Annotated in this window: 50 protein-coding genes and 1 tRNA gene (1 of these 51 running past the window's edge); 32 read left to right on the forward strand and 19 right to left on the reverse strand. The window is 40.7% G+C overall.

Annotation, left to right across the window (positions count from 1 at the left end; all coding sequences use genetic code 11):
* Positions 1 to 240, forward strand: a 240-nt coding sequence (locus tag LEP1GSC202_RS00435) for an ATP-binding protein (protein WP_039927769.1), incomplete at its 5' end; no start/stop codon positions are given.
* Here LEP1GSC202_RS00435 and thiL read toward each other — a convergent pair.
* Positions 219 to 1,127, reverse strand: a complete 909-nt coding sequence (gene thiL / locus LEP1GSC202_RS00440; RefSeq protein ID WP_015675804.1) for a thiamine-phosphate kinase — start codon at positions 1,125 to 1,127, stop codon at positions 219 to 221. The genes LEP1GSC202_RS00435 and thiL overlap by 22 nt on opposite strands.
* A gap of 78 nt (positions 1,128 to 1,205) precedes the next feature.
* Between thiL and rplM the strand changes: the two genes are divergently transcribed.
* From rplM to LEP1GSC202_RS00525, 17 genes are all read left to right on the forward strand, one after another.
* Entirely contained in the window at positions 1,206 to 1,658 is a 453-nt protein-coding gene (rplM, locus tag LEP1GSC202_RS00445; RefSeq protein ID WP_015675928.1) for a 50S ribosomal protein L13, read from the forward strand.
* 1 nt (position 1,659) lies between these two features.
* Positions 1,660 to 2,055 (forward strand): 30S ribosomal protein S9, encoded by a 396-nt coding sequence (rpsI, locus tag LEP1GSC202_RS00450; RefSeq protein WP_015675896.1) that lies wholly within the window; start codon positions 1,660 to 1,662, stop codon positions 2,053 to 2,055.
* Between the two features lie 82 nt (positions 2,056 to 2,137).
* Positions 2,138 to 3,391 carry an MFS transporter gene (locus tag LEP1GSC202_RS00455; protein WP_015675897.1) on the forward strand — a complete coding sequence of 418 codons (1,254 nt, stop codon included), beginning with the start codon at positions 2,138 to 2,140 and terminating at the stop codon, positions 3,389 to 3,391.
* 49 nt (positions 3,392 to 3,440) lie between these two features.
* Positions 3,441 to 6,200 (forward strand): alanine--tRNA ligase, encoded by a 2,760-nt coding sequence (gene alaS, locus LEP1GSC202_RS00460; RefSeq protein WP_015675806.1) that lies wholly within the window; start codon positions 3,441 to 3,443, stop codon positions 6,198 to 6,200.
* Between the two features lie 38 nt (positions 6,201 to 6,238).
* Positions 6,239 to 6,736, forward strand: coding sequence for a YajQ family cyclic di-GMP-binding protein (locus LEP1GSC202_RS00465; RefSeq protein WP_015675952.1), 498 nt, complete (start codon positions 6,239 to 6,241; stop codon positions 6,734 to 6,736).
* Between the two features lie 77 nt (positions 6,737 to 6,813).
* Positions 6,814 to 9,849, forward strand: a complete 3,036-nt coding sequence (locus LEP1GSC202_RS00470) for a DNA translocase FtsK (RefSeq protein WP_015675851.1) — start codon at positions 6,814 to 6,816, stop codon at positions 9,847 to 9,849.
* A 40-nt stretch (positions 9,850 to 9,889) separates the two neighbouring features.
* Positions 9,890 to 10,591 (forward strand): LolA family protein, encoded by a 702-nt coding sequence (locus tag LEP1GSC202_RS00475; protein ID WP_015675901.1) that lies wholly within the window; start codon positions 9,890 to 9,892, stop codon positions 10,589 to 10,591.
* A gap of 19 nt (positions 10,592 to 10,610) precedes the next feature.
* Positions 10,611 to 11,711 carry a helix-turn-helix domain-containing protein gene (locus tag LEP1GSC202_RS00480; RefSeq protein WP_015675980.1) on the forward strand — a complete coding sequence of 367 codons (1,101 nt, stop codon included), beginning with the start codon at positions 10,611 to 10,613 and terminating at the stop codon, positions 11,709 to 11,711.
* A complete protein-coding gene (locus LEP1GSC202_RS00485; RefSeq protein WP_015675756.1) occupies positions 11,711 to 13,057 on the forward strand; it encodes a MiaB/RimO family radical SAM methylthiotransferase in 1,347 nt (448 codons plus the stop codon). Before LEP1GSC202_RS00480 ends, LEP1GSC202_RS00485 begins: the two co-directional genes overlap by 1 nt.
* On the forward strand, positions 13,057 to 13,800 hold the full coding sequence (gene pgsA, locus LEP1GSC202_RS00490; protein WP_039927850.1) for a CDP-diacylglycerol--glycerol-3-phosphate 3-phosphatidyltransferase: 744 nt from the start codon (positions 13,057 to 13,059) through the stop codon (positions 13,798 to 13,800). The genes LEP1GSC202_RS00485 and pgsA overlap by 1 nt, the downstream gene beginning before the upstream one ends.
* Positions 13,784 to 14,812 carry an anthranilate phosphoribosyltransferase gene (trpD, locus tag LEP1GSC202_RS00495; protein ID WP_015676012.1) on the forward strand — a complete coding sequence of 343 codons (1,029 nt, stop codon included), beginning with the start codon at positions 13,784 to 13,786 and terminating at the stop codon, positions 14,810 to 14,812. The genes pgsA and trpD overlap by 17 nt, the downstream gene beginning before the upstream one ends.
* Before the next feature lie 26 nt (positions 14,813 to 14,838).
* Complete coding sequence (yajC, locus tag LEP1GSC202_RS00500) at positions 14,839 to 15,162, forward strand: preprotein translocase subunit YajC (RefSeq protein ID WP_015675989.1); 324 nt, start codon at positions 14,839 to 14,841, stop codon at positions 15,160 to 15,162.
* A 1-nt stretch (position 15,163) separates the two neighbouring features.
* Positions 15,164 to 15,793, forward strand: a complete 630-nt coding sequence (locus LEP1GSC202_RS00505; RefSeq protein ID WP_015675805.1) for an SRP-less Sec system protein — start codon at positions 15,164 to 15,166, stop codon at positions 15,791 to 15,793.
* 21 nt (positions 15,794 to 15,814) lie between these two features.
* Positions 15,815 to 17,749 carry a protein translocase subunit SecD gene (secD, locus tag LEP1GSC202_RS00510; RefSeq protein WP_015675884.1) on the forward strand — a complete coding sequence of 645 codons (1,935 nt, stop codon included), beginning with the start codon at positions 15,815 to 15,817 and terminating at the stop codon, positions 17,747 to 17,749.
* Complete coding sequence (gene secF, locus LEP1GSC202_RS00515; RefSeq protein ID WP_015675959.1) at positions 17,742 to 18,680, forward strand: protein translocase subunit SecF; 939 nt, start codon at positions 17,742 to 17,744, stop codon at positions 18,678 to 18,680. The genes secD and secF overlap by 8 nt, the downstream gene beginning before the upstream one ends.
* A 10-nt stretch (positions 18,681 to 18,690) precedes the next feature.
* Positions 18,691 to 20,037 (forward strand): deoxycytidylate deaminase, encoded by a 1,347-nt coding sequence (locus LEP1GSC202_RS00520; protein WP_015675802.1) that lies wholly within the window; start codon positions 18,691 to 18,693, stop codon positions 20,035 to 20,037.
* Positions 20,038 to 20,040: 3 nt separating this feature from the next.
* Positions 20,041 to 20,658 (forward strand): riboflavin synthase, encoded by a 618-nt coding sequence (locus LEP1GSC202_RS00525; protein WP_015675739.1) that lies wholly within the window; start codon positions 20,041 to 20,043, stop codon positions 20,656 to 20,658.
* Here LEP1GSC202_RS00525 and LEP1GSC202_RS00530 read toward each other — a convergent pair.
* Positions 20,655 to 21,035 carry an STAS domain-containing protein gene (locus LEP1GSC202_RS00530; RefSeq protein WP_039927852.1) on the reverse strand — a complete coding sequence of 127 codons (381 nt, stop codon included), beginning with the start codon at positions 21,033 to 21,035 and terminating at the stop codon, positions 20,655 to 20,657. The two genes, LEP1GSC202_RS00525 and LEP1GSC202_RS00530, sit on opposite strands and share 4 nt — an antisense overlap.
* A 118-nt stretch (positions 21,036 to 21,153) precedes the next feature.
* Here LEP1GSC202_RS00530 and LEP1GSC202_RS00535 point away from each other — a divergent pair, with 118 nt between their 5' ends.
* Positions 21,154 to 22,362 (forward strand): bifunctional 3,4-dihydroxy-2-butanone-4-phosphate synthase/GTP cyclohydrolase II, encoded by a 1,209-nt coding sequence (locus LEP1GSC202_RS00535; protein WP_015675950.1) that lies wholly within the window; start codon positions 21,154 to 21,156, stop codon positions 22,360 to 22,362.
* 40 nt (positions 22,363 to 22,402) lie between these two features.
* Here the strand turns inward: LEP1GSC202_RS00535 and pdxH are convergent, their stop codons facing one another.
* From pdxH to LEP1GSC202_RS00550, 3 genes are read right to left on the reverse strand one after another with little or no spacing between them, the layout of a single operon-like run.
* Positions 22,403 to 23,041: a pyridoxamine 5'-phosphate oxidase gene (gene pdxH / locus LEP1GSC202_RS00540; RefSeq protein ID WP_208597377.1), complete on the reverse strand. Its 639-nt coding sequence runs from the start codon at positions 23,039 to 23,041 to the stop codon at positions 22,403 to 22,405.
* Positions 23,034 to 23,882, reverse strand: a complete 849-nt coding sequence (locus tag LEP1GSC202_RS00545; protein WP_015675800.1) for a prepilin peptidase — start codon at positions 23,880 to 23,882, stop codon at positions 23,034 to 23,036. Before LEP1GSC202_RS00545 ends, pdxH begins: the two co-directional genes overlap by 8 nt.
* Before the next feature lie 41 nt (positions 23,883 to 23,923).
* Complete coding sequence (locus LEP1GSC202_RS00550; RefSeq protein ID WP_208597374.1) at positions 23,924 to 25,021, reverse strand: pyridoxal phosphate-dependent aminotransferase; 1,098 nt, start codon at positions 25,019 to 25,021, stop codon at positions 23,924 to 23,926.
* A gap of 81 nt (positions 25,022 to 25,102) precedes the next feature.
* On the opposite strand from LEP1GSC202_RS00550, the gene LEP1GSC202_RS00555 reads away from it, so the two are divergent.
* The 5 genes from LEP1GSC202_RS00555 to LEP1GSC202_RS00575 are packed head-to-tail and all read left to right on the forward strand — an operon-like array spanning position 25,103 to position 31,199.
* A complete protein-coding gene (locus tag LEP1GSC202_RS00555) occupies positions 25,103 to 28,120 on the forward strand; it encodes an AAA family ATPase (protein WP_015675773.1) in 3,018 nt (1,005 codons plus the stop codon).
* A gap of 5 nt (positions 28,121 to 28,125) precedes the next feature.
* Entirely contained in the window at positions 28,126 to 28,614 is a 489-nt protein-coding gene (gene smpB, locus LEP1GSC202_RS00560) for an SsrA-binding protein SmpB (RefSeq protein WP_002974168.1), read from the forward strand.
* Complete coding sequence (gene der / locus LEP1GSC202_RS00565; protein WP_015675812.1) at positions 28,611 to 29,963, forward strand: ribosome biogenesis GTPase Der; 1,353 nt, start codon at positions 28,611 to 28,613, stop codon at positions 29,961 to 29,963. The genes smpB and der overlap by 4 nt, the downstream gene beginning before the upstream one ends.
* The gene (gene plsY / locus LEP1GSC202_RS00570; protein WP_015675734.1) at positions 29,960 to 30,580 is read left to right on the forward strand and encodes a glycerol-3-phosphate 1-O-acyltransferase PlsY; all 621 of its coding nucleotides are present in this window, start codon (positions 29,960 to 29,962) and stop codon (positions 30,578 to 30,580) included. Before der ends, plsY begins: the two co-directional genes overlap by 4 nt.
* The gene (locus LEP1GSC202_RS00575; protein WP_015676013.1) at positions 30,570 to 31,199 is read left to right on the forward strand and encodes a hypothetical protein; all 630 of its coding nucleotides are present in this window, start codon (positions 30,570 to 30,572) and stop codon (positions 31,197 to 31,199) included. Before plsY ends, LEP1GSC202_RS00575 begins: the two co-directional genes overlap by 11 nt.
* Here LEP1GSC202_RS00575 and LEP1GSC202_RS00580 read toward each other — a convergent pair.
* On the reverse strand, positions 31,163 to 33,085 hold the full coding sequence (locus tag LEP1GSC202_RS00580) for a motility associated factor glycosyltransferase family protein (protein ID WP_015675934.1): 1,923 nt from the start codon (positions 33,083 to 33,085) through the stop codon (positions 31,163 to 31,165). The two genes, LEP1GSC202_RS00575 and LEP1GSC202_RS00580, sit on opposite strands and share 37 nt — an antisense overlap.
* Before the next feature lie 78 nt (positions 33,086 to 33,163).
* Here LEP1GSC202_RS00580 and LEP1GSC202_RS00585 point away from each other — a divergent pair, with 78 nt between their 5' ends.
* On the forward strand, positions 33,164 to 35,947 hold the full coding sequence (locus LEP1GSC202_RS00585) for a chromosome segregation SMC family protein (protein WP_015675745.1): 2,784 nt from the start codon (positions 33,164 to 33,166) through the stop codon (positions 35,945 to 35,947).
* A 136-nt stretch (positions 35,948 to 36,083) separates the two neighbouring features.
* Here LEP1GSC202_RS00585 and LEP1GSC202_RS00590 read toward each other — a convergent pair whose 3' ends face one another.
* From LEP1GSC202_RS00590 to glnA, 3 genes are all read right to left on the reverse strand, one after another.
* Positions 36,084 to 36,374 (reverse strand): Cys-rich protein, encoded by a 291-nt coding sequence (locus tag LEP1GSC202_RS00590; RefSeq protein ID WP_015675766.1) that lies wholly within the window; start codon positions 36,372 to 36,374, stop codon positions 36,084 to 36,086.
* A 19-nt stretch (positions 36,375 to 36,393) separates the two neighbouring features.
* A tRNA-Met gene (locus tag LEP1GSC202_RS00595) sits at positions 36,394 to 36,470 on the reverse strand.
* Between the two features lie 114 nt (positions 36,471 to 36,584).
* On the reverse strand, positions 36,585 to 38,045 hold the full coding sequence (glnA, locus tag LEP1GSC202_RS00600) for a type I glutamate--ammonia ligase (RefSeq protein ID WP_015676022.1): 1,461 nt from the start codon (positions 38,043 to 38,045) through the stop codon (positions 36,585 to 36,587).
* A gap of 362 nt (positions 38,046 to 38,407) precedes the next feature.
* Between glnA and LEP1GSC202_RS00610 the strand changes: the two genes are divergently transcribed.
* On the forward strand, positions 38,408 to 40,144 hold the full coding sequence (locus LEP1GSC202_RS00610) for a PP2C family protein-serine/threonine phosphatase (protein WP_015675752.1): 1,737 nt from the start codon (positions 38,408 to 38,410) through the stop codon (positions 40,142 to 40,144).
* 48 nt (positions 40,145 to 40,192) lie between these two features.
* On the opposite strand, the gene LEP1GSC202_RS00615 is transcribed toward LEP1GSC202_RS00610, so the two are convergent.
* The 3 genes from LEP1GSC202_RS00615 to LEP1GSC202_RS00625 are packed head-to-tail and all read right to left on the reverse strand — an operon-like array spanning position 40,193 to position 42,516.
* Positions 40,193 to 40,924 carry a hypothetical protein gene (locus LEP1GSC202_RS00615; protein WP_015675949.1) on the reverse strand — a complete coding sequence of 244 codons (732 nt, stop codon included), beginning with the start codon at positions 40,922 to 40,924 and terminating at the stop codon, positions 40,193 to 40,195.
* Between the two features lie 48 nt (positions 40,925 to 40,972).
* Complete coding sequence (locus tag LEP1GSC202_RS00620; RefSeq protein ID WP_015675890.1) at positions 40,973 to 41,656, reverse strand: response regulator transcription factor; 684 nt, start codon at positions 41,654 to 41,656, stop codon at positions 40,973 to 40,975.
* Positions 41,653 to 42,516 (reverse strand): sensor histidine kinase, encoded by an 864-nt coding sequence (locus LEP1GSC202_RS00625; protein ID WP_015675984.1) that lies wholly within the window; start codon positions 42,514 to 42,516, stop codon positions 41,653 to 41,655. Before LEP1GSC202_RS00625 ends, LEP1GSC202_RS00620 begins: the two co-directional genes overlap by 4 nt.
* Before the next feature lie 128 nt (positions 42,517 to 42,644).
* On the opposite strand from LEP1GSC202_RS00625, the gene LEP1GSC202_RS00630 reads away from it, so the two are divergent.
* From LEP1GSC202_RS00630 to LEP1GSC202_RS00640, 3 genes are all read left to right on the forward strand, one after another.
* Positions 42,645 to 43,709 (forward strand): class I fructose-bisphosphate aldolase, encoded by a 1,065-nt coding sequence (locus tag LEP1GSC202_RS00630; RefSeq protein ID WP_015675814.1) that lies wholly within the window; start codon positions 42,645 to 42,647, stop codon positions 43,707 to 43,709.
* Between the two features lie 9 nt (positions 43,710 to 43,718).
* Positions 43,719 to 45,440, forward strand: a complete 1,722-nt coding sequence (locus tag LEP1GSC202_RS00635; protein WP_015675769.1) for a 4-alpha-glucanotransferase — start codon at positions 43,719 to 43,721, stop codon at positions 45,438 to 45,440.
* A gap of 83 nt (positions 45,441 to 45,523) precedes the next feature.
* A complete protein-coding gene (locus tag LEP1GSC202_RS00640) occupies positions 45,524 to 46,066 on the forward strand; it encodes an Mpo1 family 2-hydroxy fatty acid dioxygenase (protein ID WP_015675983.1) in 543 nt (180 codons plus the stop codon).
* Between the two features lie 30 nt (positions 46,067 to 46,096).
* Here LEP1GSC202_RS00640 and LEP1GSC202_RS00645 read toward each other — a convergent pair whose 3' ends face one another.
* Entirely contained in the window at positions 46,097 to 46,888 is a 792-nt protein-coding gene (locus LEP1GSC202_RS00645) for a helix-turn-helix transcriptional regulator (protein ID WP_015675757.1), read from the reverse strand.
* Positions 46,889 to 46,937: 49 nt separating this feature from the next.
* Here LEP1GSC202_RS00645 and LEP1GSC202_RS00650 point away from each other — a divergent pair, with 49 nt between their 5' ends.
* Positions 46,938 to 48,689, forward strand: a complete 1,752-nt coding sequence (locus LEP1GSC202_RS00650) for a transglutaminase-like domain-containing protein (protein ID WP_015675820.1) — start codon at positions 46,938 to 46,940, stop codon at positions 48,687 to 48,689.
* A 20-nt stretch (positions 48,690 to 48,709) separates the two neighbouring features.
* Here the strand turns inward: LEP1GSC202_RS00650 and LEP1GSC202_RS00655 are convergent, their stop codons facing one another.
* The 5 genes from LEP1GSC202_RS00655 to LEP1GSC202_RS00675 all read right to left on the reverse strand — a co-directional run bounded on the left by LEP1GSC202_RS00655 (position 48,710) and on the right by LEP1GSC202_RS00675 (position 55,173).
* On the reverse strand, positions 48,710 to 49,777 hold the full coding sequence (locus tag LEP1GSC202_RS00655) for an alpha/beta hydrolase (RefSeq protein WP_039927854.1): 1,068 nt from the start codon (positions 49,775 to 49,777) through the stop codon (positions 48,710 to 48,712).
* A 140-nt stretch (positions 49,778 to 49,917) separates the two neighbouring features.
* Positions 49,918 to 51,042, reverse strand: coding sequence for a M23 family metallopeptidase (locus LEP1GSC202_RS00660; protein WP_039927775.1), 1,125 nt, complete (start codon positions 51,040 to 51,042; stop codon positions 49,918 to 49,920).
* 19 nt (positions 51,043 to 51,061) lie between these two features.
* Positions 51,062 to 51,466, reverse strand: a complete 405-nt coding sequence (locus tag LEP1GSC202_RS00665) for a bactofilin family protein (RefSeq protein ID WP_012388418.1) — start codon at positions 51,464 to 51,466, stop codon at positions 51,062 to 51,064.
* 59 nt (positions 51,467 to 51,525) lie between these two features.
* Positions 51,526 to 54,078 carry a penicillin-binding protein 1A gene (locus tag LEP1GSC202_RS00670; RefSeq protein ID WP_015675794.1) on the reverse strand — a complete coding sequence of 851 codons (2,553 nt, stop codon included), beginning with the start codon at positions 54,076 to 54,078 and terminating at the stop codon, positions 51,526 to 51,528.
* Between the two features lie 24 nt (positions 54,079 to 54,102).
* Positions 54,103 to 55,173 (reverse strand): zinc dependent phospholipase C family protein, encoded by a 1,071-nt coding sequence (locus tag LEP1GSC202_RS00675; RefSeq protein ID WP_015675886.1) that lies wholly within the window; start codon positions 55,171 to 55,173, stop codon positions 54,103 to 54,105.
* Between the two features lie 57 nt (positions 55,174 to 55,230).
* Here LEP1GSC202_RS00675 and LEP1GSC202_RS00680 point away from each other — a divergent pair, with 57 nt between their 5' ends.
* Both LEP1GSC202_RS00680 and LEP1GSC202_RS00685 read left to right on the forward strand, forming a co-directional pair.
* Complete coding sequence (locus LEP1GSC202_RS00680) at positions 55,231 to 56,499, forward strand: diaminopimelate decarboxylase (protein ID WP_015675919.1); 1,269 nt, start codon at positions 55,231 to 55,233, stop codon at positions 56,497 to 56,499.
* Positions 56,496 to 57,185, forward strand: coding sequence for an IspD/TarI family cytidylyltransferase (locus LEP1GSC202_RS00685; protein WP_015675726.1), 690 nt, complete (start codon positions 56,496 to 56,498; stop codon positions 57,183 to 57,185). Before LEP1GSC202_RS00680 ends, LEP1GSC202_RS00685 begins: the two co-directional genes overlap by 4 nt.
* Positions 57,186 to 57,194: 9 nt before the next feature.
* Here LEP1GSC202_RS00685 and LEP1GSC202_RS00690 read toward each other — a convergent pair whose 3' ends face one another.
* Positions 57,195 to 57,671: the 3' end of a PilZ domain-containing protein gene (locus LEP1GSC202_RS00690; protein ID WP_015676024.1), read on the reverse strand. The gene runs 618 nt beyond the window's last position; 477 of the gene's 1,095 nt are visible here — the last part of the coding sequence; its start codon lies beyond the right edge, outside the window; the stop codon is at positions 57,195 to 57,197.

Below are 57,671 nucleotides of genomic sequence, written 5' to 3' on the forward strand. Positions count from 1 at the left end.
ACGCCTCTAGTGAATCGTTGTTTGGAACTGATTTTCGAACCATTTTATCGGATGAATCAAAACATATATGACAAATACGGTTCCTTAGATTTCGGAATTGGATTAAGTTTCGTGAAACAAACAATCGAGAAATTTGGTGGTTCAATCCATGCATTGAATTTGGTGGATCACACAAATGAAAAGAAAGAAACAAAAATAGAATTTAAGATCTACTTTCCTTATTCTTCTTCTGCAAAATGAAGGAAACCTCGATCATTTGGTTGGTATTTTTTGCCATCCTTTATAAATTGAACCCCAGGTTTTCCAATTTCCATTCTTCCAATCCTTGTCACAGGGATGGAATGGATTTCATTGGGAAGAATTTTAGGGGATAAAAATAAAAGTTCCAATTCTTCCCCTGAACCAAGGCAAGCATCCATTCCCAATACCTTTTTTGCCAAAGGGTGGAGGGGAAGAGACTCAATTTGAATTTTTAATTTTCCTTTGGAAGCAATCGCCAATCTTTCTGCATCTTGGATGAGTCCATCTGTCACATCCATACAGGCATGGATCGGATATTGGCTCAGTGGTTTTTGTAAGGTTTGTCTTGCTTTCGGCAAAAGATGCCTTTGGATGGCTTTTTTGTACTGACTGTCTTTCCAGTTTTTTTTGAGGCAATGGAATCCGAGAAGACTTTGCCCCAAATCCCCCGTGACATAGAGATAATCTCCCGGTTTTCCACCAGAACGAAGCCATGGTTTTTTGACAGTTCCGACAACCGTTAGCGTCAATTGGGTTGTGGGAGAGGAAAAGGTGTCGCCACCTGCCAGTTTCATTCCATACTGGTGGAGGGAAGAGCGTAGTGCTTTAGAAAAGGCCAATACCCATTCTTTTTTCCGAGACGTAGGAGAGAGGCCCAAATTCAGAAAACATTCTTTGGGTACACCACCGGAAGCTGTGATGTCAGATACGTTCACCTCAACAAGTTTTCCTGCAAGGACATTGGGACTTGACCATTGATGAAGGAAATGGGTGCCCTCCGAAAGGGAATCCGTTGTCACTAGGCGGTTTGGTGCTAAAAAATAACAATCGTCCTCTGGGGGTGGTACTTGCCCAAATAAACTGCGTATGATGTCTGATTCTTTCAAAGCTTCGTTTCCAATAAATTTGTTTGACCCGTTGTGAAAACCGAAAATCCTGACATAAAAGAGGAAAATCTCGTACTTATGGAACTATTGTCTAAAGCCCACAAGACCCCTTCTATTGCAAAAGAAGCCGTACAAAAACAGTGGTTTGTTGTGGACGCAACTGATAAAACTCTCGGAAGATTGGCAAGTCAAGTCGCTTCCAGACTTCGCGGAAAACACAAGTCTACATTCACACCGAACCAGGACTGTGGAGATAACATCATCATCGTTAATGCTTCTAAAGTGGCTGTTACTGGTCGCAAAAGAGAACAAAAAATTTATTACCACCACTCAAGATACCCAGGTGGTATGACTGCCATCGCTTTCCACAAACTCATCCAAGAGAACCCAGAAAGAGTGATCATGGAAGCAGTAAAAGGAATGTTACCTAAATCGAAATTAGGTGACCAAATGTTAAAAAATTGCCGCGTATTTGCTGGTAATGACCACAACCTAGGTGCTCAAAAGCCCCTAAAACTGGAGTTAAAATAAGATGGCGCAAAAAGCAGTTTGGGCAGTAGGCCGACGCAAAACATCTGTTGCACGTGCAAAAATCGCATCGGGAACAGGAAAAATCACAGTCAATCATAAAGATGTAAAAGATTACATCAAAAACGGAGAACATTTAGTTCGCCGTGCGCTTGAGCCTCTTCTCGTTTTAGAAGCTCGTGACAAATACGACATTGCACTCAATGTAACTGGTGGTGGAGTGATTGGACAAGTAGGAGCGATTCGTCATGCTGTGGCGCGCGCACTTGTTGCTTTCAACGAGTCACTCAAACCTACTTTGAAAAAAGAAGGTTTTCTCACTCGTGATAGCCGTATGGTGGAACGTAAAAAATACGGTTTACACAAAGCTCGCCGGGGAACTCAGTTCTCAAAACGTTAATCGGAAATTTCCTCTTTTTTCCGATACGAGAAGCCTCCTTCGGGAGGCTTTTTTTTTCTTCTCCGTCTAACACATACCACCTATGAACCAAATGATCTTTTACCTTGCCTTTGCCTTTGGAACCTTTGCTAGCAGTTGTTTTTTATACTCCATTGTAATTTTTTCACAGACTTTAACGGTAGTTAAGGGGTTTTCTGGAATCGTATTTTTCTTTTTGTTTTTACCGTTTCCTTTGTTCTTTTTGTATACGGGGTATTTACTCGACCGTTATTCCAAAAAGTGGGTGGTTGTGTGTTTTCAGTTTTTTTTATTTTTATCTGCATTACTTCTTGGTGCTTTCACAAACCTCTTTGAAACCTATCCCTATTTGTTATTGCCACTCGCCTTTATCAACGGAATTGGAATGACAACGGTATTACCGGGACGGATGGCACTGCTTCGTGAGGTAATGGAATCTCATAAACTCGTGTTTCATACCATTGCAGGGAATTTACTTTTGATTTTTTCCTTTGGGATGAGCCCTCTTGCAGTGGGTTGGATTCGGGAATTTGAAACCTATTCGCAACTTTTCTTGGTTTTAGCAGGACTCCATGCAATTTCCATGTTCGCCTTTACATTGTTACGTTCTAAAATAAAGGAAATTGATTCTACTACTTTACAGGTTCGTAACAGAACTAATCCCAAAACCAATCCCATACATCAGGTAAATCAAACTTTTGACAGTTCAGAAATTCCATCTCTTTCAGGAAGTCTCAGATTGGTGTTAGATTTTTTAAAGGCAGACCCAGTTTCAAGGCAAGTCATGTGGATTGCCGTGTTTAGTATGCTTGCCCTTGGTCCCATCCAAGTGGTATTACCCCAATATGTGAAACAAGAACTTGGGCTTGGGGAATTGGCACGTGGGTCAGTCCTCGTTTTCCTCGGTCCTGGACTCTTCCTTGGCGGAATCCTCACCATCCTATTCCACCACCTAGAACGAAAGGGTTTGGTTTTATTGTCAGTGTTTGCTCTCTCTTCTGTTTTCTTTTTGGGATTCATCCCTTTTTATGATGCAAAGGCAACTTCGTTTTTTCTGTTTTGTTTTGGAGTATCCGGTGGGATCCTTTCAAGCCTGATGCCTGCCATCTTACAAAAACGAGCTGACGACGCACTCCGTGGAAGGATCCTTTCTCTTTACACCGTTTGTTTCCAATTCACTCCAGCCATTTCTGGATTTTTTGCGAGTGTCTTACGTGACCATACAGGAAGTTTTTGGACCTTCATTGGCCTTGGACTTAGTTTTCTTTTGATTTCTTTATTTTCCTTCCTTCGGTATACGGAATTACGCGAAAGTTAAATTCGAATTTCCTTGCCCTAGGAGGCAAATCCGATTTCCGTGTAAGTGTATGAAGTTCAAATCGGTCCAAGAAATCGCAAGGTTGTACACGAACTATTTCCAAGAGAAAGGGCACACAATTGTGCCATCTTCCAGTCTCATTCCCAAAGGGGATCCAACTCTTTTATTCACCACTGCAGGTATGGTGCAGTTCAAACCACTCTTCACTGGGGCAGTGGAATTGCCATACACAAGGGCCGCCTCCATCCAAAAATGTGTTCGTACCACGGACTTGGAAGTTGTTGGTAAAACAGAAAGGCATTGTACATTTTTTGAAATGTTAGGAAATTTTTCCTTTGGGGATTATTTTAAGAAAGAAGCCATTGAATACGCGTTAGATTTTTCTTTAAACAAATTAGAAATTCCAAAAGATAAAATTTGGGTCACAATTTACTTAGATGATGATGAAGCTAAAAAAATTTGGATGGATGCCGGGATTCCAGAAGAACGAATTGTAAGGCTTGGAAAAAAAGATAATTTTTGGGGCCCTGCTGGAGACAGTGGTGCGTGTGGTCCTTGTTCGGAATTGTATTTGGATAGGGGGCCAGAAAAAGGAGGCCCAAATTGTGGCAACAACCCCAATTGCAAACCTGGTTGTGATTGTGATCGTTATTTAGAATATTGGAATTTAGTTTTTAACCAATTCAACCAAACGGTCTCGGGAGAATTACTCCCTTTGAAACAAACTGGGATTGATACGGGTTCCGGTCTTGAACGTGTGGCCATGTTATTACAAGAAGTAGACTCGGTATATGATACCGATGAATTAAAGTCCATCATCAAACAAATTGAATCCCTTTCTGGTTATGAATATAACGAAACCACCAAACAATCGTTTCGTGTGATCACTGACCATTCTCGTTCTGTATTTTTTTCCCTTGGTGATGGGATTTACCCAGACCGTACAGGGCGTGGGTATGTGATCCGCCGTCTTATCAGACGTGCTTCCCTTTTTGCCAGAAAACTTGGAATCCACGAACCATTTTTATACAAATTGGTTGGCACATTAAAGGATTTGTATTCGGTCCGTTACCCCGAATTAAAAGACAAAGCGAAAGACATTGAATCCATCTTCAAAAAAGAAGAAGAACTATTCCTTCATACACTCGAAGTGGGCCTTGAGGAATTGGAATCAGTTTTAGACCATCTGAAAAAAGAAAAACAAACAGTCGTTACAGGAAAAGAAGGTTTTCGATTGTATTCCACCTATGGGTTCCCGAGAGAGATGACAAAGGAACTTGTGGAAGAACGAGGGTTTTCTTTTGACGACAATGGATTTGAAGAGGAATTGGAAAAAGACCGTGACCTGTCACGTGCAAGTTGGAAAGGAAAAAAAATCCAATACCTCACAGGTCTTACCGTTTCTCCTGAATTGAAAACAGAATTTTTAGGTTATACGGAATCAAAATCGAAATCAAAGGTTCTTTATTTGTTTGTGGATGGAAAATCAGTTCCGTCTGCCAAACAAGGGGAAGAGGCCGTGATTGTTCTCGACAAAACTCCTTTTTATGCGGAGGGGGGTGGTCAGATTGGTGACACTGGTTATTTAAAAAAAGAAGGTTTCCAATTCCAAGTCCAAGACACTCAAAAAGAAAATGATACCTTTTTGCATATGGGAATGATTTTAAAAGGAAATCTTTCTGTGGGTGAGGTCGTCGATTCTGAAATAGAAGTGGAAAGAAGACAAAATCTAGCAAACCATCACTCCGGCACACATTTGTTAAATGGTGCACTCCGAAGGATTCTTGGAACTCATGTGTCTCAAAAAGGATCCATCGTATCCTCTGATTATCTTCGATTTGATTTTTCTCATCCGAAAGCTCTCTCCAAGGAAGAAATCATCCAAATTGAAACAGATGTCAACGAGGCTGTGAACCAAGAGATCCCGGTCAAAACTGAAGTATTGAGCCTAGATGCAGCAAAAGAGTCAGGTGCACTTTCTATGTTTGATGAAAAATATGGAAGTGTTGTCCGAGTGATCTCAATGGGTGATAAATCCAAAGAATTTTGTGGTGGGACTCATGTAACCAATACCAAAGAAATTGGATTTTTTGCCATCGTGAAAGAAGGAAGCCCTGGAGCAGGGAACAGAAGGATTGAAGCAATTTGTGGGGATTCGGTTGTGAGTTATTTTTTACACCAATTCCAAACTTTGGCATCTAAAATTGAAACCCATAACTTAACCGCAAAAGAGACGTTTGGTGACTTAAAAGAATTTGGAATCACAAAAGAAGTTCCGTCTCCTGAATCCTTACAATCAATGTTTCTTCGGGAAGGAAAAGGGATCGTAACGCGGCTTCGTAAACTTCGGGAAGGATTAGAAAGTGAATTGGAAGAGAAGTCCAGTGCTCTTTTCAAAGCCAAAAAGAAAAGTGAACAACAAAAATTCCAAATGAATCCCGAACTTGTGGATGGATTGTTACAAAAGGCACACAAGTTCCCAAAAGGGAAAGTTGTGACAGAATTGTTTCCTTCTGTGGATGCAAAGTCCCTCAAAGATTTAGCGGACTCACTCAAAGCCAAGGAACCAGAAATTTTATGTTTGTTTGGAACAACGGAAGGGGAATCATCTACCTTAGTTTTTATGTGTAACAAGGTTTTGAATGAACGTGGGATCCATTGTGGTGACATGCTCAAAGAAACCTTAGTGATGTTAGATGGAAAAGGGGGAGGTCGACCCGATATGGCTCAAGGTGGTGGTAAAAAACCTGAATCCGTTGCCAAGTCCTTGGAATTTGCCCTTTCCCTTGCAAAAACAAAATTGTCGTAAAATCGATTTGATGAGAAAAAACAAATTGGAGAATCAAAATGGCACAAGACCCTTCCTTTGACATTGTATCGAAACTCGACCGACCTGAATTACAAAACGCGGTCTCCCAAGCAATGACGGAGATCCAAACACGTTTTGATTTTAAAGGATCCAACTCCGAAATCAAAATCACCGATGACCAGTTGGTTTTGACTTCTGAAAATGAAATCAAACTCAAACAAGTGATTGATGTCCTCACAACAAAAATGGCAAAACGGGGGATCAGCCTCAAAGCATTTGATTTTGATTCCAAAATTGAACCTGCCACAGGACAAACTGTTCGGATGAAGGTAAAAATCCAAAATGGTTTGGACAAAGAACAAACCAAACAAATCACAACCCTTATCAAAGACCAAAAACTAAAAGTGCAAGCAACGATCCAGGGGGACTCGGTGCGAGTGGTGGGCAAAAAGAAAGACGATTTGCAGGAAGTGATGGCAGCCATCCGCAATGCGAATTTCAATTTTGATGCTAATTTTACAAACTTTAAGGGATAATTTCTGGCAGAACAGAAAGCCTCTTTGGCTTCCAAATTTTTTCTGTCTATGTCTCGAAACCGTCCGATATTTCCCGTATGGACCCTAAAAAATCCGTATGGGGATGGACCTTACCTAGGAAAGATTTCCTCCCGTATTTATTTGTATTTTCCGGAGTATTTTTACTGTTATCCCTTTTTTCCTTCCAAGAAGGAGAGGATGGATCCCTTTTCAATTGGTTTGGAAGGCTTGGGCATTACATCGCTCTCACTCTTTTTTACCTACTCGGAAAAACTTCCTTTTTGTTTGCAGGCTTTGTTTTGCTTTTGGGTGTCCTTTCCCTTAGAAATCCTGAATTTGATAGCCTAAGTAAGGCTTTATTTTTTCCCATTTTTATCATCGCCACCACTGTGAGTTTGAACCTTCTCGAAACTCCTATGGGCCATGTAGGGGATAGTGGTGGGATTTTTGGACAATTTTTCTCTTGGATCTTTTCCTATCTCTTTGGCGAAACAGGACGAGTGCTTGTTGTTTTTTTTCTGTATTTGTACTTTGCCGTGATTTGGCTCGAGGATGGAGCTTGGTCGTATACCTTTTCTACCATCCACTCCGTTTCTGAAAAATTATACCACCTTATGGGGGGAAGGAAAGAGTTCCCCCATCTCAAACTGCCTTCCTTTATGGAAACCGTTGTATCCACACGACGTGCTCCCGAAGCGGAAGTAAAACGAAAAGGATGGTTCCAAGTCCAAACGGAAGAAGAGTCCAAAGAAGATTTGGCCCATCATTTTTGGAATGTAGTCGCAAAGGAAAAAGGGAGAGAAATGAATTTCCCAAACGGAAATTTTCCTTCCCATTCCGTTTCCCAAGATGGGGATGATGGGTTTCCTAGTTCCCGATTGGAAGGAAATCTTCCTAAAAAAAATCCAATCACTTCCCATCTTCGATTCCTAAATGCCAAAGAGTTTGAAGGATTTTTTGATGCAACGGAGACGGTCTTTCGTTTCCAAAAACAAAAATCCAATCCAAGTGTGGATGAAAATGCGAATCGAAATCGGATTCCTCGTCTCCAGTTAATCGATAAACGCGAATTAGATGGAGTAACAGAAGGTGCAAAATCAGAAGAATTCGATCAGGAACGAGAATCCAAAATCCTCTTTCAATTTCCAGAAGCCAAATGGAAACCAAAATTGGATATCGGTGTCTCACTTGATCATTTAGAACTTCCAAAACTAAATCCAATCAAATCTGTGTTAGGTGAAAATGCATATCCTTTTGCAAAACGGAATTTGGATTCTTTTTCCCTTGCAGCTGACACGTCTGATTGGGAAGATTCGGAAGTGGATTCCGATGGATACGAATTCGAAGGAACCGAATCCGAAAACTTCGAAGCAGAGTTTGAAGAAGGTACGAAAGGAAACGAAGGATCCCCAACTGTCACCATCCCGATCCCAGAATCGGTTCGTTTGTCCCTCGTGGAAGAAACTGGTTTTGAAACCAATGATTTCGAAGATTCCGCAGACGAAGATACAGACACAGGTTCGTTAGAGGAAGAGGAATACGAAGAAGAAACGTTGGAGACCTTGGCCGTGGAAGAATCTTCGCCTCTTGTCCGCTCCAATTTGAGCGCAGGAAATTTCGGTAAGAAAAAACTTCCAACGAAGGAAACCAAAGTAGAGCAGGAACTTATGTTTGGTTCCATGGTGCCAAAACCCAAATTGAAAAAAGGGAAGTATTACATTTCTCCTAGGTTACTTGCGTCCCACCAGGTACCTGTGGCCAATATCTTAAAAAATGATTCGGAACTTGACCTGATCGCCAAAAAAATCGAAGAGTCCACCGGTCACTTCGGAATCGAGTCAAAGGTCATCACAAAGGAACGAGGACCGATCATCACTCGTTACGAAATCACCATTCCGAATGGAATCAAACTGAACCGAATTGTTTCCTTATCTGATGAAATCAGAGCCTACCTCGAAGTGAAAAACATCCGGATTGTGGCACCTATCCCTGGTAAGGCGTCCATTGGAATTGAAGTTCCTAACCGTGTCAGAGAAGATGTGTTCTTATCTGAAATCTTAAAAGATACGATCCTACAACAAAAAGCAAAAGACCTTTCCATTTGTATTGGTAAGGATATTTCCGGGAAACTTGTGATGATTGATATCGCCAAACTCCCTCACTTACTTGTCGCAGGGACAACGGGTTCAGGAAAGTCCGTGAGTATCAATGCGATGATCACAAGTTTGATTTGCACTCGTTCTCCAGAGGAAGTGCGATTCATCATGATCGATCCAAAGATGGTGGAGATGACCCTTTACGAAGGAATCCCTCATCTTCTGATGCCTGTCATCACCGATCCAAAAAAGGCAACGAAGGCATTGTCATGGGCCATCCAAGAGATGGAGAGTCGATACCAAATGATCTCCCAATTGAAAAGTCGGGACTTCAAAAGTTTCAACGAAAAGGTAGAGGAATATGCCCACGCCAAAGGGTTCCAAAAACTCCCATACATTGTGATCTTCATTGATGAGCTTGCTGACCTTATGATGGTTTCTGGGAAAGACTTAGAGGAACAAATCCAACGGATTTCCCAAAAAGCAAGAGCTGTCGGAATCCATTTGGTCATGGCAACCCAGAGGCCATCCGTCGATGTGATCACTGGGGTGATCAAAGCGAATTGTCCGGCTCGTGTGGCCTTCCAAGTGGCACAAAAAACGGACTCACGTACCATCCTCGATACCAGTGGGGCAGAAACTCTCCTCGGAAAAGGGGACTTTTTGTACCGTTCTCCTACTTCGAGTGACCTTATGCGGATCCAGGCTCCCTATATTGAAGAGAAAGAAATTGATTCCATCGTGGAAGAGGCCAAAAAACAAGGGGCTCCTGCTTACGTGGAAATGAACTGGGACGATGAAACGAATATCGAAATGGCCTCTGATGAAGATGAAGAACTTTTCGATGAAGCTTGGAACATTGTTGTGACCGAAAAAAAAGCCAGTGCGAGTTATTTGCAACGTAGGATGAGGATTGGTTACAACAAAGCAGCAAGGCTTATGGAACTCATGGAAATGAGGGGTTATGTTTCTCCGCAAGTGGGGGCGAAACCTCGGGAAATCTTACGTTCAGCGTAAATCATCGACAAGAGAAGTTTGTCTGAAAAACTGGGAAACTATGAAAGTATGGATCGGATTTTTGTTACTTGTTTTGGGAGTTTCTTTGGAGGCCCAAACAAGTCCGGCTCACAATTGGCATTCCCCATCGGAAGTTGTCAAAAAGATCAAAAAAAACTTCAGCGAAATCAATTCGTATTCCGCTGATTTTCTCATCAAAACAGAAGACAACAAAAAAGAAAAACAGATGCGTGGGAAATGTTTCTACAAACGCCCTGGAAAAATTCGTTATAACTTTGCCGAACCAGAAGGGGACGAAATTGTATCTGATGGAAAAACCCTTCATATCTTTATCAAACGGTTAGGTGCTGTTGGCAAACAAGACCTAACTCTCGATCGCAAAAATTCTTCTGGACCTATCTTTACGACAAACAGTCCCGAAGGGTTAAATCGACTTTTTCGTAAATACCATTATAAATTTGATACCATCGAACAACCTCGTTCCATCGGTGATACCACAAAGTACTTTGTACTCGATCTTGACCAAAGAGAAAAAATTGGTGGGTTCGAAAAGATGAAACTGTTTGTGGATTCAGAATCTTACTTAATCAAAAAAGCAGTGGCGACTGATGGTCGTGGCAAAGTCACAACGATATCATTTTCAAATATTAATTTTTCGGAAGAAATCCAAGATGGAGTTTTCAATTTTCATATGAGCGGGAACGCGAAGATTGTCAACAACCCACTTGTCTCTGAGAACTAAACTGAAAGAGGAGTTCATTTTGAATACAAAACGAGTTGGTCAGATCCTAAGAGAAGCAAGAGAAGACAAAAAACTTTCTGTGAAAGATGTCGCAAAAGAAACAAACATTGCGGCGAAATACATCATCGCTTTGGAAACAGAAGATTATTCTCAATTCCCAGCCGAAACCTTTGCTCTTGGATTTTTAAAAAATTATGCCAGTTATTTAAAATTGGATACAGCAATGTTACTCAATTTATACCGCGGCGAACAAATCGAAGAATCACAAGCACCACTCGAAGAACTCACCCGTCCAACAACCACTCCGTTTAGTTTGGACCGTAATAAAATCATAAGCCTTGTTTCCCTCTTTTTGTTTGTGATCTCAGCGTACATCATCTACATCAGTTTTGAAGACTCAGGTTCCGTCTCCATGGATGAAGACAACACGGAAGTGAGCCAAAATGTAGAACAAACCAATAGTTCTGACATTCCTTCTGGCATTAATTTTGTATCCCAAAGTGTTCCTGAAAATGCAAGTGTACCATTTATCCTCACCGAAGACCGTGGTGTGAGTTTTAGTGTGAACAACCAACAGTGTAAGATGTTCATCAAAGGTGTTTCTAATGGAAAGGCAAACCTTGGATTTAATATCTTTCCTGAGAAAAATGTATATTTTTTCCAAACAGCCGAAGGGGAAGAAACCATCCTTTCTTATAAGATTGAAGAACTATCGTCTCTTCGTCGTGACATCCGTGTGGTGACACAAGCGGTAACAGAAAAATCAGCGAAAGTCCTTGTGACTTTAAAAGAAGAAAGGGAAGGGGTTGCTGTGAAATCTCCTGTAGGAGATGTTCCTATCCAAGTGACACTTTTTTTCTCCAAACCAAGTTACGTTGAATTTGTGTTAGATGGTCAAATGGGCGAACGAGGACTTGTTTCTGCGGGTGAGGTAAAACACTTAGAAGCCCGTGATAGACTCGAGATCAAGGTTGGAGATGGAGGGGCTGTGGAGATGGTGCAAAATGGAAAAGAACGAGTGGTTCTCGGGAAACCAGGAAAACTCGTGAAAAAAATCTTTATCCGCAAACCAAATCCATACGATTCCACTCAGTCCATCATTGGAGAGTTAGGCGAGTAATGCCGAAACTAAAAGAAAAAAAAGAAGAAACTCCAAAGTCGTTTTTCATCACAACCTTAGGTTGTCCGAAAAACACAGTGGATTCTATGGCAATGCACCAGTCCTTATTAAAGGAAGGACTGCTTCCAGCCGCAGACCCTGAAGCCAGTGACTTTCACTTGGTGAATACTTGTACCTTTATCCAAGATGCAACCAAAGAAACCATCCAAACCATCCTTGATTCGATTGATATCAAAAAGAAAAACAAACAAAAGTTAGTTGTTGTGGGTTGTTTTGCGGAACGCGCAGGAAAGGAAATCTCTGCGGACCTTCCAGAAGTGGACCTCCATTTTGGAACGGGTAAGTATGACAAAGCAGGGGAGATCCTTCGAAATACCTTCCCACTCGACTTCAAAGACCTTACGGAATTCAATGAAGACCTTTTGGAAAGATTAAGAACTTCGAAAGGCATCGAAAACTATTCCAAACCATATTCCTATGTAAAAATCTCTGATGGTTGTAACCGTGGTTGCCATTTTTGTATCATTCCCAATTTACGTGGGAAGTACAGAGACACGGAAATCACCGATGTTTTGGAGCAAACAAAACTTGCGATCAAAGCGGGTTCCAAAGAAATTTGCCTAGTTTCTCAAGACACGGTGTTTTATGGCAAAGACACAGACAAACTCATGGACTTGGTTCGTTCTGTGGCAGCTGTAGAGGGACTAGAGATTTTGCGACTCCTCTATTTGTACCCAGATAAAAAAACAGAAAAGTTACTAGATTTGTACAGAGAAATTCCTAAAATTGCCCCGTATTTGGAAAGCCCTTTGCAACATGTATCCAAATCCGTTTTAAAATCCATGAACCGCACGGGTGATTACGAATTCTTTAAATCTCTTTTCCAAAAAGCAAGGGACATCCGTCCTGATTTAGAAATCCGCACTTCCTTCATCCTTGGTTTTCCTGGGGAAACGATGGATGATGTCGAAGAGATCATTCGTTTTATAGAAGATGTGAAACCGGAAAAGGTAAATCTTTTTCCGTATTCACCACAAGACGGAACCAAAGGGGCAACGATGGAAGGCCAATGGAAAGACAAAGAGATAGCACACCGTGTGAATCTTGTCCGCGAAGCCTACCTTGGAACCTTAAAATCCATCCACCAAAACCGAATTGGCAAAGTATACCCTTGTGTCGTAGATGAAGTGTTAGATGAAGGAGCTATCGTACGGCGTTTCCAAGATGCACCTGAGATTGATGAAGTGGTGTATGTGGAAGAGAAAGGTTTAAAAGTAGGCCAATTTGGTAAGGTCAGAGTGGATTCTTTTTATGAACTGGATATGTCAGGGACTTGGGTGGTTTAGTGGAAGATTGGAAAACCATTGCCAATATCCCAAACCTACTCACGGTCCTTAGGGTTCTCGCATTACCGTTTTTTATCTTTGCTCTATTCCAAAAAGAATGGGAATACCAGATTTTTGCTTTTGTCATTTTTGCACTCGCATCCCTAACTGATTTAGTAGATGGGTATTTGGCACGTAAATGGAACCAGCAGACTGAATTTGGAAAATTCCTAGACCCTCTTGCAGATAAGTTTTTAGTCATTGGTTGTTTTGTTACTTTTTTATTCATCCATGAGCCTATCGAAGTTTGGATGGTGGTGCTCATTGTTGGTCGTGACATGCTCATCACCTTCCTTCGTTACATTGCAGTTCGGTCAGGAAATAGCCTTAGAACCACCATGATGGGAAAGGTCAAAACTGCTTTCCAAATGGGAGCCATCCTCATCATCCTTGTTGTGTTTATGCTCATCTCAGGAAAACGCCGTGCTATGATCAACGAGACCTATGCAATGGGGAAATTGGCTGGGTATTCGACTTTTGAAGTGGCTTCGCAACATGCGAATGAGTTTTATACAATGGTGAAAACTTCAGAGAACTTAACATTTAAGGATTTTTTTGATTCCATCGCTTCCTTTGTTCCTTATTTCGGAATGTTATTCACAACCCTCATCACAGTGATATCGGGCCTTCGTTATATTTTTACCAACTACCAACTGTTAAGCTTTTCCAATCTCAAAAGGATATTTTATGACCGCTCTAACTAGTAAGGAAATCCTTGGCCAAGTGGTGTCTGGGCACCATTTGGTGGATACCCATGCTGAGTACTTTTTAAATGAAGTGATGGATGGCAAAGTGACGGAACCTGTGCTTGCTTCCTTTCTCACGGCATTAAAAATGAAAGGGGAAACCACGGACGAATTGTACGGATTTGTGCGTGCGATGCGTTCCCATGCCATCAAACCCAAAACTTCCTTTGGTTTCGATTTTTTGGATACCTGTGGGACAGGAGGAGATGGAAAGGGGACACTCAATGTTTCTACGCTTTCCGCTCTCACACTCGCAAGTCTCGGACATAAAGTAGCCAAACACGGGAACCGTTCCGTTTCTTCCCTTTCGGGAAGTTCCGACATCCTTTCAGGTTTGGGTTATCCTTTGGAACGAACCCACGAAGAATGTGAAAATGAATTCATCCGCACTGGGTTTGTGTTTTTATTTGCGCCTTCCTGGCACCCTGCAATGAAGTATGCTGGTCCTGTGCGAGCAGCGCTTGGGTTTCGGACGTTTTTCAATTTGATTGGACCACTTTCCAATCCATTTGCACCTACCCACCAAATCGTAGGGGTTTATGACCGTTCGCTATGCTTGCCAATGGCAGAAATTTTAGCCAAATTAGGGTTAAAAGCTGCCATTGTTTGCCATTCTCAAGATGGGTTGGATGAGTTTTCCATTTTTGAACCAACAGACTATGCTTATTTTGATGGAAAGACCACAAAAGAACTCAGTTTTGATCCGAAGGAACTCGGGTTGACAGCAACAGAACTTGATCGAAATACAGTGTTCTCTTCTTCCAAAGAGGGAGCGGAAACACTCTTTCGTGCCGTTTTAGATCCCTCTGGCCCTTCGGGAGGGACAGCGATGGTGTCACTGAACGCAGGTGTTTCGTTATTTTTGCTCGGGGTTGTGAAAGACATCCGTTCCGGTTACGAAATTGCAAGAGATGCACTACTTACGAAAAAAGTTCTCCGATTCGCGCGTGAAACATTGAATTTAAGATAAGGCCTGTAAACATTGGATAAATAGCTATGCTCAATTTAGAATTTTTAACATCACAATTCCTAATCCTTGCCCAAGAAGAGGGTGCAAAGTCCTCTCTTCAGTCCCTGATCATCATTCCCATCATGCTTGTTGCCATGTACTTTCTTGTGATCCTTCCCAATAAAAAAGAAGAGAAAAAAAGAAAAGAGATGATCGGTAATTTACAAAAAGGTGATACCGTTGTCACAAGTAGCGGGCTTCACGGTAAAATTGTAGAGTTCAAAGACAATAACGAAACGGTTGTACTCAGTGTTTCTGCAAACACTAACATCACCTTTGATACTAGCGCCATCCTCAAGAAAAAAGCGTAAGATGAAATCCTTCTTTTCCATTTTAATTTTTCTTGGTCTTACAACCTCCCTCTTCTCGCAAGAGGGTTTGGATTTTTTGGATAAGGTGAATGATAAACCAAAAACCACCACCAAACCCAAAGAAGACACAGTCCAAACCACAACCAAAAAACAAAGTGGGGTTGTGACCACAACTGGTGTGACATCAGGGAAAAAGAAAAAATCGAAAAAGAAGTCAAAACAAAACCAATTGGCAACGGAAAACCTTCCGCAAAACAATAATCTGGTGGCAAATCCAAATGGAAATCCTGTAGTCACGGAAAAAACTTTGGTTCCTGGTGAAAAACAACCTGCCGTTTTGGAAGAAGAGGAAGTTGTATCCAATGCATATTGGATGGACTCACAAGTTTCAGTGGAGCCAACGGGCCTTCCTGGTTTTTCCTCTGATTTAAAACTCGCGAAATCGGAAGTTTCAAATTCCACTTCTGAATCCAGTGTTAATAAAGATTCAGGAAAATCATTTTTTAACGTTTCTGATTTTTTTGCGAAATACAAAAAAGCAATGATGATCCTTGGAATCATCATCCTCTTTGCTTTTTACAGACTTAGATCTGCTCGTCCTGGATCTAGTAGTCGTTCTTATAGAAGATAAAAATTTTAGGAGCAAACCAACTTGCAATCGTATCGACTCTTACTTCTACCATTTTTCATTTTAGTGGTATCCTTTACCATTTTGTATCCCAATTTTGCCGATCGTACTTTAAAAGTAGTGGTGAGAGAGGATGTTTATTCTCTTCCAGAGGCAGAACAAAAAGCGCTTGTTAGTGGGCTTTTTGAGCGATGGGAAAAAGATTATGGAAAAAGTTCTGGTTGGACGATTGTTCCAAAAGGAACTTTGCCTCCAAAAGAAAATCCATTTTATATTGTAAATGGAAGGTTTATCACTTCTGCTAAAATCAATCAGATATCCCAAGAAAACCAAAACCTAGTAAATGAAGCCAAAAACAAATTGGAACCAACATGGATTGAAAACATGATCCGTGGAGGCAAATCTTTGTCCATCAAACTTGGTCTCGACTTACAAGGTGGTATGAGAGTTGTGTTAAAAGGTGATTTTGAAGATTACACTACAAAACTCCGAGACCTCTATGCCAAAGAAATAGCTGAACTCAATGTCACTGTGAATAATCCTACAGTGAAACCAGAAGATAAAGAGAAAGCACAGAACCGTTTATCGGAAATAGAATCTAGTTTCGACTTATCGCCAATGCGTAAAATTGTCGAACTTGAAAAAGCTAAGATGATCATCGACAATCGTCTCACAACTCAAAACCTTACGGAACCCCAAGTGAGGATCCAAAAGGAACAAGATGCGATAGAAGTATCCCTTCCAGGTGTTTCCAACTCTGCCGCAATCTTAGAAATTTTACAAAATACAGAAACTGTCGAATACCGTTTGGAAGAACCAAATCCATTTACCTATAAATCGATCATCGCTGATAGTGAGAGAAGGATGATGGACCTTGGCCAAAGGGAAAAAACTGATATTTATCTTTTTCAGGAACTTGTGAAAAACAAGGTTGGGAAAAAAGCCCAAGATGAGTTCCTTGCTGGACTCGAAAAAAAATACAATATCCCAAAAGAGTACAAAGTCTATGCGATGTGGGCACGTGGTAATTCTGCCAAATCTACATTGTTACCTAGAAGTTTTGTGGTTTTAGAAAGAAAAATTGCTCTGTCTGGAAACGACATGACCAATGCACAACCTTCGTATAACTCCAACTCATATGGATGGATGGTGAGTTTTACGTTAACTCCAAATGGAGCAGAGAAATTTTTTGATTTAACATCTGAAAATCGAGGTCGTAACTTAGCGATTGTTTGGGGGGATAAAGTGATCTCCAATCCTGTGATCAATGATCCAATTGCTGGTGGGCGCGCAGAAATTTCAGGAAGTTTTTCCGAACAGGAAGCCATTCGTTTGGCAAACGTGATTTCCGAAGGAGCCCTTCCGATTCCACTTTCTGTTCTTGAAATGCGTTTTATTGGACCAACTCTTGGGATCGAATCGATTGAAGTGGGTGTAAAAGCCGTTGCGATTGGATTTTTCCTTGTGATGGTTTATATGATCTTCTATTACCGGTTAGGTGGATTTATCGCAGATCTTTCCTTACTTGTGAATATTATCATCCTTGCTGCTCTTTTGACTCTTATGGATTTTACTCTGACCCTTCCAGGGATTGCGGGGATTATCTTAACTGCAGGTATGGCTGTGGATGCAAACGTCATTATTTATGAAAGGATTCGAGAGGAAATTGAAGAAGGTAGGGCGCTTTCTATTGCTGTGACCAGGGGTTTTGAAAATGCATTTTGGACGATTATGGATGCAAACGTCACTACCCTCATTGCAGGGATCCTAATGATCCGCCTCGGGAATGGACCGATCAAAGGTTTTGCGATCACTCTTTGTTGGGGGATTGTCACAACACTTTTCACATCCTTATTTTTATCTCGATTGTTTATGGAGTTAAGTGTAAACCGATTTGGAATCCACCATTTGAACTTAAGGCCTTTTTTCTTTGGAAAAAAAGAGGGTAATCATGCGTAATATCAATTTCACGAAGTATAAATATTTCACACTGAGTTTTTCGTTTTTAGTTATCGTATTTGGGTTTGTTGTTACATTTTCAAAATACGGTGGGTTTGCCCACTCACTCGATTTTAACGGAGGTCTCCGTACCGTTGTAGAACTTCCAAAAGACAAAACTCGAACTGATCTGGAAACTTATTTCCAATCCAAAAAGATTGAAGCAGTGGTAATTTTGTTAGAGAAGGAAAAGAATATTTTCCAATTGGATATCGGCCTTGGATCCCTAGACACAATTGAAGCACTTTACAAAGAGATTCCAGAAGACAAACGTGAAACTTCTACCTCCGCGATTGACAGGTTTGTGCAACTGCTCCGGTTTGAATTTAACCTTTCAAAAGAAAAGGTATTATCTGCGGACCAAGTAGGAGCTGTTGTAGGAGGAGAACTCACAGAAGTTGGGATCACCTTACTTTTAACGACACTTGGTATCATCCTTCTGTATCTAAGTATCAGGTCCCAATTTAAGTTTGCACTCGCATCAGCGATTGCTCTTGTTCATGACATCCTAATGACACTTGCTCTCATTGGTTTTTTACAAATCAAACCGAGTGTTCCCATCATTGCAGCCCTTTTGACGTTACTTGGTTATTCCATTAACGATAAAATTGTTGTGTTTGATCGGATTCGTGAAAATGCACATGGAAAGGATAACCTAGCTCTTTCCAATATCATCAACGTATCCATTGCACAAACTTTGGGAAGGACCATCAATACATCTTTCACTACGATGATTTCTGTTGTGGCGATCATTGTGGGAGGAGCTGCAGAATTGTATGACTTCGCCTTTGTTTTACTCTTTGGTGTGATTGTAGGAACCTATTCTTCGATTTACATTGCTGCTCCAATCTCTGAGATTTATGACAGGCTCAGGAAAAAACGATTCGCTTAAACCAAATTAGATGGATGTAGGGAAAAAGAAGGAACTTTATTCTCTACATTCCCTTTTGGGGTTTCTCGCCATGGGTAAAACGGGTGGAAACCCTCCTGTTTCCGCTATCCTCACAAATTCGGATGGAGAAGTTTTAGGAAAAGCACACACACAAGGATTTGGTGGAAACCATGCGGAACGTGAACTTTTTGCATCACTCGAAAAAAACAATCCTCGAAACCAAATCAATGAGCAGGTAAACCTTTCAAAGGAAAGGTACATTGGTTCGGATGGGTCTAAACCAAATACTCCTTCCGTTTTTTCCGATTCCATTTTATCGGTAAGCCTTGAGCCTTGTACTCATTTTGGGAAAACACCACCTTGCCGGGATTTGGTGCTCGAATCCAAACCAAAAGAACTTCTGATCGGTTGGAAAGATCCAAATCCTTTGGTTTTGTCTGGTGACTGGAAACCTTATCAGGAAAAAGGAATTTCGGTCCGTTTGGATCCAGTGCTTGCCAATACGTCCTTACCCTATTTACAAGGATTTATCAAACGAATGAAAACCGGTTTTCCTTGGGTTTGGATCAAATCAGTGACTTCAAAAGAAGGAAATTTTGCGAGTTCTTTGTACCAAAAAGAAAGGGTAAATGGTGAGGAAGCCGATCTGTTTCTCCAGATGTTACGTGCCAAATTTGATGCAATCGCCGTTGGTCCAAATACGGTTTTTACCGACGAACCCTCGTTACATTTTAGAATTACCGATTCTATGATCCAAAATGCTGGGATTCCAATCCGGGAAACAGAATTAGTTCCTTTTTTTGACGCAAAAACCAACTTTTTGTCTGCTATTTCGCAGTGGGCAAAGGAGACCTTATCGCTTCACTTGTTGGAAGGAGAAAAATACCAACCCTATCGCGTTTTTATTTTGGATCCCAATCGACTTCCCAGTGAGACGTTTTGGCAAAAACAACGAGACCTTACAGATACGTTTGGAAAGAAACTTTGTGTTTTTTTCCTACTGGTTGCGAGTGATCCTAATGGATCCAAAGGAATTGTATTGCCAGATGGATTGAAAAACCAAATGGAAACTCTTTCCTCTTATCCCATTTTTCCTTTGGGTAAAGAAGATGGTGGATTTTTTTTAAAAACTCTTGGAAATTTAGGTATCAATACCTTGTTATGTGAAGCTGGAAGTTTTTTCCCAAGTTTTTTACAAAATTCATTAACGGAAGAAGATAGTATATTAGAAATTCGCAATGATAAAAAATCACTTCCCGATGGAATTCCATTTTCATACATTGAGGAACCGATTCTTTCCGAATTTCGAATTGGTTCCAATTCTCTTTTCATTCGAAATCCTAAAAGGAGTTTATAGTTTATGTTCACAGGACTTGTCGAAACTTTAGGAAAGGTGGTTCAAATTGAACCGATTGATTCCGGAATCCAATTTACGATTGAGACGGAATGGGAAAATCCTGATATCAAACTTGGGGATTCGATTGCCATTAACGGTGCATGTATGACCGTTACAAAATATTCTGATTTAGGGAATATTTTCCAATTTTATGCTTCCTTTAAGTCATTGGAACTCACCAATTTATCTCGGTTAGGTGAAGGAGCAACTGTCAACTTAGAACGAGCCATGGCACTTGGGCAGAGATTTGGTGGGCATATGGTCCAAGGCCATGTGGATGGAGTGGCAAAAGTCAAAAGCCGCAAACAAATTGAAAATGAAGTAGAAGAGTTTTGGGTGGAAATACCAAAGGAACTCCAGAAATTTTTTGTGAAAAAAGGTTCGGTGACTTTGGATGGAATCAGCCTCACCGTCGTGGATGTAAAGGATGGAAACATCCAACTCATTCTCATCCCAGAGACCATGCAAAAAACCAATGCAAACTCTTGGAAGGTGGACTCCCGTCTCAATGTGGAAGTTGACGTTTTAGCCAAATATATAGAAAACTATTTGGCCGAAAGGGGAAAATCGTTAGGAAATTAATTGCGTTTTAAAAGGTCGTCAATGTCGGAATCATCAGAATCCGTGTTGGAATACTTCAAATGGAAATCATTGCTACTCATGATTTCGAAAAACATATCAAGTTTTGCTAATTTAAACACATTTTGGATCATCGGCTTCATCCCAACAAGTAAGAGTTTCCCTTTTTTGTTTTTTAAGGAATTAAGGCTTTTGATAAGGGATCCAATTCCTGAGGAGTCGATGTAATCGAGACGGCTCATTTCGATCGAAACCAGGTTTGGACTCGATTCAATCAATTTGTTGAAAATGGATTCAAACTCTTCTGTGGATTCAATATCAAATTTCCCCGCGATTTCGATGGTTTTGATCTTTCCTGTTGTGTTTAATTTCAGTTCCACAAGTCCTCCGATCCGGAACATTTAGACAAAAGAAATAGGAAAAATCAATGAATTTCTTTGGGAATCTTCTTTAATTCGGAACGGCTTTCAGAGTTTTAGTATATAGAGGCCTTTCCCTATGATACGTCCGATCGAAGAAGCAATCGAAGAAATCCGCCAAGGCAAAATGATCATTCTCGTCGATTCCGAAGACAGAGAAAACGAAGGGGATTTGGTCTGTGCGTCCCAGTTTGCAGACAAAGACAAAATCAATTTTATGGCGACCCATGGACGTGGTCTCATTTGTGTCCCAATGGAGAGGGAAAGGTTACAAAGTTTGGGCCTCGGCAAGATGGTTGATGACCTAACACTTGGAGACAAACATGGCACCGCGTTTACCGTTTCGGTGGATGCTAAATATGGAACTAGTACGGGAATTTCTGCCCATGACAGGGCCAAAACTGTCGAAGTTTTACTTGATCCCAAAACAAAACCAGATGACCTGATGCGACCTGGCCACTTGTTTCCACTGCAAGCTGTGACTGGTGGGGTATTACGGAGAGCAGGGCATACGGAAGCAGCTGTCGACTTATCCAAATTAGCTGGACTATACCCAAGTGGTGTGATTTGCGAAATCATGAATGATGATGGTTCCATGGCACGAATCCCCGATTTGGAAAAATTTGCCAAAACCCACGGGCTGAATATTTATACCATCGAAGACCTCATCCGTTACCGTAGGCACAAAGAAAAACTCATCCACCTAGAAGTGGAAGCAAACCTCCCAACCGAGTTTGGTGATTTTAAAATCAAAGCTTATTCGACTCAAATTGATGATAAAATCCATATGGCACTTGTGAAAGGAGACATCGAACCAGACAAACCAGTGCTCGTTCGTGTTCATAGCGAGTGTTTGACGGGAGATATCTTTTCTTCCCAACGTTGTGATTGTGGACCTCAACTCCATAATGCTCTTCGTATGATTGAAAAAGAAGGGCGGGGAGTTTTACTCTACATGCGACAAGAAGGACGTGGTATTGGGATCATCAACAAACTGAAAGCCTATTCCTTACAAGAAGGGGGACTTGATACAGTGGAGGCAAATGAAAAATTAGGATTTGCTCCAGATTTACGTGAATACGGAATTGGTGCACAGATCCTCCGTGACATCGGAGTCAAACAAATGAAACTCATTACGAATAACCCACGTAAGATTGTTGGACTTGAAGGTTACAACCTCCATGTCACAGAACGAGTACCCATTGAAATTGATCCTGTAGAAGAAAATCAAAAGTACCTGCAGACAAAAAAAACAAAACTCGGGCATCTATTAAATTTACACGGTTAATTGTTTTGACTTTCCAAACGAAAGAAAGTAAAGGAACCAACTAAGGGGATAATCGAGTCCTTTCCCAACTTGAATGTTTCCTTTCAAATAAAATCCGATCGTGGAGTCGACCCACTCGGCCTTGCCAGAATTCAATTTTGGTAGGGTAAACTGAATACCCTCCCCAAAACTCAGGCATTGGAATTTCTTTTCCCTCCCATTCTTTGGATAGGGAATGGAATTTGGATTCCAATTCTTCTCTGGAAGATACCACCGAACTTTGATTTGATGTATGAGCTCCAATTTGAGACTCTCTTGGGCGGATTTTGAAGTAGGCTTCTGACTCTTCTTTTGAAATTTTGGAAACAGTCCCTTCGATACGGATTTGGCGTTCTAGTTTTGGCCAAAAGAAAGTAAGGGCCACCTTGGGGTTGTCCAAAATATCCTTTCCTTTGTGAGAATTGTAATTTGTGAAAAATTGGAACTCATTTCGGATAAGGCCTTTTAAAAGTACAATTCGTACGCTTGGTTGTCCTTCTTTGTTAACGGTCGCAAGGCTCATGGCATTCGGTTCCAGTTCTTTTTCTTCTTTGGCTTCGGTAAACCATTTGGAAAAAAGTGCCAAGGGGTCTCTACCTGCAGTTTGTTCTGAAAGTACAGAACGTTCGTAACTGTTTCGCATATTGGCTAAATCATTCAATGTTTCCATAAGGTAAAAACCCCTCCCATTCATAATAATGGACGATCAGTTTTAAAATAAAGGTCAAAATCATCGCAATGGAGAAATACAATCCCATTGGTATTTTTTTCCCTTTTAACGATTCTCCTTTTTTGCGAAGGAAAAAACTAAAACCTAAAGCAAGTAAGTAAGAGTAATTTAGGTAAACAATCCAAAATGGATTACCCGCAATACTCGCAAAAAATGGAGAAAAAATTACATCACCTAATCCTGTCCCACCACGATAGAGTAAATAAATCAAAAGATAAAAAAGAAAAAATCCTACATAAATGTAGAGATGAGCAAAACCAATGGTTTCTTCAAACAAAACAAAATTGGAAGCAAATCCAAATACCAAGAGAAAGGGTAAATTTTCGTAATCAAGGGATAACTTCTTTGTGTCAGTGATCATGGCAATGAGTAAGTGACCAAAAAAGAATAGTAGTAAAATGGTTCCGAGTACTGACTCAGAGATAAAAAAAACAAGGATGGCGATAAGACCAAACAATAACTCGGAAAGTGGGTATAGTTTTGACACAGGGATTTGGCATTGCTGGCATTTTCCTTTTGTGAAAATCCATCCTAAAATGGGAAGTAAATAGAGTTTTGGAATTTTGGATTCGCAACTTGGGCAGTGGCTTGGTTTGCGAAACATAATTTCCCATCGCTTCCAACCCGAATTTTTTTTTCGTCCCTTTTCATAAAAATAAAATAAAATCCGGTCAGCAAGGGTCGTATAAAAACTAGCAAGGCTTGCCCCTAAAAAAAAGAGCAAAACATAATGGAACAAATTCCAAAGATTAAACCAAATTGTTTCTTCCATAATCGTTTATGATACCAGGATGTTTTGCACAAATTCCAATTTTAATTTTCCTTTGAAAGTTCCTGTAAAGCCTTCATCCCACGTTTCAGAGTTTCCCATTCGGTAGCAAACGAAAGTCTTACATAATTTTTTGCATCACAGAAGATAAACCCAGGAACAAGGATAAGGTCTTTTTTCACAGCACGTTTGATGAATTCTTCATCTTCACAAGGAACTTGGAAAAACGCATAAAAGGCACCACCTGATTTTTGGATGGGGTAGAAATCTTTTAAGGATTCATAAACAAAATCTCTTTTTTCTTTATAGTCTTGGATGTAAGCCGACATATCCGTTTTGAGAGCTTCGATCCCTGCCCACTGTGTGATGGAAGGTGCACAAACGACAGTATACTGTTGTAAGGTGGTGAGAGCCTTAATCACTTTGTCTTCGGCAAGGATTGTGGCAAGCCTAAGGCCTGTCATATTATAAGTTTTCGAGAAACCAGTGAGGGTGATCGTTTTCTCATATTCACTCCCAATGGAAAAAAACTTTCCATCATAATCAAAGAGTTCATAAATTTCATCACTGATGAGGTAGGCTCCTGTGTTTTCTGCTAAATTCGCAAGGGCACGGAGTTGTTCTTTTGACAATACCTTTCCTGTGGGATTCGATGGATTGGAAAAAATAATGAGTTTGAATTTTCTGTTTTTCAGTGCTTCCAAATCTTTGGCTTCAAAGTTTTCGGAAAGGGGAACCACTTTTCCTCCATAAAACTTTAACATGGCAGGATACATGAGAAAATAAGGAGAAATAACGAGGCATTCATCACCTTCATTGACGAGAGCATTAAAAAGTAAAAAGAGTGCCGAAGAAATTCCCGAAGTCACAAGGATTCTATCTTCATGGGCATACTTCATATGGTTTTGGGTTCTGTACTTTTCTGCCATAACCGATTTTAATTCAGGAATCCCTGCTGTGAGTGTATAAGACGTTTTCCCTTCGATGGCTGCCCGGTTCATCGCTTCAATGATGTTAGGTGGACAAGGGAAGTGGGGTTGGCCGATACTCAAATTGATAGGGTTTTGGATGCTACGTGCAAGTTCGAAGGCTTTTCGGATGGGAGAGGAGTCGATCCCATTCATTCTATTGGCAAATTCCATGGAATCATCATGGTTTTTTAGTTAGGTACGGGTCAATAGAATTTGGTTTACAACCTACAAATGAGTAGAAATCTGAAGGATATGGAATTTGTAACCATCGCCGGCGTAAAAGTGCCAGTCCTTCCGCACTCAGAAAAATTTCCCGTTTTCCCTTCAAGCCTAGTTGAGACTGATTCGGTGAAACAAACCTTACAAAAAATCCTCTACCCGATGCTCGAAGGGATGCCAGTCCTTCTCGTTGGTGATGCGGGTGTCGGAAAAAACGCTCTGATTTATTATATCAATTCACTTAGAAAACAACCCACACTTCGATTCAGTTTTAATGAGGACACTCTCCCAGAAGATTTAATTGGATCGTATCGCATCTTACTCGATGGGAAAGGATTCACATGGTCCAATGGTCCACTTACAAATGCCTTGTCTGAGGGACTCAGTTTTGTGGCCGATGAGATGAACCTTTGTGCACCAAACATCATCAAACGATTTTCTTCAGTCTACGAATCCAATTATCTCGACCTTCTCGAAGGCAGTGGGGAGCGAGTGAAAGGGAAAACAGGATTTTGGTTCATTGGAACCCAAAACCCGAGTGAAGGGTTTGAAGGTCGTAAACCTTTGCCTTTTGACATCACAAAACATTTTGCTGTTGTTTATGTGGATCCATATTCTCCCGATGAGATGTTTTTTATCCTAAAAAAACTATATCCCATGCTTTCGGAAGAAGTCTTACAACAAATCATCCGCATCAGTTTAGAATCAGAAAAAAGAATAAAGTCGGGTGAGATTGGAAAAGGGGATTTAGAAAAATACCATTTTAATTTGCGAACCCTGCAAAAGTATTGTAACCGTTTGGTATTGTTTGGTGCAAAAGACAAAACCGTTTCGGTCAGAGAAGCCTTGTATTTGTTTGAGGAACCATTCCGCAAAAAAGAGGACAAAGAAAAACAACGAGAGCTCATTGAATCAGAGTTTGGTGGGGCTGTCAAACTGGTTCCTACCAAAGGGTACGTGCAAAATTCTACCATTTTTTGGAATGATAAAGAAATCAAAACTTGGGACGAAAAAAAAACAATTTCTCTACTTTCCAAATACCCAACCCCAGAACCCATCTTACATTTTCTCGACCAGGTCTTTACCGCCATCCAATCCAAAGAAAACATCCTCATTGAATACAGAGAAGACCAAGACCCTCAAGAATTTTTACCACTCTTCACGGAACTCACAGGGATTGAAATTGAATCAGTCATGTTATCCAAAGGGATGCACACTTCCGATGTGGTCGGTGCCTTAAAACCAACCGAGGAAGGGAATATTGAAAGTGTGACTTGGGTTGACGGCCCACTCACACGTGCCATCCGAAAAGGGAATATCATCCTGATCTCTGGGCTTGAATCTGCGGGTGCCGAACTCGTTGAAAAAATGAATATGTTAACAGATGATGCCAGATCCCTCACTCTTCCACCAGAGTCAGGGGAATACCTTCCAATCAAACTCACAGATACCTCTGTTGTGTTTGGGATGAAGTCATTCCGAGCTTCCAAGTCTGTGACAACCATCTCGCGTGCCTTCCGGAACCGATTCACTCCGATCCTCTTTCCAGAACTCGAAGATGTAAACGTGTTACAAGAGATTTTAGAATTCTTTTTACCAGAAGGGGTGTTGCCAAGATCCCTCACTCGTTTCCATTTAAAGGCAAAAGAACTTTCAGAAAAACGTACGATTGGTTCGGCAAATCTTATGCCATACCGTTTTGGAATCGCAAACCTTCTCAAATGGAAAAACCATATCTACCGTTACAACCAAACAGACGTAAAAGACATTGCGATCCGTGGGGGAAAGATTTATTATACCAACCAAATTGCTGATCCTAAGGAACGAAAAGAATTGGAACGTCTGTTAGAAGGTTTTCTTTCAGGTGTAGAAGTGGTCTCAACACTCTTCGAGGAAATCGAAGAGAAAAAAAAAACATTTACCACTGAGTCTGGACTAAATCGTAAAAATTGGTGGGACCCGGAACTCCACAAGCGGGACCCGCTCACAGGAGTTGCGAAAAAACTCAATTCCGGTGAGGAAACAAAACGGGGGATTGAGATCAATACACCGGAAACCGGTGGGGGAACCAAAGAAGGACCTGATGCTTGGTATGGGCAAGACACACAAGGGAACCAAGGCCAAGGGGAACCGCAGGGTGGTGGTGGTGCTTGGGGCTACAGAACAGAAGAACTCTACAAACAATTTTTGAAAAAACGCCGCTTGCTTTGGGATTATTCCATCATGGTGGGGCTCACTGAGTTTAAATCCGTGTTTGGGAAAGAACTGGAAGAAGTGGAGTTAAACCTCGAACAACTCTTTGATCCTGAAATTGACATCCACCGGATGTACAAAAACGAAGGTTCACGGGTGGATGCACGCAAATACATCTCGTACAAAAGTGGAAGGGGTGATACCAAAATTTTTGATAAAACCACCATCGAAAAAAATGATGAAAAGCTAAAAGGGGTTGAAGTTACGTTTCTTGTCTCAAAGTGCAGAAGGATCTTTAACTTTGAATATTCGATTGCGATGTTATCGGCTCTGCTTGTGAGTTTGCACATCTTAAATGAACATGATATCAAAACCAGTGTGCACACCTTTTGTGATATCAAAAATTCAAAAGACACAGTTGATATCTTTCATCTCAAATCTGCCGAAGAAGACTACACTCCGGAGAAAGAAGAAGAAGTGTTTGGTGCACTTTGCAAAAATTGGCATGGAGATAGCATCCCTGAATACCAAGTCCTTTCGAATTGTGAACGTTATTTTTCACCAGATGCCCAAACCAAAATCATCGTCATTCTATCTGACTTCCGAGGGCAACGGGCAAAAACCTATATCGAAGACGAACTTGCATCTTTTGATACGAGAAAGATGAAAGAAGCTGTACTGAAAAACGAAGAGAAAAACTATGTATTTTTAGGGGTGGGACTTGGTTCGCGTTACATTGCCGAACATGTTTTCCACGACTCGCTTCAAATCACGGCCGATAATTTTTATTCAATGCCAAATTTGATTGGGGCAGAAATTGCAAGACTCGTGCAAATCCACCATTCCTTAAGACAGTAACCAGTATGGGCAAAACAAAAAAAGACGATAAACCACGCGGAACCGATCCTTTGATCAATAAAAAGGCAAAGTTCAATTTCGAACTATTAGATTCGTTTGAGGCTGGTGTTGTGCTCACGGGATCGGAAGTGAAATCCCTTCGTGAAAAAAAAGGAAACCTGACCGATTGTTTTGCGAAAGTGAGAAACGGGGAAGTATTTTTAGAAAACTTTCAAATCCCTCCTTATAAAAACGGAGGTTATGCGAACCATCCTGAAATTCGCCCTCGTAAACTCTTACTCAAAGCAAAAGAAATTGAAAAAATTGATCGTTCCATCAAAGAGAAGGGGCTTGTGCTTGTTGCCACTCGTTGTTTCTTTAAGAACAATCGTTTGGTGAAGATAGATGTCGCTTTAGCCAAACCTAAGAAATTGTACGACAAACGAGATGATATCCAAAAGAAGGAAGCCAAAATCGATATGGAAAGAGCCATGAAGGAACACTTACGCAAATGAAGGGACTTCCAGTGGTCACCATTGTTGGTAGACAAAATGTGGGGAAATCTACATTATTTAATGCCATTCTCCGGGCACAAAGTGCCATCACAGAAAACACAGCGGGTGTCACCCGAGATGTGTTACAAAAAATAGTAGAACGAGCCGAATTCAAAATTCCGTTCACTTTGTCCGACACGCCAGGCCTTGATATTGAGAACATCGACGAAATTTCAAAGGAAATCATTGAGATTGCTTTTGAACACCTTCGCCATTCAGACCTCATCTTACATGTGATTGATCATAAGGACTTACGAAAGTATGATCACAAACTCATCGATCTTTTCAAAAAAGATGAAATCTTAAAAGAAAAAAATGTCCTCACTCTCATCAACAAAGTGGATACAGAACAAGATGAGTATGATTTAGAGCCTTTTTACAAACTAGGGTTAAACGAACTCCTACCCATCTCGGCTCTTGGCCGTCGGAACTTTGACCTCCTCTACCAAAAGATTAATTTTTTCCTTCCAGATAAAATCAAAACCCAAGAGGATCCGTATTGCAAAATAGCAATTATCGGAAAACCTAACTCTGGTAAGTCGTCACTTCTCAATACCTTTCTTGGCTACAAACGAGCGGTAGTGAGTGATGTTCCCGGAACCACTAGAGATTCCGTATCAGATCAGTTTTACTTCCAAAACCATAAATTGGAAATCATTGATACTGCGGGGATCCGAAGGAAATCCAAAACAGGAGAAAGTTTAGAATTTTATTCTTACAAACGAACCCTCCATAGTTTGGGTGAAGCCGATGTCGTGGTCCTCCTTGTGGACGCCATGAAAGGGTTGGGTGAATTTGATAAAAAGATCTTTGGTGAAATCCAGGAACTCGGAAAACCCATGATCGTTGCCGTGAACAAATGGGACCTTGTCCCCGAAAAAGAATCCAATTCTTGGAAAGATTACAAAGACCGCATGGAAGCAAAACTCTCCATCCTAAAAGAGCGACCTCTCCTTTCGCTTTCGGCAAAAGAGAAACTCCGCACCCATAAACTCTTGGAATCTGTGGTTTCCCTCTTTGAAAAGTCCCAAAAAAAGCTAACGACACGCCAATTAAATGACTGGTTAAGCAAGTGGGGGGGAAAAAATAAGGTACAGAAGGCATCGAACCGACCTCCGAAGGTGTATTACGCCACCCAGGTCTCGCAGATCCCTTTTAAAATATTGTTCTTCGTGAACGACACAAAACTCTTTCCCTCAAATATTTTGAGTTTCTACCGAAAGAGTATTGTAAAGGAATTCGGACTGGACGGACTCTCCGTTGAGATCGAACTCCGGAACCGAAACGAAGGAAAGGAGGGCAGGGAATGATTCTTGCCGCAATCCTATTCAGCTACCTTTTTGGTGGCATTCCGGTGGGGTACATCCTTGCCAAACAAGTGCGCGGGATTGATATCCGCGAATACGGTAGCCGTAATATTGGTGCCACAAACGTGGGTCGGGTGATTGGTTGGAAATATGGATTTTTAGCCCTTCTCCTTGATGCAATGAAAGGTGCTATTCCTGTGATCTCTGCCTCTTACATTGATTCTCCTTATACCCTTACCACAACAGAAATTTTGCTTGGTTCGGTTGCCATCCTTGGGCATACCTTTACTCCTTTCCTCCATTTCAAAGGGGGGAAGGGTGTAGCGACGGCTCTTGGGGTATACATGACCCTTGTGCCAGTTGTCACGGTTTGTGCGATTCTGATCTTTTTTATTGTCTATAAAATTTCTGGATTTGTTTCCCTTGGGTCCATCCTTGCCACTCTCTCTATGCCATTATGGTACTTTGGATCTTCAAAAGTTTTACCGAGTGCTGAATACCAACCCATCATATTTTTTGTGTTAGTTGCAACTTTTTTTCTCATTACCTATTCGCATAGAGAGAACATCAAACGTCTCGTTTCCGGAAAAGAACTGAGAGCTTCTGAAAATGCAAAATGAAAGGGAATCCACTCTTACACAGAAAGAAAAACTCTTTCTCATCACCAAGTTTGTAGAGGACCATCCCGAAGCCGAAATCCAAGATTTTTATAAATGGTTGTACTATGGTGAGTTTGGAATGGAAGAATCCACTCTCATCATGACAGGGAAACTATCGATCCCCGAACTCCATTTAGTTCTTGGAGAAATCAAAAAAGAAGAAGAACAAAATATCGAATCCGAATTTGTTTGGGAACCAGTGGGACTTGCTGCGAGGTATGTCAAAGTGTATCTCACGAAATACTTCCACATGGATTGCCCCGTGAAACGGATTGTGAATTTACTAGAACGTTCTCCAGCGTTTCGCGGAGCAAGGATGAGTTTCAAACTGGATTGGAATTTATTAAAAGAAACAGTTTTGGAACTGAGACCAGAACTTACACGTCGCGATTTTATCAACTTTGAAGAAAGGATCAATTTCCACCAATTGCCTGCACTACCACATACGGAAAGTTATGTGGAAAAAAATCCCTTTGCCTACCGAGTGGTTTCCCAAAAATTATTTTTTGATTATTTTCCTGAATTTGAAGACAATTCTGTTTTTCACCCTTTTTCAGGGAATGAATCCATCATCGGATAAAGGCTACGTTTTAAATAACGGATTTCCTTTCGGATGGATTGTAACATGATTTGGTTTTTTCGTTTTATGTCTAAATCCTTATGGCGTAATAAATAAATTTCAGTTTTTCTGATAAGCCTTCGTAAATACGATTCACTTTGCATCCAAAGCCAAATCTCTGAATCTTGGAAAGACGGAGAATTTGATTCCGAGGCGTTGGATCCCTCTAAATTCCCTTCAAATTCATTCAATTTTGAATCGATAAAACCCAAATCTGTTTTGATTTTTTGGAACAATCGTTCGCTCCCGTTTCGGATGAGAAAACCCAACTCTTCCCCTTTCCCAATTTCTATATTTCCCTTTTGTTTCGTTCCTTTGATTTGATTTTTGTGTTTCGTTGACCAAATGGATAACTCTCGCCAAGGATAGTTGTGGTTGGGAACCGAGTTTAACTTCTCTTTGGCGGCAGTTGGTGATAGGGAAGGGATGCCATTGATTTCGGCCCCATCTTCGTTCACATTCCAAAGAGACATTTCTTTCACACTCGTCGCTGACTCTTCAAACCAGTGCCTATACAAATCGAGTACATAGTCGGTTAATACTGTTTTGCCATTTGCAGATGGAACAAACCGAGTTTCCCGTTTGCGAATGATCACTTCATTTGTGCGTTCCAGGCTATTCTTTCGGTTCACTTGGGTTAACCATTTTTCATTGTGATGGGTCCCTGTGGAATGGATTTCCCTCCCAGAATAGGCTAAGTCTTGGCCTAGGAAATAAACCGTTCCAAAACCCATAAACCGTAACATATCAAAAGCGGTGGTTGCAACAGACCCACCAGATTGGATGTCACCGACTTCCGTAAATACTGGTTCGGCGAGTTCTCCTCCAGCGGTCACTTCCCGAACGAGTGAGCCTTCCGCATCCACTTGGTATTTGGCTGTGACGGAATGCACAACAGTTTGGAACATGGGTTCACGAAGAAGTGTAGGGGAGCTAACAAGGTCTGCAAAGAGTGGGATTTCTTCTAAGGACTCACCCATAAAATGAAAAAAGGAATTGGTTTGGGCATCCAGAGTCACCACACCATCCGCTCTGATCCCTGCTTTGATGAGAACCTTTAAAGAAGTATCACAAGAAAAAACAAAAACCTTATCGCGAACCTCCTGTAACCAAGGAAGGTTTTTTCGTAAACTTGGACCAGCTGACACCAGTACGGCGGTAAGTCCTTGGAATTTGTCCCGTAACAAAGAAATGGGGATCTTTTCGGGTGGTTTTTTTTCCGCATGGACTAAGTTATAAATACTATTTTTAATCCATAACCTTTCAAATTCAAATTTGGTGAGTAAGTCACTCATTTTAGCTGAAAATACGTTTTGTGTTTTTTCTTCTAATTCTTTGTAGATCGGGTTTCTATTTGTATCTGTTGGATTCCGTATGACCTTTAGGCCACTCACCCGTTCGATGGGAAGTGATTCGAGGTAGTTAAAAAATAAAGGATAAAACATTTCACCGCTAAAGAGATGGCGGCCTGGAACTTTTAAAATGGGTTTTAAAAACTGATCCCACATAACAGGAATTAGTGTTTCGTCTTCTCCGATAAGGATAAGGATTTGTCCAGGAGCCAATGCCTCACTCACAAGTGAAATCAAATGAGGATTCCCAAGTCCGAGTAGGATCACAACATCAGTAGGCTTCAAAGAATAGGAATCGACAAGTCGTGTCGCTTGTGTTAGGGGAGAGAAGGAAGAAGAGAGAGGGTTCCCATCTAATGAGACATAATACTCCCCGGTTTTCTTTGCCGGTAGCAGCTCCCAATGATTTTCAGAAGAGAAGTTTTTGAAATAATTTTGTAAGTAGGGCTTCCGTTCAAAAATTTCACTGGAAATCGGATCGATCATTTGGGACATAATACTATCTAAGGTTTTTTCTTATGTCTCTCAAGGACTGTCAACTGGGAAACAGGGAAATCAAACGGCAAAACAGATATGCATTTAAAAAGCCTAAACATTGTTGGATTCAAAACATTTGCAGATGAGACTGAGATCAATTTTGATCCAGGATTTACTGCAGTCGTAGGACCTAATGGTTCCGGAAAATCAAATATTGTCGATTCCGTAAAATGGGTTTTTGGTGAAAAAAGTGCCAAGGGACTCCGTGGGGAAAAGATGGACGATGTCATTTTCCATGGAACAGAGAGTAGGCGAGCCGCTGGATTTTCGGAAGTATCCATTTTATTTGATAATGATGACCGTTTTTTTAATATTGATTACCCTTCTGTTAAAATCACTCGTAGACTTTACCCTGATGGCGAAAATGAATACTATTTAAATGACATCCGTACCACAAGAAAGGACATCGAAAAAACCTTACTCGATACAGGGATTGGTAAATCCAGTTATAGCATTTTGGAACAAGGACGAGTGGACCAAATTCTCAATTCCAAACCAGAAGAAAGAAGGGCCATCTTTGAAGAAGCAGCCGGAGTCAGTCGCTTCAAACTCGACCGCAAAGAAGCCACCAAAAAACTAGAAGACACAAACCAAAACCTACTGCGTATCCATGACATCATGAGTTCCATGCAAAAGGATTTGGAAGTCAAAGAAAAACAATCCGAAAAAGCAGAACAATACTTCAAGCTCAAATCAGACTTAGATGAATCGGATAAAAACTTACGTTACCTTAAGTTAAGAGACTTTAAACGTAGGATGAAAAAATCGGATGAAGAACTACTCGAGATCCGGGAAAAAAACAAATCCATTTTATCTCTCATCCAAAACGAAACCAATTTGATTTCGGAAAAAGAAACCACAAAGGAAGCAAAAGAAAGAGAGATTGCAGAGATTGATAAAAAACTATTTGATCATCTTTCCAAAAGCCAAATCCAAAAAGAAAAAATCGCAAAAAACAAAACCTTTATCCAAGAATATGAGTTACGCATAGGAGAAATCCTTTCTTCCTTAGAATTGGAAAACCAAGCCACAATCAAACTCGAAGTGGAAAAAAAAGCAATCGAACTTGAAAACGAACGCCAAAGGGAAATCCAAACCACCCTCCAAGACGAAATCACAGAATTAGAATCCAAACGTGTTTCCTTGGAACTATCCATCAAAGAAGAAGAGAAATCCATTGAGGAAAAAGAAGTTCGCATCGGGGAAAATGAAAAACGCCATATCACCCTTCGTGAAAAACAAAAAACAGTCATCCTAGAACTCATCCAAGAGTTGGAGAATAAAAAAAGAGAATCCAAAGAAGGAGAAGAACTCCGAAACCAAAATAAAAATGAACTCGTTTCCCTGGCAGAAGGGTTTCAAATCAAGTTACAATCTGCACTTTCTTCATTAGAAAATTCCAAACTGATGGAAACAAAAGAGTCATTGAAAGAAATCCGAATGGATTTGTATTCAGAAAAACTCATCGCGTTTTTGAAAAAGGAAGATGACTTTCGCAACTTACTCTTTGATAAAGATGGAATTTTATCTAAAAAGGAATCCATCGACCAAGAAATTGAGGACATCATCCTAGAAAACGAAAACCTAACTCGTGGGATTCGGGACAACCAAAGTAATATCATCCTCCACAGAAACCACTGGGAAGAAACTCGAACGCATATCGTTGAATTAGAGAAAAAACTCCTCGAATCCAATTCTCGATTGGAAAACCAACAAAAAGAAATTGGAGTATTAGAAGAACGAATTGGTGAGATCCAATTGCGTATCAATGGTGCCAAAGAACAAGAAGCAGTCATTCGTGAGAAAAAAGAAACTTTGGAAAAAGAAGTAGAGGTTCTTGAAAAGGAAATTGAAGAAGCCTACCAAGAGTTCCTTTCCATGAGTCGCATTTTGGAATCAGAAAAAGAAACCTTACAAACTTTGGTGGAGGAAATTTCGGGAATCAAATCGAATATTTCTAAAAACCAAGAAGTGTTCCAAAACCTTTTGCCTTTACTTTCTGAAAAAGAAAGAACCAGTTCCGCTCTGAAAGTACAAATCGATTCCCTTGTGGAGGAGTTGTACAATGATTATTCCTTAACCGATTCAGAACTCGAAACAGAACGTGGGGGACTAGAACTCGACCAAAAGGCGGAAGAAAGACGATTACGTTCTGCAAAGTCGGAAATCCAACTCCTTGGGTCCATCAATCCGCTTGCGATTGAAGAGTATCGCAATATCAAAGAAATTTACGAACACAACCAAAAACAAAAACAAGACATCGAAAGTTCTAAAAAGGATATCGAAGAAGTTTTAAAACGAATCAATGAAGAGTCAGAAAAACTTTTTCAAATGACCTTTGAAAAAATCAAAGAAAACTTCCAGGAAACCTTTTCTACCTTATTCAATGGAGGGCGAGCCACCCTGGAATTGACTGAAAAAGAGGACTCATTGAACTCGGGTGTGGAAATTATGGCGGAACCTCCCGGCAAACATGTTCAAAACTTACGTTTGTTATCTGGTGGGGAGAAGTCACTCACGGCGATCGCACTTCTCTTTGCAATTTACATGGTGAAACCAAGTCCATTTTGTTTCTTGGATGAGATTGATGCGGCCCTCGATGAGGCAAACAAACTCCGTTTTTGCCAAATCCTTGACAGGTTCAAAGACAAAACTCAGTTCATTGTTGTCTCACATGCACAGTCAACCATTTCAAGAGCAAACGCGATCTTTGGGGTTACGAATGAGGAACCAGGGATATCGAAAATCCTTTCTTTACGACTGGATGAAGCCAAGTCTTTCTCCAAACAAATCTCTCAGAAAACAGGAACGGAAAATTAAGTCCATCGATTCCTAAAAAACGGAAACAAGGGAAAGGGAATTCCTTTCCCTAAATCCCAAAGGCATAAAAAAACCTAAGACGTTTGTCTTAGGTTTTTCATTTTGAATCTGTTGATCAGAACTTGGATCGGATGTCTTATTTGTTAGCTTGCATTTCTCGAACAATGCAAGTGGAGAATGCCTTACAAGAATCGCCGCTTGTCAAACAACCAGAGATTTTATTGTAATACTTTGGACGGTTGCAATTGAACTCACATCCCTTGCGGAGTGTGTTCTTTTGTTCTTCCGATGCATTTGGATTCACTTGAACCGTGCAATTGTAAAACTTATCGCAAGCTTCTTTACACTTAGGAAAATCTGCTGCTTGGATGGATCCAGTGAATAACACTAGAACCAGGATGGAAAACAATCGGTTTGTATGTTTCATACCTTGTCCTCTCGATCTTTGGTAGCGAAGACGGGAGTCGAACCCGTGACCTCAGGGTTATGAATCCTGTGCTCTAACCATCTGAGCTACCTCGCCCTATAACCTTAGATCGTTTGGTAGAACTAAAACTTTAGTTCTTTCTGTCATTTTTTGAATGGTTGGGGAATGGTAAACAAAAAAAAGCCCCGACGGTTGCCGGGGCTTCTTCTCTTAGCAAGAGTAAGTAGTGAGGAATTCGTATGGGTGAGGGCGACCTTCCCATGGCCAAATTTCTGTTTCAAACTTATAGTGTTGGTAAGTTTGTAGGAAGTTTTCTGTAAACACATCTCCTTGTTTGAAGATTTCTCTTTGAGCAAGCATCTCTTCCATTGCTTCACGGAGTGTGTGAGGCATTTGGCGGATTCCTTTTTCACGGATTTCATCCAATGAAAGTTCAAATAAATCTTCTTCACGTGCAGGACCTGGATCAATTTTCTCAGAAACTCCAGCCAAACCAGCCATAAGAAGGGAAGCGAAAGCCAAATATGGGTTAGCTGTCGAATCTGGGAATCGGAATTCCACACGTTTTGCTTTTTCACCGTTAACAAAAGGAATACGGCAAGAAGCAGAACGGTTTTGTGCAGAGTATGCTAAAATGGAAGGTGCTTCAAATCCAGGAATGAGTCGTTTGTAAGAGTTAGTGGATGCATTTGTAAACGCAGCACAAGCTCTTGCATATTTTAATACTCCACCAACATAATTGAATGCGAAGTCAGACAGTCCTTGGTATTTGTCTCCAGCAAAAAGGTTTTTTCCACCTTTCCAAAGAGAGATATGAACGTGCATACCGTTACCATTATCACCAAAAAGTGGTTTTGGCATAAAGGTAGCAGTTTTTCCGTGTTTGTGCGCTACCATCTTTACGATGTATTTCAATTTTTGAACGTTATCAGCAGCTTCAATGAGAGTTCCGAATTTGACTCCGATTTCCCCTTGCGCTTGGGCAACTTCGTGGTGGACCACAAATGTTTCCATTCCGATCGCTTCCAAAGTTTTAACAAACTCAGCACGTAAGTCAACTTGTGAATCAATCGGTGCTACTGGGAAGTAACCACCTTTTGTTCCAGGACGGTGACCAGAGTTGAAGTTGATTTTACCTGTGTTATTGGAACCTGGGATTTCAGAGTGTGTGTTCCAGGTCCCTTCGTTTGAATCCAATTCATAGTATTGGCAGTTGATTTCATCACGAACTTTTAAACTATCAAAAACGAAAAATTCATTTTCTGGACCAAAGTATGCAGTGTCTGCAATCCCTGATTTGTTCATGAATTCTAATGCTTTTTTTGCAATGGATCTAGGGCATTTATCATAGTATTGGTTTTTATAGATGTCCCAAACGTCACAAAACATAACAAGTGTTTTGTCAGCAGTGAACGGATCTAAAAATGCCGTAGAAATTTCTGGATGTAATTGCATATCGGAAGCATTGATTGGCTGCCAACGAGCAATCGAAGATCCATCAAAAGGAATTCCTTTGAATGTATCTTCATTTACGGAATTCACATAATACGATACGTGGTGCCACATTCCTTTGATATCCGTAAATCGGAAGTCGTAGAAAAGGACTCCATTTTTTTTGGCATACTCAACCACTTCCTTTCCGGAAGTAAATTTTGGGGTTGCGAACTGCATTTGATTCTCCTTCGTTCAGAGGTCGGTCTGATTGTTGTAATCTGTTACCATTTTAAATGCAAGATTTATACCAAGGCATTTCGACCGAAATATAAGGGTTTCGTGGAGTTTCTAAGCATATTGTTTTGAAAATAGTGCCTCGAGACCATGCGAAATGCTAACTAAAAAGGATAAATGCTAAAAAATTGGGCAAATAACACTCAATCTAAGCCGCCGTCAATCCCGAGTATTCTAGAAAATCCCTTTGATTCGGTCAATGGAATCCGGATTTTTTTTGAACAAATTTGGGAAAAATCTAAATTCATTGTAATTTATGTTTTTTTTGTGGCAATCATCTTGGTCCCAGAAACTGTAGAAGGAAGATGAGCTCTCGCAAACCAGATTTTGGTCGTTTCCAACACCTAGAGAGTTTCATCCATTTGTCCAAGGATGCCATTTGGTGTTATGAATTGGATGTTCCCATGCCCATCTCCCTTTCCACCGAAGAACAAATGGAATACATTTGGAACCATTCGATTGTGAAAGAATGTAATTTGGCTATGGTGAAGTTGTATGGCTATAGCAAACTGGAAGAGGTCAGTGGAAAGTTTGTAAAAGACATTGTCAGTTTGGAAAGTGTTTACCTCCTTCGCAAGTTTATTGAAAATTCTTATCTCCTCGAAGATTTTGAATACAAACAACATAACTCAATTTTACCAAAAGTGTTCCTACTCAATACCCATGGTCAAGTGGTTGACGGCCACCTCATCCGCATATGGGGACAACAAATTGAAATTTCGAATATCAAAGAGTCGGAGACAAAACTTTCCGGTTTACTTCAGTTTTCCCAAATTGTAACGGAGATCTCCAAGATGTTTGTGCATACGAAAGCTGAATTTGTATCCGATGCCATACAGTTTGCTTTGGAGGAACTAGGAAAGTATGCAAAGGCAGATCGAATATTTGTCGCAGAAATTTCTTCTGATAAACAATTTTTATCAGTGAGCCATGAATCGTTGTCTTTGGGTGTTCCCTCTTTATTTGGAGTGGGGACGAAACTACCCATTGCCAAAATGAATCCTGAACGATTGGGGGTCCTTGCGGGTGATGGTGTGATTTATATCCCTGATACAACTGCATTACACGACGAACCTTGGCACTTACAACTTTTTAAATCGGCCGAAGTTCGATCAATTCTTGTGATTGGATTATGCGATGAAGGGAACCTAATTGGTATCCTTGGTGTGACCACTTACAAAAATTTAGGAAATTGGACTGATGAGACCAAACAAATGTTAGGTCTAATTGCTGGCTTTGTTTCACAAGGTTTGGTTCGAGCAAAAAATGAAATCAAACTCATGAAAAAAGAAAAAATCTTACAAAGGTTTTATTCTGATGTAAAAGAAGACATGGCCCTTGCTAAGATGACCCAAGAAGCTTGGGTTGCAAAGGATTTTGGGGTCATTCCCAATTTAAAAATTGAATCACGATTTTTACCTTATGATGAAATCGGTGGGGATTTGATATTATACGAAAAACCAAAATCCGATTGTATCGATATTTTTTTTGGAGATATCTCAGGTCATGGAATTTCATCAGCCTTGGTTTCAGGCATCGCTGCTGTTTCATTTAAAAAACATTCCTTCCAGGAAGTTTCTCCTGCGGCAATTTTAAATGCCATGCACAAGGAATTAAAAACCATTATCTTCAAACACCACATCTCTGCTTGTGTGTTACGAATATTTCCTTTGGAACGTAGGATAGAATTTAGTTTTGCAGGCCATCCTCCCGTTGTGTTTTGGAATGAAAACAATAGAGTGATGAAATTTGTAAAAGATGAGATGTATCCAATTTTACTCCTCGATGATTGGAATGGAAAAAACATCGAAAGGAAATTTGAACCAGGTGATCGTCTGTTATTATTTTCCGATGGAATTTATGAATTGGAAGAAGAATCGGGTGGATACATTGGTCTCGATGTATTTTTACAAGAGCTTTCTGAAATGATTTCTGTTTCCGATGACACAGATAGTCTCATCAAAAAGATGATCGCCAATTGCCTCGTAGAAAAAGATCGGATCATCCATGATGACATCGCGGTGTTGTTTTTAGAATTTTAATCTGAACATGAATGAAGATCGTAGGACTTTTAGGTGACAACTAAAATGTTAATTTTGACGGTCGATTAAATCAAGGGCTTTGGCATCCGCTTCTGGATACTTTGCCAAATACTCCGAAACAATTTTCTGTTTGCCTTCCAATCGATCCAAATGGGTTTCAATGATATGGCCAAAATCCAATTTCCCTGTTACGATCTCATACCGTTCCGTTTCGATCGTACCGAGGTCCAAATCCACTGGGACTTCATTCGCTTTGTCAGCATATTCTTTTGCTTTTTCCCAATAGGGGATGGCTTCTTTGTAAAAACTTTCTGCAATCCCAAAACTTTCTTTTAATTCATGGGCAAAGTCCAAATTGTAAAAATACACGTGCCGTTTGTCAAATTTGGAGGCTAGCCGCATATACGAGCGCATGATTTGGATATTGATGTGCATAAACATCAGATTTCGATATTTATAATAAGCTTGTTCTGTTTTTGTTTCACATAACGCGTGTTTTGGATGACGGAATCGTTTGTTTAAAGCGATTTTTAACCAATAGATATTTTTACGAAGTTCGTTATCATTGTAATGTTGTTTTAAATTGTACAATTCATAAAAATCTTCTAAGTATTTTGGTTCCCATTTGTGTAATTTATAAGGAACCCAATCCGAAAATTTGGTATAAGGACCATTTTTTTCATATTCATAATTGTAATCGATGTCCGTTTCCCAAGCTCCCAGGGAAAAGGAAAACAAGGTGAGGAATAAGAAAAATAAAATTGGAATCCCTTGTTTCATCCTTCCTAGTATCGGTGGATTTTCCCATTTCCATAAGGAAGATGTGGTTTATTCAAGAGGTTTGAGTGGCCCCATCCATTGGTATCCGACACCCCTTACGTTTCGGATGGAATCTTCCCCGAGGGCGTCCCTTAGGCGGACGATTGCATTGTCTATGGTTCTCTCTGTGGGGAAACTGTCTTCCCCTACAATGTAGTCGAGGATTTCTGAACGACTGAATACTTTTTCGGGATCACTTAGGAGTAAAGCAAGCAGGGAACAATCCCGTTTGGAAAGTAGGGTCACCTGTCCATCTTCGTTTTTGATGAGAAAGGAATCCAAATGGATTTCTTTTGATTCCATTTTCCATTTTTGACCGTAGTGGGGGCGGGTGAGGGATACCACTCGCTCCAAACGGATGAGGAATTCTTTCAAATGGAAGGGTTTGGGAATGAATTCAGCAGCACCTAATTCAAATCCTCGGAGTCTTTCTTGTGCCCCAGCTTGTGCCGTAAGGAATAAAAAGGGAAGGTCTTTTTCTTTCGCAACCATCATTTCGGCAAGTTCAAATCCATTGCCATCTGGCAAACGTAAGTCAAGTACCACCAAATCAAAGAGATTCGGTTTGTATAAGTCTTTTGTTTCCGTAACCGATTTTGCCCACTTCACTCGGTATTTGTCTTGTTCTAGTCGTTCTTTTAACGTTTCGCCAAGACCTTCATCATCTTCTACAAGTAAAATTCTAGGTTTCATGCGACCTCATGCAAACAAAGTTTGACTTGGAATCCTTTTGTCGAACTTGGAAATTCTAATTTCCCTTTCATCTTTTCGATTAATTTTTTTACGATGTAAAGTCCGATCCCACTCCCACTGGTCTTCGAATGGCGTAGGAAAGGAAGTGTTAAGTGTTTTTTATTACCATTAAATCCTGATCCATCGTCTTCGAGTAAAAAACAAATTTGGTTTTTTTCTTGGAAGATGTGCAATTTGATTTGGTTTGCTTTTCCGTGTCGTTTGGCATTATCAGTAAGATTTTTTAACATGGCAAAAAATGCTTTTTTGTCTAAATACACTTTTTTTTGGAGTGGAACCGATACTTCCCATACTAGGTCTGGTTCATGGTGAGAATAAGATTCCTTTAACTCTTGTAAGGTGAATTTTTCCATATACAACACTTCACCTTGCATGAGGCTTGCAAGGTAAAATGCATTACCCATTTGGGATTCAATCCTTTGGTTTTCTTTCCAAAGTTTTTCAAGTTTTCGTTTGAGTTCTGGATTTTTTGTATCTTCTAATAATACTTCGATTTGCAACTGTAAGCTGGCAATCGGTGTTTTCATTTCGTGTGTGACTGTTGAAAAAAAATCGGAGATGAGTTTGGAACGTTTGTGGTCTCTGTAAGAGAGTACAGCCAATGTCACCCCACCTAGTGTTAACATAGAAAGGAAAAATGATCCTTCCAGTTGTAACATCCGGTTCACCCGATTCAGTTCCAATTGCCTTTCTTGGCTAATGGAAATTTCAGAAATGGTTTTGGCTTGGCGAAACCCTAAAATCCACCACCAGACTCCGAGTGAAAGAGTGAGGGAAAGCCATGCCAGCGAAAAAAACATACGAAATTGTGCAGATCCTCTCAATTTTGCCTCTCAAAACAAGATAAGGGTAAGGGGAAGGACGACGAGCAAAAAAAGATGTTGTCACCTTGGGGGAACCCGAGAATTTATTTTTAAGGAGAACAACTTTGAACTTCGACGAAATCTCGAAACATCTTGGAAACGACGCGGAATCCCTCCTTGGATTCAAATCACCTAAAATAGCAAAAGAACTCATTCACGTACCTGGTAGCGACTGGGTAGACAGAATTTTTGCACCCACAGACAGGTCCATCCCTGTTCTCAGAAGCATTCAAACTTTACTTGGCCACGGCCGACTCGGCGGAACTGGGTATGTATCCATTCTTCCAGTAGACCAAGGAATCGAACACTCCGCCGGAGCTTCGTTTGCGAAAAACCCAATTTACTTTGATGGCGAAAACATCATCAAACTTGCAATGGAAGGTGGGTGTAATGGTGTGGCAACCACTCTCGGTGTGCTTGGTTCTGTTGCGCGTAAGTATGCTCACAAAATCCCATTCATTTTAAAGATCAACCACAACGAACTTCTTACATACCCGAACAAAAGTGAACAAATTCTCTTTGCAACAGTGAAACAAGCATATGACCAAGGTTGTGTGGCAATTGGGGCAACGATATACTTTGGTTCTGCAGATGCAGGCCGTGAGATTGTTGAAATTTCAAAAGTGTTCCAAATGGCACATGAACTTGGTATGGCAACCATCCTTTGGTGTTACATCAGAAACAATGCGTTCAAAAAAGACAAAGACTACCATGTTTCTGCTGACTTAACAGGACAAGCAAACCATTTAGGTGTGACCATCCAAGCGGACATCATCAAACAAAAGTTACCTGAAAACAATGGTGGGTACAATGTTTTAAACCAAGAGTCGTCTTATGGAAAAACTGACAAACGTATTTACTCTGATCTAACTTCTGACCACCCAATTGACCTCACTCGTTACCAAGTAGCAAATTGTTATATGGGAAGAGCAGGTCTTATCAATTCTGGTGGAGCTTCTGGTGAAAACGATTTACAAGATGCATTGAAAACAGCTGTGATCAACAAACGAGCTGGTGGAATGGGTCTTATTTCAGGAAGAAAAGCCTTCCAAAAACCAATGAAGGACGGAGTGTCCTTACTCCATGCCATCCAAGACGTATACTTATCAAAAGAAATCACAGTGGCTTAATCGGAAGCATTGGGATCTTTGATTCGTGTCAAACAAAGAAGGGCAGGGGTACTTGTATCTCTGCCCTCTATTGTTTCCAGGCATTCCTTTGAATGTGGTGACATTTATAGTTTATACCCTTTATGCGACTGGGCAAGAGACATTGGCTTCAGTATCATCCAATTATTACCATTAAACGATACGGGATACGGTTACTCACCTTATAGTGCCATCTCTGCATTTGCCATTGATCCTCTATATATCTCCTTATACAAATTAGGCCTTCCAATCAAGTCTCGAAAAAAAGAAATTCGATCCTTACACAACCATCCAAATCGGATCCGGAATGAGAAAATTAAATGTATCCGTGATTATTATGATTCACATCAAAAAGAAGCCATAAAAGAGGCCTTAGACTTCTTAGAAAGACAAACTTGGTGTTATTCCTATGTTACTTTCCGAGTCTTGTATGAAACTTACGAAGGGAAAAATTGGTGGGAATGGCCAAAAGAGTTCCAAAATCCACAAACAGCAAAAGATTTTATTTTTACAGAAAAACGAGAAGAAGCTATGTTTTGGGTGTATTTGCAAAAGATCGCCTACGACCAATTAGCTGCAGTGAAGGTTCATTTAGAGGATAAAGGAATTTTTTTAAAAGGAGATATGCCAATCCTCACGGCTCGTAACTCCTGTGATGTTTGGGAACACCCTGAGTATTTTTATTTGGATTTACAAGCAGGAGCACCTCCTGACCATTTTTCCCAAACAGGGCAAACATGGGGATTCCCTGTTCTCAACTGGGAAGTTTTACAAAAGAATCATTACAATTGGTGGAAAGACCGTCTCACCTATTTAGAACATTTTTTCCATCTTTATCGCATTGACCATGTAATTGGCATGTACCGGATTTGGGCAATTCCTCGTGAAGACCAAACGGCACTCAAAGGTTGGTTCCACCCTCAATTTGGAATTGAAACCAGTGAGTTTTTAAAAGTAGGAATTGATCCGAAGTCCATGGAGGAGAAAGGTCTCATTCATGAATTCAAACCCAATCACTATATCTTCTATTGGGATTTTTGGAAAGAGGAAAGTTACCAATCCTTACCGGAAGAAACAAAATCAAATTTATTCCCACTCTCGCAACTCCACATCAGAGAGGAAGAAAAACATTGGAAGGAAGCTGGAGAAACGATTTTAGAAATTTTTGAATCGTTTTCTTCGATGGTGCCTTGCGCAGAAGATTTGGGTTCAGTGCCCAGTTTCATTCGCGATTCTTTGTTTGAAAGGCAAATGATCGGAATTGATGTGGTGCGATGGACAAAGTCCTTTATCACAGGCGAATACATTGAGGAAGACAACTACCGTGAAAATGCGATTTCTGTTTTGTCCACACATGACACAAGTTTGGTGATGGATTGGTGGAAAAACGAAGGAGAGATGGAATCCAAACTTCAGTTTTTCTTTGATCGAGTGGGAAAACCTAGACCAGAAACAGAAAACCAAATCTTAGAAGGCCTTTTGGAATTTGTATTCCAAACCAAAAGTATTTTTTGTATCCAACTTTTCCAGGATTTGGCCCTCGGAGTTCCTGATGTGTTACAAAATCCAGAGAAACACCGCATCAATTACCCTGGAACCCCTGACCATTCCAACTGGACTTACCGGTTTCCCATCCTCATTGAGGAATTTGCTTCGGACTTCCAAAGGAATTTTACGCTTCGAAAACTTGTCCATTCATCCGGCAGAAATTAGAATTTTTTTAGATTTTGACAGATTCGTTCAAGTGTAAGTTTCCAATCTTTGGTAAAGTAGAGGTCTACTCTGGAGGTTCCCACTTGAGATTTGCAAAAGAGATGGCATTTTATTCTGCCTACCACCAAGAAAAACGAAATGTTTGGATTCATGTAATTGGTGTGCCAACCATTACCTTTACTTTGTTTGTTGTACTCAGTCGTTTTTCATTGTATGAATGGAATGGATGGAATATTTCTGCATCCCTTGTATTTACTATCGCTGTCCTAAGTTACTATTTTACCTTAGACGTTGTGTTTGCTTTCGTCGCAACATTATTGTTTGGTGGTCTTTTTTTGACGGCAGAGTGGATCACAGCACAACTTCCATCCCAAACAGCATGGACCATCTTTGGTCTTGGGCAAGTGATCGGTTGGGGTTCCCAGTTTTATGGGCACTTTGTGTTTGAAAAAAGTAGGCCTGCGCTTTTTGACAATTTGTTCCAAGCACTGGTATCAGCCCCACTCTTTGTCGTGGCCGATGTATTTTTTGAATTGGGTTTCCGTTTGGATCTAAAAAAAGCAGTTGACGATGAGTTAAAACAAAAAGGAGTTTGGAAAGACTTTAGCGTTCAGAAAACCGCATAAAGGATCTTAGAATCCTTTTTCTTTATCCACTTACAATTCCATGTATGGATTTGTTTCACAAAAACAAACATTCGTTAAATGGGATCCTCCTAAAAATAAGGAGGGTTTCACTCCAAACATTTTTTTAAAAGTACGAGAGAGATGAGCTTGGTCACTAAATCCAGCTGCATGAGAGGCGGTTGTTAGGTTTTCCCCATTTTGCAGTAACCTGGCAGCAATGTGTAACCTTTGCCATAACAAATACTGACGGAGTGGGATTCCCATATTCTCTTTGAATAGATGCATAAAACGATCTTTTGAAATACCTGTTTCTTTGGATAGTACAGCGAGGCTTATTGGATTTGGTAGAGTTTCTTTAATTTTTTTAACGGCAACGTTTATCCTTTGGTCCCACTCCTTATTTGATTTTGTTGATCCAAGCACTTCTAAAATTTCTTCGTACACTTTCCTTGCAGTTTGGCAATTGAGTGTGTTTGTGAACAGAGGTTCTGCCAGGCTCTGTATGGTTTGGATTGAAGGTTTGTCGAGTAAGGAATAACGATCCTTCATTTCAATTTTTTTATATTCTTCTGATTTAGGATCCAATTGGATCACAACGATTTCCGTATGGCTTGCTTCCAATCGGTGGAAAAAATTGGGAGGGATGATGATCCCTTCCGTTTCAATGGTTTCCTTTTCCTTTGTGACCAATTGGAAGGGTGATTGCTTTGACACTAAAATCGAAACTGCATAGTGTGAGTGTGGTTCCGTGACGAGACCTTGGGTTCCCAGTAAGATTCGTTCTCCAAAATAAAAAAGACTTCCTTTTCTTTTGCCATCCATATACTAAAAAAATCTTACCGAAGGTTTTGAAAAAGGCAAGGATTATCAAATGAAACAATGGATTTTGGGTTTCTTTTTACTTGTGGTGGGAGGTTCCGCTTCGGCCAAAGAAAAAGGGGAATTGCTTTCAGATTGGATCCCAGTCTCTCCCACATATTCTACTCCTATCGATTTTTCCTTACCCGAATCAGAATCGGTGGAACTTTTTGAATCCTTTATATACTTTCAAAATCATTTGTATTTCCAAACCAAAAACAAAGACAAACAATCCTCAATCTACGCGTACAATTTGGAAACGACCAAGTTCCAAATCAAACCTTGGGACAAAGGAAAGGTCCTAGGTTGGACAGAATGTAAGGGAAATTTTTTGGTTCAAACCAAACGTAAGTTATACGAAGTGAATCCACAAACTTGGGAAATCAAAAAAGAGTGGGACCTCCAAACCAAATCTTCCAGTTGGAAAGACATTGTTTGTTCAGATGGACTTTTGCTTCGTTTGGACAAAGAGGATCTAGAAGTTTTTGATTTAGAAAGTATGGAGGAAAAACCAAAAATTCCCCTACCTATGAAATCGGTTCAAAGGATTGTAAAACTTTCGGAAAAGGAAATCCTGCTTATCTCTTCTTTTTCTGGTAATACCATCCAATTGTTTTCAGTTTTAGACAAAAGGACAACAAAAGAGTGGAAGTTCCCGACAAACCATAGAGCTCTCTTCAAAATGACTCAAATCAGTCCAAATCGATTTTTGGTCTTTGACCCGCTTACGAAAATTTATGGGGAATGGCTTTTGTTTGATGATCATTTTTTTCCAATGAGTGGTCTCTCCAAACGTTCTGATGGCAAAGCGGTACGTTTTTCACCAATCGAAAATACACTCCAATACCAATTGGAACTGACAGCTTCAAGTGATCTTCCTGAAACTATTTATCATGTCATCCTTCCAAAAAAAGATACCTATGCACAAGAGTTACGGGAAGAAACAATTTATTCACCAAGTGTATTTAGTTTGGATGAAACAGGGAATCGAACCTTAACAGTCACGATACCAAGTATGAAAGAAGGGGAATCAAAAAGTATTCCCATTTATTCCGGAAAACTCACTCGGTATAAAATCCATTGGCAACTTGATCCGAACCTTATTGTGAACCGGGAGGAAGCGGAATCCAAATTTCCAAATGAACTCCGTGATGATTGGTTTGTGAAACTTGAAGACCCAATTGTGGTTGGAAAACGAGAGGAGTTATTCCAAGGAAAAACATCACTGCGTGAAATCCTTTTTGAAACGGCAAAGTATGTTTCTTCCATTCCTTACAAGTCAGGTAAATTTGAATCGGCACCGAAAGTCATTGAAAAAAATAATGGAGGATGTACGGAACATTCCTATGTCACCATGTCTTTGTTACGTGGTATTGGCATCCCAGCTCGACTTGTATGGAACTACCTCCCCACAGAATCTTCGAGTGAGATGAACTTTAACCATAAATACGTTGAGGTATGGGTGAATGGTTTTGGATGGATTCCTATGGAGCCACTTGCCCCACCAAAATCAAAACCGGGTGTGACCCATGCGAGGCATTTGGTTTTTTCCGTTTTACCAACTCCCGTACATCCAAAGATTTCTGGTGGAGACCGTTTGGTCCAACTCACAAAGGAGCAACTTTCCTACGGAAAAAAGGTTAAGATGAAACTCACCATCTTGAAAAAGGAAAAAGGCGAAACGGAAGAAGACGAGGAAAATGACCTTCCGGTTCTTAAAAACAATCGGTTTATTCTCTCTGGTGAAGAGATGGTTGTGCCATAAAAACCATCTCCTTTGTTATCTTACTTACGTAAGACAAAGTTTTCGCCATTTTTAGGACCAGACTTACGAATGAAAAGGCGTTTATCGACAGATACTCCGAGTAACACTTGGTAAATGTCTGTGAGGATTGGCCTTGATGAATAGTACCCATGACCAAGGCCTCCAACTCCAAGTACTGGATCATCCACTTCGTTTACATTGATCACATCCACACCAGAATACTTAAAACACATTCCCGCCCGAGGTGCCCCGTTTACTTTTTGGGAAGCGATGAGAGCATTGTCACCCGGTGAACAATATAAAGTGATGCGTTCCGAAGATTTTGTGAGGTCACTTAGCAATAATTCAAATTCATTTTTGTCAAAGTCAGGTGCGTTTAAAATGAGTTCCGAAATGAATTTTGATTTTCCTGATTTTGCAAGGGAAGCGATGGAAGGTAAAACCACTTGGTGTCCCATACTATGTACAACAAGTTGGATTTTTTTCCCTGTGGTAGTGATCTCTTTTAGGAAATTGGCGAAAGGTTCACGATTGATTTTTGCTTCTGTAAAATTCAAATCATAAGTAGACTTTACCATCACTTGCCCAAGTAAACCTGCATCTGCCCCTGCTGGCCAAGAATACACAACCACTTCACCAGGAAATTTAAGATCGTATTTGATTTGGCCTGCCCGTAACACAGCTTCATCAAAATTCACATTGAAACCATGTACAAATACCAAAACCTCTTCACTTCCAGAAGATTTGATTTTGGATAAAAATTCTTTTTCATCTGTATTCACACGACCCTTGAATTGGAAGAATGTATGTTTGTCTTGGTTATTGTCTAAAGAGATGTCACCAATGACATGTTTTGCGGGAACATTCACGATACAAATTCCGTAGTGAGGGTTGATATCGGTGATAAAACCAAAACTATTCCCTTCACAACGATCTTTTGCACCCATCTCCCTTCTTGTTGTCACAAAATGTACGTTTAAGTTTTTGGTTTCATCAAAAGGATCAGTGATTCGTTTATTGATTTGTTCTCCGATTTTAGTTGGAACGCAGGCTGTGACCAAACTAACAAAAAAGAGAATTGAAACCAAAAAGAACCGTTTTGAAACTGATTTCACCGCAGTATAGGAAAATACAGAATGGGAATGTTTAGTAGGATGGTTACCAAGTTGTGAAGTAGAAGGGCAGTCCGTTGTTTCTGAGATGGTTTTGATTTGGAATGGTTTGTACTTCATTTGTAAGAAAATCCTTTGATGAGTTTGGTGGGATTGATGTTTTTACCATCTTTAATGACTTCAAAGTGTAAGTGTGGTCCAAAACAGTAGCCTGTACAGCCCGATCGAGAGATGATTTTTCCGGCACTCACATAATCACCTTCTTTGACATAGAGTTTTGAGTTGTGAGCATAAAGGGTTTGGTAATTGTCATCATGCGACAATATGATCGCATTGCCATACCCTCCCATCCAACCGGAGAAAGTGACCTTTCCTTTCCTTGCCGCATAGACAGATTCGTAATTGGCGCGTAGATCGAGTGCCATATGGAATTTGTATTGGGGGTAAGAACGAGTTCCCCATCCTGACGTGATGACTTTGGAAGTTACTGGTATCCTCCAAATGGGGCCAGTTTCGGGGATCACAGCTCCAGGTAAAAACACCTTTTGGCCGGATTTAAATAAATCATAATCTTCTAATTGGTTTTCTGCGTAGATGTCATCAATTTTAACTTTATAATAATCGGCAACCTTGGCGAGGGTTTCTCCTTTTTTGAGTTTATACATTAACCCTTGTTTGTTGGGAATGTTTAGGATTTGGCCTGAAATAAGAGATACTTCTGGATTGATCCCGGAACTCCCAGCAATGGATTCAACGGATACCTTAAATCGACGGGCAATGTCAGATAAGGTTTCGTTTTTTTTCACCTTGTATTGGGTGACTTTTAGTTTTTTGTTTTTATTTTCGGCAAGTTTGTCGAGTTCTGCGGAACGAAGGATTGCCATTTTTTTGTCTTCGGTTTCTTGTAAGTATTTGGCATCAGCAAGTTTTGCTTCTTTATCCTTCGTATCGTTTTCTTCCACCTCAGTGGACATACTCAGGAATTCTTTTTCCATCAAACTTTCTTCGTAGGTTTGTTTGTCGACGATGACAGAAAGTAAAAATGCGATGAAAAACGAAAAGGTTAGGAGTGGTAAAATCCGATACCGTTTGCGATTGAGATCGATAGTCCCATGCAAAACACTTGATTGTGATTGGAGGTTATAAAAATACTTACCTGGGGAAACTTGGATGACGTTAATGTTCCCCCAACGTAACACATGCTTGCCGATCGTAGACTTTTCAGGTGAACGAAGTAGCATGTGTTAAATGGAATTTAGGTTAGTCCTTTGAATCTAAAGATTTGATTCCGCCAAAGGATTCTTCTACAATCTTACGAACGTCTTTTTTCTGACCGCCAGTGATTGTGATATTTCCTTTTGCTACTACACCTTTTTGAAGTTCTAAATAAGGAGCAGTGATGTCACCTAACATACGCCCTGTTCCTTCTAACTTCACTTCGTTTTCGGCTTTGATGTTGCCAATGAGGGTTCCGGAGACAATGACTTCTCTTGCACTGATATTGGTTTTGACCTTACCGGTCTCGCCGATGACGAGTGCGTCTTCTGTTTTGATATCACCTTCGAATTTTCCATCGATTCTAAGTGAACCTGCGATATAAAATTTACCTTCAAATATCGACCCTGGTCCGATAACGCTGTTGATGGAATCCTTACCTATTGCCATTCCTGCTCCTTTTCCCCTTCTGTGAGAATCAAAATTTTCGGTCTATCTGACAAGCCTTTTTAGTAATCAATTTCCTCATCTCCGCTAAAGACCGACTTTTTTCGTTTCGGAGGTTTGGATTCAGTGGGTTTTTTCTCGACTTTTGTGTCTTGTTTTTTCGTTTCTACGGGTTTTTGGGTGACTGGGCTTTGTGGTTTAGATTCTACCACATTCCAAGCCGAACCATGGTCATTACATACGTCTTTTGGCACGGTTTGTGGGATGAAGTATTCTTCCAAAAGGTCATGGCACTGGCCACTGGGGAGTTTGCCTGACATGCGACATACCGTTCGTTTGGTGATTTTCACATCAGAAAGCCATGGGAATTCTTTTGCTGGTTCTTTTTCGAGGGCACGAGCCATAAACCGGCCCCAAACGGGAGCAGAAAGTTTCCCACCAGTCATCCCTCGACCGAGGGAAATGGTCCCAACATCATAACCAAACCAAACCGAGGTGACAAGTTCAGGGGTATAACCCACAAACCAAGCGTCACGAAAATTATTGGTGGTCCCTGTTTTGCCATAGGCCTTGCGATTCAAACCATAGGAAAGTACACCTCGTCCTGTTCCTTCTTCCACCACGTCCTTCATCATCGATGTGATGAGAAAGGCTGCTTCTTTTGAAATGATCTGTTTACGTTCTACATCTTCGTAATCTTTACGAAAGTCTTTGATGACCTTACCTGCATTGTCTTCCACATACAGAACGGAGATGGGGTTTACTGTTTTTCCCCCAGAGGCGAGGGCCGCATAGGCTCGCGTGAGCTCATATGGAGTGAGTTCAAAAGAACCAAGCGAAACACTAAAATTATACGGTATGTCTCTTCCTTGCAATTGTAACAACCCACGTAGGCTCTCCATCAAATTGGAAAGTCCCACTTGTTCGAGAACACGTACCGCCACTGAGTTTTTGGATTGTTCGAGAGCCTTTCGTAATAAGATAAATCCAGAGTATTCGCTGCTATAGTTTTCAGGAGCCCACTCATCTCCATCTTCCATCAGGTATTGGAGTGGTGAATCGGCAAATAATGTAGCAGGCGTTACGTTTTTTTCCGGATCTGGGTTTTTTCCAGAATGGTCCATCGCTGCTGCATACAAGATGGGTTTAAAGGCAGAACCAGGTTGGCGGAAGGCTTGGAAGGGACGGATTTGTTGGTTGTCGGAGCGAAACCCTGATCCACCTACAAGGGCTGTGATGTACCCCGTTTCTGGGCGAATGGCGATGAGGGAACCTTCGACGGGGAGAAGGTGGTCTTTTGTATTTTGTGTCGAATAATTTTTATCAAGTGTGTCGCCGAGAAAGTCGTCTCCTGTGAGTAAGTTTAACACATAAAACTCATCACGGATGTCTTCTTGGTAAGCAGAAGAAAAGGTTCGTTCGATTTTTGAAATTTTAAATTTAAATTCTGGTAAGTCGTACAAATCGGCAATGAGGGAATAACCACTGCCATACAAATCGTCAAAGGCATCAATGTTACGAAACGCACGTTGGTTGGACTCTATCGTTTGCCTTTGTAAGGCGGGGAGAAGGGCTTTTTCTGCTTCTTCTTGGTGGCGGATTTGGATGGTGGAATAGATTTTTAATCCCCCATTGTACAAACGACTGGAACCAATGGAACGAATTAGATTTTTACGAATGTATTCAGTCACATAGGGAAATCGGTTGAGCCTGTCAGAAAATGCGGAATCATTTGGAGATCGATTGAGGTTCGTATAATACTCTTCTAGGGCCGCATATTCCTTTTCCGCATCGGCAACTGTCATCCTTCCATTTTCCACAAGTTTACGGAAGACAACTCGTACCTTATTCATACTCGATACTGGATTGACAATCGGGCTAAATTGAGTGGGCCTTGTGGTAAGGCTTGCAAGGATTGCCGCCTCACCCCAAGAAAGATCTTGGACTTCTTTACGAAAGTAAAATCGAGAAGCAGCACCAACTCCAATCGTTCCGTGCCCAAGTGGGATTTCATTCAAATACACTTCTAAGATTTTGTCTTTTGGATAGACAAGTTCGAGTAAAATGGCAAGCCATGCCTCTCTTGCTTTCCTTGCGATGGAACGTTCGATGGATAAAAACTTTAACCTTGCTACCTGTTGTGTGATGGTGGATGCACCTTCTTTCACACGGCCAGCCATCAGGTTCACAACAAAGGCACGTGCAATCCCTTTGAGATCAATTCCATTATGTGAATAAAATGAATTATCCTCAGTGGATAAAAAACATTGGATGACTTTGTGACGGTTGTCCGTGGAATAATTGGTATCTTCTGGTTTTAGTTGTTCTAATTTTACAGGGATTCGAGAAAATTTATAATATTCGGCGATGGGTTCATATTCTCCTTTGTCGTTTAATCCGTACAATGTGGAAGGGATATCGTAAACAGCCGCTTCCCCCAATCGAAAAAAATCTTTAACCGATCCTGTGAGTAAAAAAACATTCAAAATCCCAAACAAAAGAATGGCGACGATGGTGTTTCGGAATTTTTTATCTCCTGTCCAGATTCGTTCTGTAACAATGCGAAACCAAATGATAAAATACTTTTCAAAGAGCCCAACGGGTTCTTGTTTCATACATTTCCCTTTTTCAATTTCCCACTAAACAAGTGGGGAAAATTCCTTCATGTGGTCGATGCCGTGGTAACGAAGGCCCGTGTCCAAATTATACCCACCAAGTGAATCCAGAATCTTGGATCGGCTCTCTGGTGAAAAACTATATTCGTAAGCTCTCGTTAAAATTTCTTTGCAAGCTTGGCTTGCTTGGTTTAGGAGTTCGATGAAGGAATCGTTAAATTTACGATTTGGGTCTGCTGGGTAAAACCATTCTCTTTTTTCATCGTTCATGATTTTGGGATTGATGGCTTCAAGTGTCGGTAACATGAGCACACTCGCATTGTAACGGTGGAAGGTGAGTGTATCAACAACACTCACAAGTCCACGCATGAATGCACTCCTTGAATCCAAAGTTGAAGTGAAGCGGTAAAACCCAAGATAGGATTCATTTAAGATATCCCCTGGGATGATTTTTTTCTCGGAACCAATGTAGTTGGAATGAAATTCTTTGGAAAAGGTTTCCTTCAATGACTGCAGCCAAAAATTCCATAACACAGGGTCCATTTTGTTTTTAATGCCTACGGTTCTATGCCGAATGTCGATGTATTGTGGGAAATCGTATTCTCTGGCACTCATGCCCCAGCGGTGGTTGATGAGAAGGGTATCCAATCCAAACTCCACCTTCATATGGTTCACTTGGGCTTGGTAAGATATCTTTTTGTCGTCGTTGTAATAGTCACCCGAGATATAAAAGATATAGGGGTGGGTTTGGATATCCACAACGCAGTGGCAAATATAACCCAGTGTAAAGGCAAGGAAACGGTCACGGTAAAGACCCATTTCCGTATCATACACTTGGTCGAGAAAACTTAAGATGAGTTCCGCCACTTTATGGTGGTGGGCAAGGTCTCCAAAAAAGGCAGCCTTTTTGGTTCGTTTGGGTTGCAGTACATGGTAAAAATAAAAGATATCAGGAGCAACAGCGCCTAAGTTGGCATAGGAGGCAACATCAGGCCTTGAAAGTAAGTTAGCAATTTTCCTTTGGGTGGCATTGCCGTGTTCCAAGTGTTTTTTCACTTGGGAGAGTGCTTCAATATGTGTAATCTTTCCTGCCATTTTCTACTTTTTTGACTTTATGGATTGGAACCTATTGAAAGGTTTATCTTAAATCCTATGACATCAATCGAAAAACTAAAGTTTTTGAAAGAAGACCAAGTGCGAACTTTGGCAAAAGAATTCGGAACCCCTCTCTTTGTCTATTCTGAGAAAGAAATTGAACAAAAATGTGACGAGACTTTGGCATTTCCCAATGCATTTGGGTTACAAGTCCGTTATGCCATGAAAGCAAATCCCAATTCCAATATCTTACAAATCATGAAAAGAAAGGGCATCCTCATCGATGCTTCGTCGGAACACGAAGTGGTTCGGGCCTTACATTTTGGATTTTCTCCCGAATCCATTATGCTCACTTCACAAGAGTTTCCAAAGGCATTTGTAGAACTCATTGGAAAGGGTGTGAAGTTCAATGCCTGTTCTCTCAGGCAATTGGAACTCTTTGGACAATCATTCCCTGGAAAATCGGTATCCATTCGGTTTAACCCAGGCCTTGGCTCAGGCCATACGAAAAAAACCGACGTAGGTGGTGTGACATCTTCTTTTGGGATTTGGCATGAAAAACTGGATGAAGTGAAAGCAATTGTAAACAAATACAACCTCGTTGTGGAAAAAGTCCACACACACATTGGCTCGGGCAGTGACCCTGAAGTGTGGAAGGCTGTTGCAAAATACACTCTGGAGTATGCAGAAAGTTTCCCAACGGTCACGGTTGTGAGCCTTGGTGGTGGTTATAAAGTGGGTCGTATGGAAGATGAAAAATCGACCAACTTACAAACGATTGGTGCACCAGTCAAAATCCAATTTGAAGAATTTGCTGAAAAACACGGAAGAAAATTGATTTTAGAGATCGAACCTGGTACTTACCTCATCGCATTGTGTGGGGCTCTTCTCACCACAGTAGATGATAAAGTAGACACAGGTAAAAATGGATTCCAATTTTTGAAATTAGATACAGGGATGGATTCGAATACAAGACCTTCTCTTTACGGTGCACGCCATCCCCTTGTCACTGTGAAAAAAGATGGTGGATCACCTTCATCTAACAAAGAATATGTGGTTGTCGGACATTGTTGTGAGTCTGGGGATGTATTCACCCAAAAAGAAGGGGGAGAACCCATCACAAGGCTTATGGGAGAAGCAGAAATCGGAGACCATGTGGTGATGGAAGCTGTCGGAGCGTATTGTTCTAGTATGTCCACAAAGAACTACAATAGTTTTCCAGAAACAGCAGAGGTATTACTCCGTAAAGATGGAACCCCAAAACTCATCCGTAAAAAAGAACCTGTGTTAGAAATCTTCCGCAATGAAATTTTAGTGGTGGAATGAACAATCTATATGCAGTCCTACTTGCCGGTGGAACGGGGAGTAGGATGGGACTTGAGGTTCCCAAACAATTTTTAAAGTTACGTGGAGAGTCTCTCCTTCGGCATTCCGTCAAACGATTCCAAAGGTTTGGACTTTTAAAATCCATTGTTGTGGTGTCTCATCCCGATTGGATTTTGGATACTGAAAAAGAATTAGCCGATTTATTGGATCCCAACGATCGCATTGTGGAAGGAGGGGAGACACGCCACCTTTCCGCGTTGAAGGGAATTGGAGCCGTTTCGTATGATGAAAAAGATATTTTTTTCATCCATGATGTGGCAAGACCCAATTTCAAACAAAACGAACTCTACCAACTTGTCGAACAAACGAAAATCTTTGGAGCTGCAACCATTGTTTCTCCTGTGACAGAAAGTCTTGTGCGTGTGAAACAACACCAAAACTATACAAAAGAACCATTGCGTCGTGAAGAAGTGTATGCAGTGAAAACCCCACAGGCAGTAGCAGGATTTATGTTAGGTGAACTTTTATTAGAACCTCTTCCAGAAAGTCCAAAACTCCATCCTACAGACCTCTGCACGTGGATGGGGGAACGCCAAGTAGGGATAGTGGAAACTGATTTCCAAAATATCAAGGTGACAAGTCCAGGGGATATTGTCCTTGCCGAATCAGTTTACACTGCAGGCTAAATTTCTATTTTATCTACCGTGGAATAGTTTAAACCTTTGTTTCCAAATCCAAACACGGAATAGGTTTTTGTTTTCGATGGAATCAATTTGGATTCCAAATCCGATTGGTTTTCCATATTTGCCTTGTGGATTTGACCACCTAACCACACCTGCTACGGAAATTTCACCAGATCGAGTTTGGATTTTCACCCGACAATACTCACCAGAACTAAGTACTGTTTCTGATTCGATGTAAAGACCTTCCAAAGATACATTCAGAAGGGTACCAACATTTGTTTTGTTGTCCGACTTTAAAAACTGAACTGGATTGGATACAGGATACCTAGGAGCAAACACTCGGTGCAAAAAGGATTCGTAAATTTGTTTTTCTTCTTTTTGTGCGAGGAGGAATAATAACTGGACTCCCGCAATTTCTGTTCCATCGGGTTCCTTGTCAATGCGAACCACTTTTCCTTGCACGGATATGGCTACAGGTTCCCTGTTCTC

Origin of the sequence: Leptospira yanagawae serovar Saopaulo str. Sao Paulo = ATCC 700523, from assembly GCF_000332475.2 — a bacterium.
Taxonomy (GTDB): Bacteria; Spirochaetota; Leptospiria; order Leptospirales; family Leptospiraceae; genus Leptospira_A; species Leptospira_A yanagawae.

Coding starts and splice junctions, on each gene's coding strand:
- secF (WP_015675959.1), top strand. CDS start 17,742: ATGCGTAATATCAATTTCACGAAGTATAAATATTTCACACTGAGTTTT.
- yajC (WP_015675989.1), top strand. CDS start 14,839: ATGCTCAATTTAGAATTTTTAACATCACAATTCCTAATCCTTGCCCAA.
- LEP1GSC202_RS00475 (WP_015675901.1), top strand. CDS start 9,890: ATGAAAGTATGGATCGGATTTTTGTTACTTGTTTTGGGAGTTTCTTTG.
- LEP1GSC202_RS00580 (WP_015675934.1), bottom strand. CDS start 33,085: ATGTCCCAAATGATCGATCCGATTTCCAGTGAAATTTTTGAACGGAAG.
- LEP1GSC202_RS00470 (WP_015675851.1), top strand. CDS start 6,814: ATGGACCCTAAAAAATCCGTATGGGGATGGACCTTACCTAGGAAAGAT.
- LEP1GSC202_RS00650 (WP_015675820.1), top strand. CDS start 46,938: ATGAAACAATGGATTTTGGGTTTCTTTTTACTTGTGGTGGGAGGTTCC.
- rplM (WP_015675928.1), top strand. CDS start 1,206: ATGGAACTATTGTCTAAAGCCCACAAGACCCCTTCTATTGCAAAAGAA.
- LEP1GSC202_RS00575 (WP_015676013.1), top strand. CDS start 30,570: ATGCAAAATGAAAGGGAATCCACTCTTACACAGAAAGAAAAACTCTTT.
- smpB (WP_002974168.1), top strand. CDS start 28,126: ATGGGCAAAACAAAAAAAGACGATAAACCACGCGGAACCGATCCTTTG.
- rpsI (WP_015675896.1), top strand. CDS start 1,660: ATGGCGCAAAAAGCAGTTTGGGCAGTAGGCCGACGCAAAACATCTGTT.
- alaS (WP_015675806.1), top strand. CDS start 3,441: ATGAAGTTCAAATCGGTCCAAGAAATCGCAAGGTTGTACACGAACTAT.
- glnA (WP_015676022.1), bottom strand. CDS start 38,045: ATGCAGTTCGCAACCCCAAAATTTACTTCCGGAAAGGAAGTGGTTGAG.
- LEP1GSC202_RS00680 (WP_015675919.1), top strand. CDS start 55,231: ATGACATCAATCGAAAAACTAAAGTTTTTGAAAGAAGACCAAGTGCGA.
- LEP1GSC202_RS00645 (WP_015675757.1), bottom strand. CDS start 46,888: ATGGATGGCAAAAGAAAAGGAAGTCTTTTTTATTTTGGAGAACGAATC.
- LEP1GSC202_RS00545 (WP_015675800.1), bottom strand. CDS start 23,882: ATGGAAGAAACAATTTGGTTTAATCTTTGGAATTTGTTCCATTATGTT.
- LEP1GSC202_RS00660 (WP_039927775.1), bottom strand. CDS start 51,042: ATGCTACTTCGTTCACCTGAAAAGTCTACGATCGGCAAGCATGTGTTA.
- LEP1GSC202_RS00585 (WP_015675745.1), top strand. CDS start 33,164: ATGCATTTAAAAAGCCTAAACATTGTTGGATTCAAAACATTTGCAGAT.
- der (WP_015675812.1), top strand. CDS start 28,611: ATGAAGGGACTTCCAGTGGTCACCATTGTTGGTAGACAAAATGTGGGG.
- LEP1GSC202_RS00465 (WP_015675952.1), top strand. CDS start 6,239: ATGGCACAAGACCCTTCCTTTGACATTGTATCGAAACTCGACCGACCT.
- LEP1GSC202_RS00670 (WP_015675794.1), bottom strand. CDS start 54,078: ATGAAACAAGAACCCGTTGGGCTCTTTGAAAAGTATTTTATCATTTGG.
- LEP1GSC202_RS00505 (WP_015675805.1), top strand. CDS start 15,164: ATGAAATCCTTCTTTTCCATTTTAATTTTTCTTGGTCTTACAACCTCC.
- plsY (WP_015675734.1), top strand. CDS start 29,960: ATGATTCTTGCCGCAATCCTATTCAGCTACCTTTTTGGTGGCATTCCG.
- LEP1GSC202_RS00620 (WP_015675890.1), bottom strand. CDS start 41,656: ATGAAACCTAGAATTTTACTTGTAGAAGATGATGAAGGTCTTGGCGAA.
- LEP1GSC202_RS00550 (WP_208597374.1), bottom strand. CDS start 25,021: ATGGAATTTGCCAATAGAATGAATGGGATCGACTCCTCTCCCATCCGA.
- LEP1GSC202_RS00525 (WP_015675739.1), top strand. CDS start 20,041: ATGTTCACAGGACTTGTCGAAACTTTAGGAAAGGTGGTTCAAATTGAA.
- LEP1GSC202_RS00535 (WP_015675950.1), top strand. CDS start 21,154: ATGATACGTCCGATCGAAGAAGCAATCGAAGAAATCCGCCAAGGCAAA.
- LEP1GSC202_RS00675 (WP_015675886.1), bottom strand. CDS start 55,173: ATGGCAGGAAAGATTACACATATTGAAGCACTCTCCCAAGTGAAAAAA.
- LEP1GSC202_RS00455 (WP_015675897.1), top strand. CDS start 2,138: ATGAACCAAATGATCTTTTACCTTGCCTTTGCCTTTGGAACCTTTGCT.
- LEP1GSC202_RS00590 (WP_015675766.1), bottom strand. CDS start 36,374: ATGAAACATACAAACCGATTGTTTTCCATCCTGGTTCTAGTGTTATTC.
- LEP1GSC202_RS00610 (WP_015675752.1), top strand. CDS start 38,408: ATGAGCTCTCGCAAACCAGATTTTGGTCGTTTCCAACACCTAGAGAGT.
- LEP1GSC202_RS00555 (WP_015675773.1), top strand. CDS start 25,103: ATGGAATTTGTAACCATCGCCGGCGTAAAAGTGCCAGTCCTTCCGCAC.
- LEP1GSC202_RS00625 (WP_015675984.1), bottom strand. CDS start 42,516: ATGTTTTTTTCGCTGGCATGGCTTTCCCTCACTCTTTCACTCGGAGTC.
- trpD (WP_015676012.1), top strand. CDS start 13,784: ATGACCGCTCTAACTAGTAAGGAAATCCTTGGCCAAGTGGTGTCTGGG.
- LEP1GSC202_RS00615 (WP_015675949.1), bottom strand. CDS start 40,924: ATGAAACAAGGGATTCCAATTTTATTTTTCTTATTCCTCACCTTGTTT.
- LEP1GSC202_RS00485 (WP_015675756.1), top strand. CDS start 11,711: ATGCCGAAACTAAAAGAAAAAAAAGAAGAAACTCCAAAGTCGTTTTTC.
- LEP1GSC202_RS00665 (WP_012388418.1), bottom strand. CDS start 51,466: ATGGCAATAGGTAAGGATTCCATCAACAGCGTTATCGGACCAGGGTCG.
- LEP1GSC202_RS00685 (WP_015675726.1), top strand. CDS start 56,496: ATGAACAATCTATATGCAGTCCTACTTGCCGGTGGAACGGGGAGTAGG.
- LEP1GSC202_RS00520 (WP_015675802.1), top strand. CDS start 18,691: ATGGATGTAGGGAAAAAGAAGGAACTTTATTCTCTACATTCCCTTTTG.